Source organism: Pseudomonas sp. 86_A (assembly GCF_017491705.1).
GTDB classification, from domain to species: Bacteria; Pseudomonadota; Gammaproteobacteria; order Pseudomonadales; family Pseudomonadaceae; genus Aquipseudomonas; species Aquipseudomonas koreensis.
The window spans coordinates 122,916-180,586 of the sequence record NZ_JAFGYS010000014.1; the positions used below are offsets into that span (position 1 = coordinate 122,916).

At 62.0% G+C, this 57,671-nt stretch carries 47 protein-coding genes (2 of these 47 cut by a window edge); 30 read left to right on the forward strand and 17 right to left on the reverse strand.

Going from position 1 to position 57,671, the window contains the following annotated elements; all coding sequences use genetic code 11:
• Positions 1–813: the 5' portion of a sodium/proline symporter PutP gene (putP, locus tag J5M57_RS21555; protein WP_064585641.1), read on the reverse strand. It extends 672 nt beyond the left edge of the window; only the first 813 of its 1,485 coding nucleotides appear in the window; the start codon lies at positions 811–813; the stop codon falls past the left edge of the window.
• Positions 814–1,269: 456 nt separating this feature from the next.
• Here putP and putA point away from each other — a divergent pair, with 456 nt between their 5' ends.
• Positions 1,270–5,223 (forward strand): trifunctional transcriptional regulator/proline dehydrogenase/L-glutamate gamma-semialdehyde dehydrogenase, encoded by a 3,954-nt coding sequence (putA, locus tag J5M57_RS21560; protein WP_207849154.1) that lies wholly within the window; start codon positions 1,270–1,272, stop codon positions 5,221–5,223.
• Between the two features lie 300 nt (positions 5,224–5,523).
• Complete coding sequence (locus tag J5M57_RS21565) at positions 5,524–7,326, forward strand: acyl-CoA dehydrogenase (RefSeq protein WP_207849155.1); 1,803 nt, start codon at positions 5,524–5,526, stop codon at positions 7,324–7,326.
• A 119-nt stretch (positions 7,327–7,445) separates the two neighbouring features.
• Here the strand turns inward: J5M57_RS21565 and J5M57_RS21570 are convergent, their stop codons facing one another.
• The 3 genes from J5M57_RS21570 to J5M57_RS21580 form a co-directional block, all read right to left on the reverse strand.
• The gene (locus J5M57_RS21570) at positions 7,446–9,383 is read right to left on the reverse strand and encodes a methyl-accepting chemotaxis protein (RefSeq protein ID WP_207849156.1); all 1,938 of its coding nucleotides are present in this window, start codon (positions 9,381–9,383) and stop codon (positions 7,446–7,448) included.
• Between the two features lie 99 nt (positions 9,384–9,482).
• On the reverse strand, positions 9,483–9,785 hold the full coding sequence (locus tag J5M57_RS21575; protein ID WP_003220971.1) for a cell division protein ZapA: 303 nt from the start codon (positions 9,783–9,785) through the stop codon (positions 9,483–9,485).
• Positions 9,782–10,012 (reverse strand): hypothetical protein, encoded by a 231-nt coding sequence (locus tag J5M57_RS21580; RefSeq protein ID WP_003220969.1) that lies wholly within the window; start codon positions 10,010–10,012, stop codon positions 9,782–9,784. Before J5M57_RS21580 ends, J5M57_RS21575 begins: the two co-directional genes overlap by 4 nt.
• 278 nt (positions 10,013–10,290) lie before the next feature.
• On the opposite strand from J5M57_RS21580, the gene J5M57_RS21585 reads away from it, so the two are divergent.
• The 4 genes from J5M57_RS21585 (at position 10,291) to selO (ending at position 18,862) form a co-directional block, all read left to right on the forward strand.
• Positions 10,291–11,916: a methyl-accepting chemotaxis protein gene (locus J5M57_RS21585; protein ID WP_064585637.1), complete on the forward strand. Its 1,626-nt coding sequence runs from the start codon at positions 10,291–10,293 to the stop codon at positions 11,914–11,916.
• A 303-nt stretch (positions 11,917–12,219) separates the two neighbouring features.
• Positions 12,220–13,962 (forward strand): potassium/proton antiporter, encoded by a 1,743-nt coding sequence (locus tag J5M57_RS21590; protein ID WP_064585636.1) that lies wholly within the window; start codon positions 12,220–12,222, stop codon positions 13,960–13,962.
• A 34-nt stretch (positions 13,963–13,996) separates the two neighbouring features.
• Positions 13,997–17,350, forward strand: coding sequence for a mechanosensitive channel MscK (gene mscK / locus J5M57_RS21595; protein WP_207849157.1), 3,354 nt, complete (start codon positions 13,997–13,999; stop codon positions 17,348–17,350).
• Positions 17,351–17,398: 48 nt separating this feature from the next.
• Positions 17,399–18,862 carry a protein adenylyltransferase SelO gene (selO, locus tag J5M57_RS21600; protein ID WP_207849158.1) on the forward strand — a complete coding sequence of 488 codons (1,464 nt, stop codon included), beginning with the start codon at positions 17,399–17,401 and terminating at the stop codon, positions 18,860–18,862.
• A gap of 6 nt (positions 18,863–18,868) precedes the next feature.
• Here the strand turns inward: selO and J5M57_RS21605 are convergent, their stop codons facing one another.
• Together J5M57_RS21605 and J5M57_RS21610 are read right to left on the reverse strand one after the other, a co-directional pair.
• Positions 18,869–19,270 carry a transcriptional regulator gene (locus tag J5M57_RS21605; protein WP_207849159.1) on the reverse strand — a complete coding sequence of 134 codons (402 nt, stop codon included), beginning with the start codon at positions 19,268–19,270 and terminating at the stop codon, positions 18,869–18,871.
• Complete coding sequence (locus J5M57_RS21610; RefSeq protein ID WP_207849160.1) at positions 19,263–19,562, reverse strand: type II toxin-antitoxin system HigB family toxin; 300 nt, start codon at positions 19,560–19,562, stop codon at positions 19,263–19,265. The genes J5M57_RS21605 and J5M57_RS21610 overlap by 8 nt, the downstream gene beginning before the upstream one ends.
• A gap of 192 nt (positions 19,563–19,754) precedes the next feature.
• Between J5M57_RS21610 and trxC the strand changes: the two genes are divergently transcribed.
• Entirely contained in the window at positions 19,755–20,189 is a 435-nt protein-coding gene (trxC, locus tag J5M57_RS21615) for a thioredoxin TrxC (RefSeq protein WP_207849161.1), read from the forward strand.
• A 130-nt stretch (positions 20,190–20,319) separates the two neighbouring features.
• Here the strand turns inward: trxC and J5M57_RS21620 are convergent, their stop codons facing one another.
• A complete protein-coding gene (locus J5M57_RS21620) occupies positions 20,320–21,090 on the reverse strand; it encodes a ParA family protein (RefSeq protein WP_207849162.1) in 771 nt (256 codons plus the stop codon).
• Positions 21,091–21,466: 376 nt separating this feature from the next.
• Here J5M57_RS21620 and J5M57_RS21625 point away from each other — a divergent pair, with 376 nt between their 5' ends.
• From J5M57_RS21625 to J5M57_RS21730, 22 genes are all read left to right on the forward strand, one after another.
• Positions 21,467–22,192, forward strand: coding sequence for a beta-ketoacyl synthase chain length factor (locus J5M57_RS21625; RefSeq protein ID WP_207849163.1), 726 nt, complete (start codon positions 21,467–21,469; stop codon positions 22,190–22,192).
• Entirely contained in the window at positions 22,168–22,977 is an 810-nt protein-coding gene (locus J5M57_RS21630) for a lysophospholipid acyltransferase family protein (RefSeq protein ID WP_169842577.1), read from the forward strand. The genes J5M57_RS21625 and J5M57_RS21630 overlap by 25 nt, the downstream gene beginning before the upstream one ends.
• Positions 22,958–23,218, forward strand: coding sequence for a phosphopantetheine-binding protein (locus tag J5M57_RS21635; protein ID WP_064585627.1), 261 nt, complete (start codon positions 22,958–22,960; stop codon positions 23,216–23,218). The genes J5M57_RS21630 and J5M57_RS21635 overlap by 20 nt, the downstream gene beginning before the upstream one ends.
• A 9-nt stretch (positions 23,219–23,227) precedes the next feature.
• Positions 23,228–23,482, forward strand: coding sequence for an acyl carrier protein (locus J5M57_RS21640; protein ID WP_064585626.1), 255 nt, complete (start codon positions 23,228–23,230; stop codon positions 23,480–23,482).
• A complete protein-coding gene (locus J5M57_RS21645) occupies positions 23,479–24,024 on the forward strand; it encodes a hypothetical protein (protein ID WP_083367227.1) in 546 nt (181 codons plus the stop codon). Before J5M57_RS21640 ends, J5M57_RS21645 begins: the two co-directional genes overlap by 4 nt.
• Complete coding sequence (locus J5M57_RS21650) at positions 24,021–25,700, forward strand: acyl-CoA synthetase family protein (protein ID WP_207849164.1); 1,680 nt, start codon at positions 24,021–24,023, stop codon at positions 25,698–25,700. Before J5M57_RS21645 ends, J5M57_RS21650 begins: the two co-directional genes overlap by 4 nt.
• Positions 25,701–25,840: 140 nt before the next feature.
• Positions 25,841–26,575 (forward strand): glycosyltransferase family 2 protein, encoded by a 735-nt coding sequence (locus J5M57_RS21655; protein ID WP_207849165.1) that lies wholly within the window; start codon positions 25,841–25,843, stop codon positions 26,573–26,575.
• Complete coding sequence (locus tag J5M57_RS21660; RefSeq protein ID WP_064585622.1) at positions 26,572–27,519, forward strand: glycosyl transferase; 948 nt, start codon at positions 26,572–26,574, stop codon at positions 27,517–27,519. Before J5M57_RS21655 ends, J5M57_RS21660 begins: the two co-directional genes overlap by 4 nt.
• Positions 27,500–29,044, forward strand: a complete 1,545-nt coding sequence (locus J5M57_RS21665; RefSeq protein WP_207849166.1) for an aromatic amino acid ammonia-lyase — start codon at positions 27,500–27,502, stop codon at positions 29,042–29,044. The genes J5M57_RS21660 and J5M57_RS21665 overlap by 20 nt, the downstream gene beginning before the upstream one ends.
• Positions 29,037–29,462 (forward strand): acyl-CoA thioesterase, encoded by a 426-nt coding sequence (locus tag J5M57_RS21670; protein WP_064585620.1) that lies wholly within the window; start codon positions 29,037–29,039, stop codon positions 29,460–29,462. The genes J5M57_RS21665 and J5M57_RS21670 overlap by 8 nt, the downstream gene beginning before the upstream one ends.
• Positions 29,459–30,061: an outer membrane lipoprotein carrier protein LolA gene (locus tag J5M57_RS21675; protein WP_207849167.1), complete on the forward strand. Its 603-nt coding sequence runs from the start codon at positions 29,459–29,461 to the stop codon at positions 30,059–30,061. Before J5M57_RS21670 ends, J5M57_RS21675 begins: the two co-directional genes overlap by 4 nt.
• Positions 30,045–32,384 (forward strand): MMPL family transporter, encoded by a 2,340-nt coding sequence (locus tag J5M57_RS21680; RefSeq protein WP_207849168.1) that lies wholly within the window; start codon positions 30,045–30,047, stop codon positions 32,382–32,384. The genes J5M57_RS21675 and J5M57_RS21680 overlap by 17 nt, the downstream gene beginning before the upstream one ends.
• Positions 32,381–33,544, forward strand: coding sequence for a sodium:proton antiporter (locus tag J5M57_RS21685; RefSeq protein ID WP_207849169.1), 1,164 nt, complete (start codon positions 32,381–32,383; stop codon positions 33,542–33,544). The genes J5M57_RS21680 and J5M57_RS21685 overlap by 4 nt, the downstream gene beginning before the upstream one ends.
• Positions 33,531–34,778: an NAD(P)/FAD-dependent oxidoreductase gene (locus J5M57_RS21690; protein WP_207849170.1), complete on the forward strand. Its 1,248-nt coding sequence runs from the start codon at positions 33,531–33,533 to the stop codon at positions 34,776–34,778. Before J5M57_RS21685 ends, J5M57_RS21690 begins: the two co-directional genes overlap by 14 nt.
• On the forward strand, positions 34,775–35,512 hold the full coding sequence (locus J5M57_RS21695) for a class I SAM-dependent methyltransferase (protein WP_207849171.1): 738 nt from the start codon (positions 34,775–34,777) through the stop codon (positions 35,510–35,512). The genes J5M57_RS21690 and J5M57_RS21695 overlap by 4 nt, the downstream gene beginning before the upstream one ends.
• The gene (locus tag J5M57_RS21700) at positions 35,500–36,090 is read left to right on the forward strand and encodes a hypothetical protein (protein WP_207849172.1); all 591 of its coding nucleotides are present in this window, start codon (positions 35,500–35,502) and stop codon (positions 36,088–36,090) included. The genes J5M57_RS21695 and J5M57_RS21700 overlap by 13 nt, the downstream gene beginning before the upstream one ends.
• Positions 36,087–37,283, forward strand: a complete 1,197-nt coding sequence (locus J5M57_RS21705; protein WP_207849173.1) for a beta-ketoacyl-[acyl-carrier-protein] synthase family protein — start codon at positions 36,087–36,089, stop codon at positions 37,281–37,283. Before J5M57_RS21700 ends, J5M57_RS21705 begins: the two co-directional genes overlap by 4 nt.
• Positions 37,280–37,744, forward strand: a complete 465-nt coding sequence (locus J5M57_RS21710; protein WP_064585612.1) for a hotdog family protein — start codon at positions 37,280–37,282, stop codon at positions 37,742–37,744. Before J5M57_RS21705 ends, J5M57_RS21710 begins: the two co-directional genes overlap by 4 nt.
• Entirely contained in the window at positions 37,737–38,465 is a 729-nt protein-coding gene (gene fabG, locus J5M57_RS21715; RefSeq protein WP_064585611.1) for a 3-oxoacyl-ACP reductase FabG, read from the forward strand. Before J5M57_RS21710 ends, fabG begins: the two co-directional genes overlap by 8 nt.
• Positions 38,465–39,691 carry a beta-ketoacyl-ACP synthase gene (locus tag J5M57_RS21720; RefSeq protein WP_207849174.1) on the forward strand — a complete coding sequence of 409 codons (1,227 nt, stop codon included), beginning with the start codon at positions 38,465–38,467 and terminating at the stop codon, positions 39,689–39,691. Before fabG ends, J5M57_RS21720 begins: the two co-directional genes overlap by 1 nt.
• A gap of 25 nt (positions 39,692–39,716) precedes the next feature.
• Positions 39,717–40,520, forward strand: a complete 804-nt coding sequence (locus tag J5M57_RS21725) for a hypothetical protein (RefSeq protein WP_064585609.1) — start codon at positions 39,717–39,719, stop codon at positions 40,518–40,520.
• 178 nt (positions 40,521–40,698) lie between these two features.
• Positions 40,699–41,136, forward strand: a complete 438-nt coding sequence (locus J5M57_RS21730) for an excinuclease (protein WP_169842593.1) — start codon at positions 40,699–40,701, stop codon at positions 41,134–41,136.
• 104 nt (positions 41,137–41,240) lie between these two features.
• Here J5M57_RS21730 and J5M57_RS21735 read toward each other — a convergent pair whose 3' ends face one another.
• A complete protein-coding gene (locus J5M57_RS21735; protein ID WP_064585607.1) occupies positions 41,241–42,143 on the reverse strand; it encodes a LysR family transcriptional regulator in 903 nt (300 codons plus the stop codon).
• Between the two features lie 118 nt (positions 42,144–42,261).
• Here J5M57_RS21735 and J5M57_RS21740 point away from each other — a divergent pair, with 118 nt between their 5' ends.
• Positions 42,262–43,536, forward strand: coding sequence for an MFS transporter (locus J5M57_RS21740; RefSeq protein ID WP_207849175.1), 1,275 nt, complete (start codon positions 42,262–42,264; stop codon positions 43,534–43,536).
• Between the two features lie 133 nt (positions 43,537–43,669).
• Here the strand turns inward: J5M57_RS21740 and hemE are convergent, their stop codons facing one another.
• The 9 genes from hemE to pilO form a co-directional block, all read right to left on the reverse strand.
• Positions 43,670–44,737: a uroporphyrinogen decarboxylase gene (hemE, locus tag J5M57_RS21745; protein WP_083367241.1), complete on the reverse strand. Its 1,068-nt coding sequence runs from the start codon at positions 44,735–44,737 to the stop codon at positions 43,670–43,672.
• 240 nt (positions 44,738–44,977) lie between these two features.
• On the reverse strand, positions 44,978–46,396 hold the full coding sequence (locus J5M57_RS21750) for an FAD-dependent oxidoreductase (protein WP_007909438.1): 1,419 nt from the start codon (positions 46,394–46,396) through the stop codon (positions 44,978–44,980).
• Positions 46,397–46,429: 33 nt separating this feature from the next.
• Positions 46,430–50,875: a glutamate synthase large subunit gene (gene gltB, locus J5M57_RS21755; RefSeq protein WP_207849176.1), complete on the reverse strand. Its 4,446-nt coding sequence runs from the start codon at positions 50,873–50,875 to the stop codon at positions 46,430–46,432.
• 350 nt (positions 50,876–51,225) lie between these two features.
• Complete coding sequence (locus J5M57_RS21760; RefSeq protein ID WP_207849177.1) at positions 51,226–52,815, reverse strand: AAA family ATPase; 1,590 nt, start codon at positions 52,813–52,815, stop codon at positions 51,226–51,228.
• Between the two features lie 10 nt (positions 52,816–52,825).
• Positions 52,826–53,926, reverse strand: a complete 1,101-nt coding sequence (gene aroB / locus J5M57_RS21765; protein ID WP_207849178.1) for a 3-dehydroquinate synthase — start codon at positions 53,924–53,926, stop codon at positions 52,826–52,828.
• Between the two features lie 151 nt (positions 53,927–54,077).
• The gene (gene aroK, locus J5M57_RS21770) at positions 54,078–54,596 is read right to left on the reverse strand and encodes a shikimate kinase AroK (protein ID WP_027611316.1); all 519 of its coding nucleotides are present in this window, start codon (positions 54,594–54,596) and stop codon (positions 54,078–54,080) included.
• Positions 54,597–54,600: 4 nt separating this feature from the next.
• Positions 54,601–56,676 (reverse strand): type IV pilus secretin PilQ, encoded by a 2,076-nt coding sequence (pilQ, locus tag J5M57_RS21775; protein ID WP_083367245.1) that lies wholly within the window; start codon positions 56,674–56,676, stop codon positions 54,601–54,603.
• Positions 56,677–56,689: 13 nt separating this feature from the next.
• On the reverse strand, positions 56,690–57,217 hold the full coding sequence (locus J5M57_RS21780) for a pilus assembly protein PilP (protein WP_169842599.1): 528 nt from the start codon (positions 57,215–57,217) through the stop codon (positions 56,690–56,692).
• A protein-coding gene (gene pilO / locus J5M57_RS21785; protein WP_169842600.1) for a type 4a pilus biogenesis protein PilO crosses the window boundary here: on the reverse strand, positions 57,214–57,671 show its 3' portion. 166 nt of this gene lie beyond the right edge of the window; only the last 458 of its 624 coding nucleotides appear in the window; the start codon falls outside the window, past its right edge; the stop codon is at positions 57,214–57,216. Before pilO ends, J5M57_RS21780 begins: the two co-directional genes overlap by 4 nt.

The following is a 57,671-nucleotide window of genomic DNA, read 5'->3' on the forward strand; positions in this document are numbered from 1 at the left end:
ACGGGCCTTGGCAATCGACTTCACCGAGTCAGCGGCCATGAAGCGCGCCAGGATGTGCGGTTGCCCGAAGTAGCCCAGACCCCAGCCCATCAGCGAGATGATGCCGATGAAGGTGGTGCCTTTGAGCATGTCGAAGTTGCTTGGATCCTGCGCTTCGATGGCGAGGAACGTGGTGTCGACGCCGCCGGTGGCCAGCAGGACGATGATCGGCGTGAGGATCAGCGCGAAAATCATCAGGGTGGCTTGTACGGTGTCGGTCCAGCTCACCGCGAGGAAACCGCCGACGAAGGTGTAGGCAATCGTCGCCGCAGCACCGGCCCACAGTGCCGTCTCGTAGGACATGCCGAAGGTGCTTTCAAACAGACGGGCGCCGGCCACGATGCCGGAAGCGCAGTAGATGGTGAAGAACACCAGAATCACAACCGCCGAGATGATGCGCAGCAGGCCGCTCTGGTCTTCAAAACGGCTGGAGAAGTAGTCCGGCAGAGTCAGCGCATCGCCGTTGTGCTCGGTCTGCACACGCAGACGGCCGGCGACGAACAGCCAGTTCAGGTAGGCACCGACGATCAGGCCGATGGCGATCCAGCTTTCAGAAAGACCGGACATGTAGATGGCGCCCGGCAGGCCCATCAACAACCAGCCGCTCATGTCGGAAGCACCGGCGGACAGAGCCGTGACGACGCTGCCGAGGCTGCGGCCGCCAAGAATATAGTCAGAAAGGTTGTTGGTGGAGCGATAGGCCATGAAGCCGATCAGCACCATTGCTGCGATGTAGATCACGAACGTGATCAGTGTTGGATTGCTTACGCTCATTAGTTACGCCCTGGCTTTGTTTTTATGTAGCAGCGGTGATGGATCGCGCACAAACGACGACGTTTGGCAGACGATTCCGGATCCCGCGCATTTAGGACTGATGTTTCCCCAGGAAAGCCACCAGCCGATGCACCGGGTATTCCCGGTTGCACCTTGGGCGCGAATGCTATGCAACAAAGTAAAAAAGGTGCAACCAGTTTCTGGAGATTAAGTTGCACCTAGTCGGATATACCGATAAATACGCCGTTTTTGCTCCCTTTTAGCGCAGTCACTTCGCTCCGCTAGAAGCAAAAGCACCAAGCAGGAGCTGCACTTCAGTACCCGAAAATAATTCCTGACGAAGCGTTTATTTTTCCGACAAAAAAAGGGTTGCACCCGGTTGCACCTCTTTCAGCGCAAGGCTAATCTTGCCGCCAGCTGATGCCACGCAACTGTGGCAACCATGAGGATAAAAATATGGCTACCACCACCCTTGGGGTCAAACTCGATGACCCGACCCGCGAGCGCCTGAAGGCTGCCGCGACCTCGATTGATCGCACACCGCACTGGCTGATCAAGCAGGCAATTTTCAATTACCTGGAAAAACTCGAGGGTGGTGCAACCCTGACCGAGCTGAACGGTTTGACCGCCAAGGACAGCGACGACGCCGGCGAAGTCCACACCGATCACGCTCACCAGTGCTTCCTAGAATTCGCTGAAAGCATCCTGCCGCAATCGGTACTGCGCGCCTCGATCACCGCTGCTTACCGTCGCCCAGAGCCGGAAGTGGTGCCAATGCTGATCGAGCAGGCGCGTCTGCCGGCACCGATGGCCGAAGCCACCAACAAACTTGCCGCCTCCATCGCGGAAAAACTGCGTAACCAGAAAAGTGCCGGCGGTCGTGCAGGCATTGTTCAGGGCCTGTTGCAGGAATTTTCCCTGTCGTCCCAGGAAGGCGTAGCGCTGATGTGCCTGGCCGAAGCGCTGCTGCGGATCCCGGACAAAGGCACTCGCGACGCACTGATCCGCGACAAGATCAGCACAGGTAACTGGCATCCGCACCTGGGCAACAGCCCTTCGCTGTTCGTCAACGCCGCCACGTGGGGCCTGCTGCTGACCGGCAAACTGGTGTCGACTCATAACGAAGCCGGCCTGACCTCGTCGCTGAGCCGTATCATCGGCAAGAGCGGCGAGCCGATGATCCGCAAGGGCGTCGACATGGCCATGCGCCTGATGGGCGAGCAGTTCGTTACCGGCGAAACCATCGCCGAAGCACTGGCCAACGCGAGCAAGTTCGAAGCCAAGGGCTTCCGTTATTCCTACGACATGCTCGGTGAAGCAGCCCTGACCGAGCACGACGCGCAGAAGTACCTGGCGTCGTACGAACAAGCCATCCACTCGATCGGCAAAGCCTCCCACGGTCGTGGGATTTATGAAGGCCCGGGCATTTCCATCAAGCTCTCGGCCCTGCACCCGCGCTACAGCCGTGCGCAGTACGAGCGGGTGATGGATGAGCTGTACCCGCGCCTGCTGTCGCTGACCCTGCTGGCCAAGCAATACGACATCGGCCTGAACATCGACGCCGAAGAAGCCGACCGCCTCGAACTGTCGCTGGATCTGCTCGAGCGCCTGTGCTTCGAACCGCAACTGACCGGCTGGAACGGCATCGGCTTCGTGATTCAGGCGTATCAGAAGCGTTGCCCGTACGTGATCGACTACGTGATCGACCTGGCTCGCCGCAGCCGTCATCGCCTGATGATCCGTCTGGTGAAAGGCGCGTACTGGGACAGCGAGATCAAGCGCGCCCAGGTCGAAGGCCTGGAAGGCTATCCGGTCTACACCCGCAAGGTGTACACCGACGTTTCCTACATAGCCTGCGCCCGCAAACTGCTGTCGGTGCCGGAAGTCATCTACCCGCAGTTCGCCACGCACAACGCCCACACCCTGTCGGCCATTTACCACATTGCCGGTCAGAACTATTACCCGGGCCAGTACGAATTCCAGTGCCTGCACGGCATGGGCGAACCGCTTTACGAGCAGGTTGTAGGCAAAGTTTCCGAAGGCAAGCTGAACCGTCCGTGCCGCGTGTACGCACCGGTCGGCACCCACGAAACCCTGCTGGCGTACCTCGTGCGTCGTCTGCTGGAAAACGGTGCCAACACCTCGTTCGTCAACCGCATCGCCGACCAGTCGATTTCGATTCAGGAGCTGGTGGCCGATCCGGTGGCGCAGATCGAGCAGATGGCGACCGTGGAAGGTGGTTTCGGCCTGCCGCACCCACGCATCCCGCTGCCGCGTGACCTGTACGGCGCCGAGCGTGCCAACTCTGCCGGCATCGACATGGCCAACGAACATCGTCTGGCCTCGCTGTCCTGCGCGCTGCTTGCCTCCGCACACAACAACTGGAAAGCCGCGCCGATGCTCGGTTGCGCTTCCAGCAACGAAGCCCCGGCACCGGTGCTGAACCCGGCGGATCACCGCGATGTGGTCGGTCACGTACAGGAAGCCACCGTCGAAGACGTCGACAACGCGATCCAGTGCGCGCTGAATGCTGCGCCAATCTGGCAGGCCACCCCGCCGGCCGAGCGCGCGGCGATTCTGGAACGTGCCGCTGACTTGATGGAAGGCGAGATCCAGCCGCTGATGGGCCTGCTGGCCCGTGAAGCCGGTAAGACCTTCGCCAACGCCATCGCCGAAGTCCGCGAAGCGGTCGACTTCCTGCGTTATTACGCAGTGCAGGCACGCAACGATTTCAGCAACGACGCCCACCGCCCACTGGGCCCAGTGGTGTGCATCAGCCCGTGGAACTTCCCGCTGGCAATCTTCAGCGGCCAAGTCGCTGCGGCACTGGCTGCCGGTAACCCGGTACTGGCCAAACCGGCTGAGCAAACGCCGCTGGTTGCTGCGCAAGCCGTGCGCTTGCTGCTGGAAGCCGGGATTCCCGAAGGCGTGCTGCAACTGCTGCCGGGTCGCGGTGAAACCGTCGGTGCCGGCCTGGTCGGTGACGAGCGCGTCAAAGGCGTGATGTTCACCGGTTCCACCGAAGTTGCGCGTCTGCTGCAACGCAATATCGCAGGTCGCCTCGACAGCCAGGGCCGTCCGATTCCACTGATCGCCGAAACCGGTGGCCAGAACGCGATGATCGTCGACTCCTCGGCACTGACCGAACAAGTCGTGATCGACGTAGTGTCCTCGGCCTTCGACAGCGCCGGCCAGCGTTGCTCGGCACTGCGTGTGTTGTGCCTGCAGGAAGATTCCGCAGACCGTGTCATCGAAATGCTCAAAGGCGCCATGGCGGAAAGCCGTCTCGGCAACCCTGAGCGTCTGTCCGTGGACATTGGCCCGGTGATCGACGCCGAAGCCAAGGCTGGCATCGACAAGCACATTCAGGGCATGCGCGATAAAGGTCGCAACGTGTACCAGGTGGCGATTGCCGACACTGAAGAAGTCAAACGCGGCACTTTCGTCATGCCGACCCTGATCGAGCTGGAAAGCTTCGACGAATTGCAACGCGAGATCTTCGGCCCGGTGCTGCACGTGGTTCGCTACAAGCGTAAAGAGATCGACCAGTTGATCGGCCAGATCAATGCGTCCGGTTATGGCCTGACCCTGGGCGTGCACACCCGTATCGACGAGACCATCGCCAAGGTGATCGACAACGTCAACGCCGGTAACGTCTACGTCAACCGCAACATCGTCGGTGCCGTGGTCGGCGTGCAGCCGTTTGGTGGCGAAGGCCTGTCGGGCACTGGCCCGAAAGCCGGTGGTCCGCTGTACCTGTACCGTTTGTTGTCGACGCGTCCTACCGATGCGATCGAACAGTCCTTCGCTCGCGGTGACACTGTCGTTGCCCCGGACGTGCGTCTGCGTGATGCCATGAGCAAACCGCTGAACGCCTTCAAAGCGTGGGCCGAGAGCAACAAATACGCCGACCTGAGCGCCCTGTGCGTGCAGTACGCCGCCCAGTCGCAAAGCGGTATCACCCGTGTGCTGGCCGGCCCGACCGGCGAGAAGAACAGCTACGCCATCCTGCCGCGCGAGCACGTGCTCTGCCTGGCGGACGTTGAAGGCGATCTGCTGACCCAACTGGCGGCGGTCTTGGCTGTCGGCGGTTCGGCGGTATGGCCGGAGTCCGACATCAGCAAGGCATTGTTCGCACGCTTGCCGAAGGACGTTCAGGCGCGGATCAAGCTGGTTTCTGACTGGACCAAGGACGACGTGGTCTTCGACGCTGTCCTGCATCACGGTCATTCCGACCAGTTGCGTGGCGTTTGCCAGCAGATTGCCAAGCGTGCCGGGGCGATTGTTGGTGTTCAGGGCTTGTCCCAGGGTGAGACCAACATTGCGCTGGAGCGTCTGGTGATCGAGCGAGCGTTGAGTGTTAACACCGCTGCGGCGGGGGGGAATGCGAGCTTGATGACCATCGGTTAGTAACGAAAACCGGGCACCTGCATAGGTGCCCGGCATGGCAACAATCCCTGTGGGAGCTGGCTTGCCAGCGATAGCGATGTGTCAGTCACCATCAATGTTGACTGACCCACCGCTTTCGCGAGCAGGCTCGCTCCTACAAAAGATCAAAAGATCGCAGCCTTCGGCAGCTCCTACATAGACCGTGTAGGAGCTGCCGAAGGCTGCGATCTTTTACTTCTGTATCACGCCCATCAATCATCGTATTCAGCCTCTATCAGCAGGACTAGACTCGGCCCAACCCCAAATTTCAGGTAGGCCGCCATGTCCGAGACGCTGCTCAGTTCCCGCAATCTGGCTTTCGAGCTGTACGAAGTCCTCGATGCCGAGGGCCTGACCCGGCGCGAGCGGTTTGCCGAGCACAACCGCGAGACCTTCGACGCGGCCATTGGCACTGCGCGCAACATCGCCGAAAAATACTTCGCGCCGCACAATCGCAAGGGCGACGAGAACGAGCCGCGCTACGAGAACGGCCAGGCGATGCTGATTCCCGAGGTGAAACCGGCGGTGGATGCCTTCCTTGAGGCCGGTTTCCTCAACGCTGCGAGAAGTTTCGAGGCCGGCGGCATGCAACTGCCGACGCTGCTGTCGCAAGCCTGTTTTGCGCACTTTCAATCGGCGAACGCGGCAACCACTTCGTACCCGTTCCTGACCATGGGCGCGGCCAACCTGATCGAAAGCTTCGGCACCGACGAGCAGAAACAGCGCTTCCTGCAACCGATGATCGACGGGCGTTTCTTCGGCACCATGGCCCTCACCGAGCCACACGCCGGTTCCTCATTGTCGGATATTCGTACCCGCGCCGAGCCGGCGTCTGACGGCACCTATCGCCTCAAGGGCAACAAGATCTTCATTTCCGGCGGCGATCACCCGCTGTCGGAAAACATCGTGCACATGGTCCTGGCCAAGCTGCCGGATGCGCCGCCGGGGGTCAAAGGCATTTCGCTGTTCATCGTGCCGAAGTTTCTGGTCAACGATGACGGCACGCTGGGCCCGCGCAACGACGTGCTGCTGGCGGGTCTGTTTCACAAGATGGGCTGGCGCGGCACCACGTCAACCGCGCTGAACTTCGGCGATAACGGCGAGTGTGTCGGCTATCTGGTAGGCAAGCCGCATCATGGCTTGAGCTACATGTTCCAGATGATGAACGAGGCGCGAATCGGCGTCGGCATGGGCGCGGTGATGCTCGGTTACGCGGGCTACCTGTACTCACTGGAATACGCCCGCGAACGCCCGCAGGGGCGAGTGCCGGACAGCAAGGACCCGACCACCGCACCGGTGGCGATCATTCAGCACGCCGACGTCAGACGCATGCTGCTGACGCAAAAGTCCTACGTCGAAGGGGCCTTTGACCTCGGCCTGTACGCGGCGCGGCTGTTCGATGACACCACCACGCTGGAAAGCGAAGCCGAGCGCAAACAGGCGCATGAGTTGCTGGACTTGCTGACGCCGATCGTCAAATCCTGGCCGTCGGAGTTCTGCCTGAAGGCCAACGAACTGGCGATCCAGATCCTCGGCGGCCACGGTTACACCCGTGAATACCCGGTGGAGCAGTATTACCGCGACAACCGCCTGAACCCGATCCATGAAGGCACCCACGGTATTCAGTCGCTGGACTTGCTCGGTCGCAAACTGGCGCAGAACGGCGGCGCCGGGCTCAAGCAACTGGTTCGCCTGATTGCCGACACCGCCGAACGCGCTACCGCGTACGAATCGTTAACCGCACTGCGTGAGCCGCTGGAAAAACTGGTCGCGCGCCTGCAAACAGTGACCATCGGTTTGTTGACCGATCTGGCGCAGGGCAAGGTCAACAGCAGCCTGGCGAATTCGGCGCTGTACCTGAAGGTATTCGGGCACACGGTGATTGGCTGGCGCTGGCTGGAACAGGCGATCCGCGCCGAGGAAGGGTTGGCCAAGGGCAATGCGGCGGATGCCGACTTTTATAAGGGCAAGCTGCAGGCCGCGCGGTATTTCCTGACGTGGGAAGTGCCGGGTTGCCAGCATGAGCTGACGTTGCTGGAGGCGCGGGATGAGACGTGTCTGGCGATGCAGGATGCGTGGTTTTGATCCGGATTATGTGTCGCAGCTGAAATCCAATCGCGAGCAGGCTCACTCCTACAGTGGGAATGTGTTTCCTTGTAGGAGTGAGCCTGCTCGCGATGGCGCCAGTTCAGGCAATACATCTCTCAACTCAACTTGAACCCACCCATCTGCCGCGCCAGATCATCCGCCAGCTTCTGCAACATCTGACAATCCTCGCGACACGCCCGAACCTCCCCTGCCGTGGCCCGCGCCAGATCGGAAATCCCCTGCACATTGCGGTTGATCTCTTCCGTCACCGCCGATTGCTCTTCGGTCGCCGTCGCCACCTGGTGGTTCATGTCGCTGATGCGCTCGACCTGCCCGGTAATCGCGGTCAACGACGCCCCGGTGCGCTGGCTCGATTCAACGCCAGTGCCGGTCGCCGCTTGCCCGGTGCGCATCGACGACACCGCATTCTCGGCGCCCTGCTTGAGGCTGCCGATCATCTGTTGAATCTCGTCAGTGGAGGCCTGAGTCCTGCGTGCCAGGGTGCGCACTTCGTCCGCCACCACGGCAAACCCGCGGCCCATGTCGCCGGCACGCGCCGCTTCGATGGCGGCGTTGAGCGCCAGCAGGTTGGTCTGCTCGGACACCCCGCGAATCACCGCCAGCACCGAATCGATCGACGCCACCTGATGCGCCAGCTCACCCACCGCCCCCGCCGCGACACCAATCTCATCGGACATGCTTTCTATATGGCGGATCGAGCCACCGACCACTTCCCGCGCCTGCAGCGCTTCATCCCGTGCAGTTTGCGAGGCCAGCGCGGCATTGCCGGCGTTCTGGGCGATTTCCTGCACGGTCAGGCCCATTTCGTGAACGGCGGTCGCGACCATGTCGGTCATTTCCTGCTGGCGTCCGGAGCGCTCGGCGGTGTTTTCCACCACCCTGGCCACTTGGCCGACGGCGGTGCGCAGACGCTCGCTGGTGGTCAGCACTTCGCCGATCATTCCACGCTGGCTGTCGAGGAACCGGTTGAAGCCCCGGGCCAGATCACCCAGCTCATCGGCGCGACTGGAATCTAACCGATGGGTCAAATCTCCACCGCCGCTACCGATTGCTACCAGCGCGGCTGTTACCTGACGAATCGGTCGCACCAGCCCCTGGGCCAGCCATACCACCAGCGCCAGGCACACCAATGCCACCGCCAGGCCGATGCCGCCACTCATCCACATCGCTTTGCGAGCTTCGGCATAGATCTGCGATTGCGGCACTTCGGCCACCAGCGTCCAGCCCAGGTCACGCAGCGGCAGGCTGAAGGCGAGGAAGTCTTCGCCGTCCCGCTGAAAAGAGCTGTTGGTGGCGACTTTTTGACCCATGACCGCTTGCGCCGCCGAAGAGCCGATCTGCTCGCTCAAGGTGCGCTTGCCGCTGAACTGCGCCTCCGGATGGACCTGAATCAAACCGTCGGAACGCACGAGATAGACCTTGCCGCGCTCGCCAAAGCTGAAGTCGTGAATCAGCTCCGACAGCTCTTTCATGCTCAGCCCAAGCCCGGCAACCCCCACCACTTTGCCGGCCTGTTCGACCTTCAAGTCGATGAACAGCGCCAATTCTCCGGTGGCCCCGTCATTGTCGATATTCAGGGTGCGGGGCTGATGGCTGTCGAGGAAGGAATAGAACCAGGCATCGGCCGGTTTCGCGCGGCTAAGGGTGCGATCCAGACCTTTTTCGGTGATGTAGTGATTGGATTCGGTGCCGATGATCAGCGCGGTGAAAGCTTTGTGTTCGGCGCGGATGCCTTCCAGATACTGCGCGAAGGCTGCTGTTTTGCTGCTGTCTTCACCCGAGGCCAGCCAGTCGCGGACCATGCTGTTGCTGGCGATGTCTTTGGCGGCGGTCAGCGGCTGGACGAGGATGCGTTCGATGTCATTGCGCGTCGCTTCGATGCTCGACGGCAGCGCTTGTTCGACCAGATAGCTCTGGGCAAGGCGGTTGACCACCAGGGTATAAATGCCAACCACGATCAGGATGCTGACCAGCAGGGCGGTGCCCATGCTGAGAATCAGCTGCCATTGAATACTGCGACGCCAGAACTGCATGGAGCACCCCCAAAGAATAAGTGGCCGAAACAATGCAACAGCCGTGCCGATTGTATACAACCCAATCAACAATCTATTCTTTGGTTGTGCGCAACTCCATCAGCCCTGATTGATGGTCTTGGCGATGGTTTCGACCGTGGCGCTGACTTGCTCTTGGTAACGGTCGAGTTCTTCCTGGTGCTGTTTCTTCATTTCGATCTGCTGCGAGCACAGATTCATGGCGGCCAACACCAGCAAGCGGTCACCGATCAGTGTCGGGTATTTGCGTTTGGTGTCGGCCAGTGCGGCCTTGAGCATCAGTGCGGCGTCCAGCAGGGTCTGTTCTTCCCCGGCCGGTGCCTTGATCGAATAGTCCTCCCCGAGAATGGAGATGACTTTTACCCCTGCGGTGCCGTGGTTCATGCGCTGACAGGACCTGCGTTGACGCGATCAACCAGGGCCTGGATGCGCGCTGCGGTGGCGCCGTGCTTCTCTTCCTGTTCCATCAGGCTCAGTTGCAGGCTTTCGTTCTCATCCTTGGCCTGGGCCAGTTCCGTGGACAGGGTCTGGTTGGTTTGCGTAAGGGTCTGGTTCTGTTGCACCAGGTCGCTGACGAGCTGTTCCAATTGGCTGAGGGATGCTTCCAACATTTTGATCTTCCAGGCGTTTTTCAAAGGGCGCGTACGATAAAGAAAAGTCACTGCGGATGCCAGGGTTAAACCGGCGCAAGGCCTTGATTTTCCTGGTGGCCGACCGTTCTCGCGAGTTTAAAAGACTGTGATCTGCCGATCTGGTTCCTGCACTTCGTCGCCCAAGCCCTTGTGCGACAAATACGCACACCGCCTCAAGACTTTAGTCGTATGACCGATAAGTCATCCATACAGCAGTCTCAGCCCGCATGGATGCGGCCCTTCCTCGGTATGCACCCATGTCCCTTCGCAATATGAATATCGCCCCCCGGGCGTTCACCGGCTTCGCCCTGATCGGCGGTCTGATGCTGATTCTCGGCGTGTTCGCCTTGAACCAGATGAGCAAAATCCGTGCAGCGGGCGAAGACATCGCCACTGCCAGTGTCCCGTCGATCAAGGCCGTCGATGAATTCACTCAACTGACGCTGCGCCTGCGGGTGCTTTCGTATCGGTTGCTGATCAACCGCGAACCGGACGTGCAGCAAAAAACCATGGAGCTGTTCGAGCTGCGCAACCGGCAAATCGCCGACGCCCAACGCGCCTACGAACCTTTGATCGATGGCCCGCAAGAGCGCGCGGCCTACGATCAGTACGTGCAGCTCTTGGCTCAGTACCGCCAACTCGAAGACCGGATGAAAACCCTGTCGCGCAACAATCAGATCGATGAACTGCGGCAGATGCTCAACTCGGACTTGCTGAGTAACTCGGAGGCGGTGAACACAGCCCTGGCGCGACTGCTGGAGATCAATACCCAGCAAATTGCCGAGACTAATCAGGGTGCAGCCAATCAGTACTCGATGTCGTTCAATCTGGTCGTGACGCTGTTGCTGATCGCCACCGGCCTGACCTTGCTGTTCGCCTGGCTGCTGACCATCAGCATCACCAAGCCGATTTCCAAAGCACTGGACGCCGCGGAAACCATTGCCGAAGGCAACCTGACCCAGCCGATCCACGTGGATGGCACCGACGAAGCCGGGCGTCTGCTGGCCGCCATGGCCAAGATGCAATCGAAATTGCGCGACACCTTGCAGCGCATCTCCGGTTCGGCCACACAACTGGCTTCCGCTGCGGAAGAGCTGAACAGTGTCACCGACGAAAGCGCCCGTGGCCTGACCCAGCAGAACAACGAAATCGAACAGGCCGCCACCGCGGTCAACGAGATGACCAGCGCCGTGGAAGAAGTCGCGCGCAATGCGGTGAGCACTTCGGAAGCCTCGAAGAACGCCACCACCTCGGCGGGCGACGGCCGTGACCTGGTGCAGGAAACCGTCAGCGCCATCGAACGCATGAGCGCCGATGTGCAGAGCACTGCGAACTTGATCGGTGATCTGGCGAATGAATCCCGCGACATCGGCAAGGTGCTGGACGTGATTCGTGGCCTGGCCGATCAGACCAACCTGCTGGCCCTCAACGCCGCGATCGAAGCGGCCCGTGCCGGTGAAGCCGGGCGCGGGTTTGCCGTGGTGGCTGACGAGGTCCGCGCACTGGCCCATCGCACCCAGCAGTCGACCAGCGAGATCGAGCGCATGATCGGCAGCATCCAGAGCGGTACCGAACACGCCGTGGATTCGATGCGCAACAGCACCGAACGCGCCGAGTCGACGCTGAACATCGCCCGTGGTGCCGGAATGTCGCTGGACACTATCAACACCGCCATCGTCGAGATCAACGAGCGCAACCTGGTGATCGCCAGCGCGGCTGAAGAGCAGGCGCAAGTGGCCCGCGAAGTGGATCGCAACCTGGTGAACATCCGCGACCTGTCGGTGCAGTCGGCCACTGGCGCGAATCAGACCAGTGCAGCCAGCAACGAGCTGTCGCGCCTGGCGCTGGATCTGAACAACATGGTTGGGCGGTTCAGCCTGTAACGACATTTCACTTGAAGTAAATGAACGCTCTGTGGCGAGGGAGCTTGCTCCCGCTCCGCGGCGCAGCCGTCGCAATCGAGCCACTGCGTCTGCTCTGAAAAAACCGTAGCGTCTGATTTTTGAGGGCGCTGCGCACCCCGGCGGGAGCAAGCTCCCTCGCCACAGTCATCACATGCCGCACCGCCTGTGTGAGCACGCTGCAAAAACCTTTTTGACAGCATCACATTTCAACAGGTTAGAATCGCTGGCACGCAGACTGCATGGTCAGTTTGTGCCCGTCTTTACGCTTCTGGAGTACTGCCTTTGAATGCGACGACCATCAACAGCCTGTTCTTGATCGGCGCGTTGCTGGTAGGTGCGAGCATTCTTGTCAGCTCACTTTCTTCCCGTCTCGGCATCCCCATTCTGGTGATCATTCTCGCGGTCGGCATGACCGCCGGGGTCGATGGCGGCGGGATCATTTTCGATAACTACCCGACGGCCTATCTGGTCGGCAACCTGGCCCTGGCGGTGATCCTGCTCGACGGTGGCTTGCGCACGCGGGTCTCGAGTTTCCGTGTGGCCTTGTGGCCGGCGCTGTCGCTGGCGACCGTCGGGGTGTTAATCACCACCGGGCTGACCGGCATGGCGGCGGCGTGGCTGTTCGACCTGAACCTGATCCAGGGCTTGTTGATCGGCGCCATCGTCGGCTCCACCGACGCCGCTGCGGTGTTCTCGCTGCTCGGCGGCAAAGGCCTCAACGAACGGGTAACCGCCAGCCTGGAAATCGAATCCGGCAGCAACGACCCGATGGCGGTGTTCCTCACCGTAACCCTGATCGACATGCTCGCCAGCGGCCAGACCGGTCTGCACTGGAGCCTGCTCGGGCACCTGGTGCGCGAGTTCGGCATCGGTGGCGTGATCGGTCTGGGCGGCGGCTGGCTGATGCTGCAACTGGTCAACCGGATCAACCTCGCCACCGGCCTGTACCCGATTCTGGTGATCGCCGGCGGCCTGGTGGTGTTCGCCCTGACCAACGCCCTGCACGGCAGCGGTTTCCTCGCGGTGTACCTGTGCGGCCTGGTGATCGGCAACCGCCCGGTGCGCAGCCGTCACGGCATTCTGCACATGCTCGATGGCATGGCGTGGCTGGCGCAGATCGGCATGTTCCTCGTGCTGGGCCTGCTGGTCACCCCGCATGACCTGCTGCCGATCGCCCTGCCCGCCCTCGGTCTGGCGCTGTGGATGATCCTGTTCGCCCGGCCGCTGTCGGTGCTGGTCGGTCTGCTGCCGTTCAAGGCGTTTCACGGCCGCGAGAAAGCGTTTATTTCCTGGGTCGGTCTGCGCGGCGCGGTACCGATCATTCTGGCGGTGTTCCCGTTGATGGCCGGGCTGCCGAATGCACAGCTGTACTTCAACCTCGCGTTCTTCATCGTGCTGGTGTCGCTGCTGGTCCAGGGCACAAGCCTGCCGTGGGTCGCCAAACTGCTGAAGGTGACGGTACCGCCGGAGCCGGCGCCGATCTCCCGCTCCGCGCTGGAAGTGCACATCACCAGCGAGTGGGAACTGTTCGTTTACAAGCTCGGCGCCGAGAAATGGTGCATCGGGTCACCCCTGCGTGAGCTGAAAATGCCTGAAGGCACGCGCATCGCCGCGCTGTTTCGTGGTCAGCAACTGCTCCATCCGTCGGGTAGTACGGTGCTGGAAGTCGATGATTTGCTGTGTGTTATCGGCCATGAACACAACTTGCCAGCCCTCGGCAAACTGTTCAGTCAGGCGCCGCAACGCGGTCTGGATCTGCGCTTCTTCGGCGACTTCGTGCTCGAAGGAGACGCCCAGCTTAAAGCGGTTGCAGCCCTTTACGGGTTGCCGGCCGAAGGTATCGATCCGGACATGACCCTGGGCGCGTTCATTGCCCACAAGGTCGGTGGTGCACCGATCGTCGGCGACCAGGTGGAGTGGAACAACACCCACTGGACAGTCGCGGTCATGGACGGGAACAAGATCGGCAAAGTGGGCGTCAGATTCCCCGAAGGAAGTCGCCCGGGTCCCGGTCTCTTCCTCTAAACTGCGTCCACTATCACTTGCTTGACCGGTCTCTATGCCTACCCTGCGCTCTTTCTTTTTCGCGGCCCTGCTGGGCCTGAGTCTTTCCGTCGGCCCGCTGTATGCCGCCGAACCACCGTCCAGCGAAGCCGTGCAGGCCAGCCTGGACAAACTGGCCGACAGCAAACTGCCGGATGCCGATAAAAAGGCCCTGCAAACAGTCCTGCAGACCACGCTCACTCAGCTCAACAACCGGCGTGATTACGATCAGAAACTGATCGACCTCAAGCAGCAACTGGCGAGCGCGCCCCGGCAGACCATCGAGAACACCCGCGAACTCACGCGCCTCAAGGCCACGGCGATAGTGCCGGTGGCGCAGCGCTTCCCCAGAGAGTCGATTCAGCAACTAGAGCAGATCCTCACCGATCGCTCGACCCAGCAAAGCGACCTGCAAAAAGCCCTGGCCGACGCCAACAGCCTGATCATCACTGCCCAGACCCGCCCCGAGCGCGCGCAGGCGGAGATTTCCAGCAGCCAGACGCGCATCCAGCAGATCAACAACATCCTCAAGTCCGGCAAGGACGCGGGCAAGACCGTGAGCGCCGAGCAGCGTGATCAGTTGAACGCCGAGCTCGCCGCGCTGAACGCGCTGATCCCGCTGCGCCGTCAGGAACTGGCCGGCAACAGCCAGTTGCAGGATCTGGGCAACAGTCAGCATGACCTGCTCTCGGAGAAATCCGACCGCCTTGACCGCGAAATCCAGGAACTGCAGACCCTGATCAACCAGAAGCGTCTGGCGCAGTCTCAGGAAACCGTCACCCAACAGTCGATCGAGGCGCAAAAGGCCGGCGGCAGCAGCCTGCTCGCCACTGAAAGCGCGGCAAACCTCAAGCTCTCCGATTACTTGCTCAAAAGCACCGACCGCCTCAACGAGGTCACCCAACAGAACCTGCAGACCAAACAGCAACTCGACACTCTGACCCAGAGCGACTCGGCCCTCGACGAGCAGATCAACGTGCTCAAGGGCAGCCTGCTGCTGTCGAAGATCCTCTATAAGCAGAAGCAGGCACTGCCACGGCTCAAGGTCGACCGCGATCTGGCGGACCAGATCGCCGACATTCGCCTGTATCAGTTTGAAGTCAGCCAGCAGCGTGAATTGCTGAGCAACCCGGCGACCTACGTCGACAACCTGCTGTCGACTCAGCCACCGGAACAAGTCACCCCGCAACTGCGCAAGAGCCTGATGGAACTGGCCAACACCCGCGCCGACCTGCTGGAGCGTCTGAACCGCGAACTGAGCGCGGTGCTCAACGAATCGATCACCCTGCAACTCAACCAGAAACAACTGCTGAGCACCGCGCAAAGCCTGCGCGCGACCCTCGATGAGCAGATGTTCTGGATTCCGAGTAACAAGCCGCTGGATATGGAATGGATGCGCAGCGTGCCGGAGCGCCTGAAGCGGCAGATCGATACGCTGCCGTGGGCCTCCAGCCTGAGCGAACTGACCGATGGTCTGATCCAGCGTCCGTTGCTGTTCCTGCCGTTGGCGCTGTTGATCGGTGCCCTGCTGTGGCGACGCAAGAATCTGTACACGCGGCTCAACAAGGTTCATCAGGACATCGGCCACTTCAAGCGCGACAGCCAGTGGCACACGCCACAGGCGATTCTGATCAACATTCTGCTGGCGATGCCGGTGGCGCTCGGCCTGGGCCTGTGCGGCCTGGCCTTGCAGATCGACGCCCGAGGCCAGAACGCCAACATGGGCGCAGCGCTTTTGCAAATGGGTCAGGCATGGCTGGTGTTCTACACCGCCTACCGGATTCTGGCGCCGGGTGGTGTGGCTGAGTTGCACTTCCGCTGGGAAAAACCACAGGTCGAATTCCTTCAAGGCTGGGTGCGGCGCCTGGGTCTGGTGGTCTTGGCGCTGGTGGCGGTGGTTGCCGTTGCCGAACTGCAGCCGGCAGCATTGGCCGACGACGTGCTCGGCATGCCAGTGGTATTGATTTGCTACGCCTTGATGGCATGGTTGCTCAGTCGTTTGCTGATCAGCAGCCCGGCCCACGAAAACGCCTCGCTGTTCCGTAAAGCGGTCGGCGTGATGTTCACCCTGCTACCGATCGCCTTGTTCGTCGCGGTGTGCTTCGGCTACTACTACACCGCGCTGAAACTCAGCGACCGCTTGATCAACACCCTCTACCTGCTGATGTTCTGGCTGGTGATCGAAGCCACCTTCGTTCGTGGTCTGGCGGTTGCTGCACGCCGCCTGGCTTACCAGCGCGCCCTGGCCAAACGCCAGGCTGCCAAAGAGGCCGGCGACGGCGAAGCAGTGATCGAAGAGCCGACCCTGGACATCGAAAAGGTCAATGAACAGTCTCTGCGCCTGATCCGCCTGGCACTGCTCGGCGGTTTCATTGCCGCGCTGTACTGGGTCTGGGCCGACCTGATCTCGGTGTTCTCGTACCTGGACAACATCACCCTCTACGAATACACCAGCGGCACCGGCGCCAATATGAGCATGGTGCCGATCAGCATCGGCGACATGCTCGGCGCGCTGATCATCATCGGCATCACCTTCGCCCTGGCGCGCAACCTGCCGGGTCTGCTGGAAGTGTTCGTGCTGTCGAAACTCAACCTGGCGCAGGGCAGCGCTTATGCGACCACGACGCTGCTGTCCTACGTGATCGCCGGCGTCGGCTTCGTCTCCACCCTGTCGACCCTTGGCGTGAGCTGGGACAAGCTGCAGTGGCTGGTAGCGGCGCTGTCGGTGGGTCTCGGTTTCGGGATGCAGGAGATTTTTGCGAACTTCATCTCCGGCATCATGATCCTGTTCGAACGCCCGGTACGGATCGGCGACACCATCACCATCGGCAACCTGTCGGGCACCGTGAGCAAGATCCGCATCCGCGCCACGACCATCACCGACTTCGACCGCAAGGACATCATTGTCCCGAACAAGACGTTCATCACCGGGCAACTGATCAACTGGTCGCTGACCGACACCATCACCCGGGTCACGCTGAAACTTGGTGTCGATTACGGCTCCGACCTGGATCTGGTCAGGGAGCTTCTGCTCAAGGCCGCCCGGGAAAACCCGCGTGTTCTGAAAGAACCCGAGCCGCACGTGTACTTCCTCAACTTCGGCGAAAGCACCCTCGATCACGAATTGCGCATGCACGTGCGTGACCTCGGTGACCGCAACCCGGTGATCGACGAAGTGAACCGCTTCATCAACCGCGAGTTCAAGAAGCAGCACATCAACATCTCGTTCCGGCAGATGGAGGTGTACCTGAAGAACCTCCACGGTCAGGAATACAAGTTGGTGCCCATCGAAGACGAGAACAAAACCATCGTCCCGATCGGCGCGGAGCAAAAGCCGCTGCAAGAGCCGCCGCCAGCCAAACTCGACTAACCGGCCTATTCCCAGCAGAATGCTCGGACATTCTGCTGGAGCCGGCCCTTGAAAGCCCTCGACGAACTGACCTTCGACAATCGCTTCGCCCGCCTGGGCGATGCGTTCTCCGCCCACGTGCTGCCCGAGCCGATCGACAATCCGCGTCTGGTCGTCGCCAGCCAGGCGGCCCTGGCCTTGCTCGATCTCGACCCGACGACGGCTGACACCCAAGAATTTGCGGAACTGTTCGGCGGCCACAAGCTGTGGGCGGATGCCGAGCCGCGAGCGATGGTCTATTCCGGGCACCAGTTCGGCGGCTACACGCCACAACTGGGCGATGGACGCGGGCTGTTGCTGGGCGAGGTCTATAACCAGGCCGGCGAACACTGGGACCTGCACCTAAAGGGCGCCGGGCAGACACCGTTTTCACGCATGGGCGATGGCCGTGCGGTGCTGCGTTCGTCGATCCGTGAATTCCTCGCGTCCGAAGCCTTGTACGCGCTGAACATTCCGTCTTCGCGGGCAGCCTGCGTGATCGGCTCCGACACCCCGGTGTGGCGCGAAAAGCAGGAACGCGCGGCGATGGTTCTGCGCCTGGCGCCGAGTCATGTCCGTTTCGGCCACTTCGAATACTTCTACTACACCAAGCGTCCCGAGCAGCAGAAGCAACTCGGCGAGCACGTACTGGCGATGCACTTTCCCGAGTGTCTGGAGCAGCCGGAACCGTATCTGGCGATGTTCCGCGAGATCGTCGAGCGCAATGCCGAACTGATCGCCAAGTGGCAGGCCTATGGCTTCTGCCACGGCGTGATGAACACCGACAACATGTCGATCCTCGGCATCACCTTCGACTTCGGCCCGTTCGCCTTCCTCGACGATTTCGATGCCAACTTCATCTGCAACCACTCCGATGATCAGGGCCGCTACTCGTTCAGCAACCAGGTGCCGATCGGCCAGTGGAACCTCAGTGCCCTGGCCCAGGCCCTGACGCCGTTCATCAGCGTCGAGGCCCTGCGCGAAACCCTCGGCCTGTACCTGCCACTGTTCCAGGCGCATTACCTCGACCTGATGCGCCGCCGCCTCGGCTTCACCACCGCCGAGGATGACGACCAGAAACTGCTCGAAGACCTGCTGCAATTGATGCAGAACAGCGGGGTCGACTACACCTTGTTCTTCCGCCGCCTCGGCGAAGAGTCAGCAGAACAGGCGGTCGCCCGATTGCGCGATGACTTCGTCGACATCAAGGGCTTCGACGCCTGGGCCGAGCGTTACGTGGCGCGCGTTGCCCGCGATGGCGACAGCGATCAGCAGCAACGCCGGGCGCGGATGCACGCGGTCAATCCGCTGTACATCTTGCGCAACTACTTGGCGCAGAAGGCTATCGATGCCGCCGAGCAAGGCGACTACTCAGAAGTGCGCCGGCTGCACGCGGTGCTGAGCACGCCGTTCGACGAACAGCCGGGGATGGAAGGTTATGCCGAGCGGCCGCCGGAGTGGGGCAAGCATCTGGAGATCAGTTGTTCGTCTTGAGGCGCACTAGATGAATACGTCTACAGGCACCTTAAAGTAGTCGGCCAACCAGCGAACTTGCCGCAGGTTCAACTTGCGCTTGCCGTTGAGAATTTCCGAAACAACGGATTGAGTACCCACACCCGGCAGGTCGCTCTGAGTCAGTCCATGTTCGCGCATCAGGTAGCCGAGGACCTCTTCGCCGCTCGCTTCAGCCATCGGATGGTGTGTGCGATCCCACTCCGCAATCCAGTCACTGATGATGTCCACCAGACTCGCAAGTGGATGGGACTCATCATCACCGGTTATCTCAAGGATCTCTTCGACTGCCTGAACCAAGGCATCGTAATCCTTTTCATTTTTCGGTTTGCGAAGCAACGGAGAGACAAACTCCCAGTGCTCGGCAACCGTCTTGATCAAACTACTCATACCTTCCCTCCTTCCATTTGCCCCGAGCGTATTCGCGGTGGTCGAGCACATGCTTGATGTAGAGCCTTTGTGATCGATAACTGACAAAGGCGATCAACCTCAGTTTGTTGCCACCAATGTCGAAAACGTGGAGATCACCCACCTTGTCAGTCGCAGGAAATAACGACTTCATTGCCGCGAAGTCCTTTGGATAACTCCTGCTTGCCAGACGAAACCACTGCGCTAGCGCGCTTGCTGCCTGTGGCCACCGCTCCTTGGCCTCTCGAATGGGTTTTTCACTGAACACATGCATGCAACATCCTTATCGCATTTTGCTATGGAAAGTTAATCACAGATCAAAATTATCGCAAGTTGCGATAAAGGCAGACAGACCAACGGGCTCGCCTGGTACGTCTCAGCCTAGGTCTCAAGTCGAAAACACGTCATTGAAAATATGAGCAAACGTCTCCAACTAGGGTTTATCGCCCTTCACTGGACCTCGCTCATGACCCACCCACTGCTGATCCCCTGCCCCGTCTGCAACGGCCTCAACCGCATCCCCGCCGAACGCCTGGGCGATCAACCGAAGTGCGGGCGTTGCAAATCCGAGGTGCTGTCGAGCAAACCGTTCGAACTCAAGCAAGGCGATTACGCCAGCCAGATCAAAGGTGATCTGCCGTTATTGGTGGATGTTTGGGCGGACTGGTGCGGGCCGTGCAAGTCGTTTGCGCCGGTGTTCGAGCAGGCGGCCGCGCAGTTGGCGGGCAAGTGCCGCTTGGCCAAGCTCGACAGCGAGGCCAATCAACAGTTGTCGGCGCAGTTGGGGATTCGTTCGATTCCGAGTCTGATTCTGTTCAAGAACGGCCGGGAAGTGGCGCGTCAGAGCGGTGCGTTTCCGTTGCCGCAGTTGATGGCGTGGCTGCGTAGCCAAGGCATCTGATACCACACAGAACCCAATGTGGGAGTGAGCCTGCTCGCGATGGCGTCCGGTCAATCAACTCATATGTTGGCTGACAGGACGCCATCGCGAGCAGGCTCACTCCTACAGGGGATCTGCGTCGCTCAGCAGATCAGTGGTCTTCGAGCAGGTTGTGCAGCTCGACGAACTGCTGCGTCAGCTTGTGCCGTGGGTCGAGGTGGATCAGCGGCGTGCTGGCCTGGTGCGACTCACGCATGCGTACTGAACTGCTCAAGTACACCGGCAGCACCGGCAAGCCTTCAGCGATCAACTCATCAAGCATCTGCTGCGGCAGGCTGGCCCGGGCCTGGAACTGGTTGACCACAATGCCTTCGACTTCCAGGCCTTCGTTGTGGTCCTCCTTCAACTCTTCGATTTCCGCCAGCAGCCCGTAGAGTGCCTGCCGCGAGAAGCTGTCGCAATCGAAGGGAATCAGCACACGATCGGCGGCAATCAATGCCGAAACCGCATAAAAATTCAGCGCCGGCGGCGTGTCGAGGTAGATCCGGTCGTAATCTTCCGACAACTCGTCCAGCAACTTACGCAGCTTGTTGATCTTGTGCTTGGCCTCGAGCTTGGGCTGCAGATCAGCCAGCTCAGCGGTCGCGGTGATGATGTGCAGGTTGTCGAACGGGGTTTCATAGATATCGGCCTGATTTTTCTTCGAGAACGGCCCTGAAGACAGGGTTTGCTTGAAGAAATCGGCAATGCCCATCGGTATCTCATTCCCGGTGAGCCCCGTCAGATACTGAGTGGAATTGGCCTGGGCATCGAGGTCCACCAACAGCGTGCGATAGCCCTCGCTGGCACTGACCGCTGCCAGATTGCAGGCAATGCTGGATTTGCCCACGCCACCTTTCTGATTGAACACCACGCGCCGCATGACAAAACCTCCGTGTATCAAAGAATGACCGAGTGTAGATGCGCGCGGGTTGGCTTCGCCACCTCCACGGATGCGGACTACAGAGTCAGGTGCAAATATCCCCAGGGCAACAGAGCAAAAACTGCCATTGATCGCCGAGATGCCCGACAGACAAACCTCCGCCAGAGTGGATAATGGCCAGTTGACAGCTTTTCCACGAACCAATCAGTACATTTAGCTGCGCAAAATGTAACCAGCATTTGCTACACACTCGTCGCACCGGGATAATGCGCGCCACCCGAACGTCAGGCGCCACGCCGCGTCCGGGAACGTCAGCACAGCCCAGCTGCGGCTTTGGCGACTCAACGCGTCAATACAAGCCCGCAGGGGCGGGATAATGTCCGTGATCAACTTCAACATCGCCCAATGGCGCGCGTGGGCCCCGGGGCTCGACAGCGTGGACGCCTGGCAGGCCTGGAGCCGACAACCGGTCGTGCTCCAGAGCAGCGATGCCGCGCCCGATGTGTCGTTCCTGCCGGCCATGCAACGCCGACGTCTCAGTCGCCTAGCGCGGATGGCGTTCAGTGTCGGCTGGCCGCTGGCCGACGGACGGGAAAACCTGCCGTTGGTGTTTGTTTCGCGGCACGGCGAAACCCCGCGTACCTTTGAAATCCTCAGTGACCTGGCCAAGGACGAGCCGTTGTCGCCGACGCAGTTCAGCCTGTCGGTGCACAACGCAATCATCGGCCTGTGGTCGATCATGCGTGGCGAAACCAGCGAAATGACCGCCCTCGCGGCAGCCGGCGACGGCCTCGAACACGGCATGCTCGAAGCCGCGGCCCTGCTCGACGAAGGCGCTTCGGCCGTGCTGCTGATCATCACCGAAGAACAGCCGCCCCAGGCGTACTCGCAGTGGATCGATGACGTGCCCTTCCCCTATGCCGTCGGCCTGTTGCTCACCCCGGGTACCGACTGGCGGCTGACCCTGAACAGCGGCCCGGAAGCAGTGTCCAAAGCGCACTGGCCACACGCACTGAATCTGTTGCGAACCCTGCTCGGTCAGCAATCCTCTTGCCAACATGCCTGGAAAAATCGTGTATGGACCTGGCAACGCAACCCGTGACCGAGAAAAACCGCGACGCCTACTACTGGCGTCTGCTGGCCACTGCCGCCAGTTTTGCTCTGTTCGGGCTGGGCGGGCTGTGCCTGCGCGTACTGGTGTTTCCACTGCTCGGCTGCCTGCCCGGGGATGCGCTGAAACATCGGCAGCGCGCGCGGCAGACTGTCAGCCGGCTGTTCTGGTTTTTTGTGCGGTTCATGGCCCGTACCGGCGTGCTGACCTACGACATTCAAGGGGCTGAACGCCTTGGCCGCCCGGGGCAGATGATCATCGCCAATCACCCGTCGCTGATCGACGTGGTGTTCCTGATCGGCCTGGTGCGCCAGGCCAATTGCGTGGTGAAGAAAAGCCTGTGGGAAAACCCCTTCACCCGTGGCCCGCTGCGCAGCACCGAATACATCAGCAATGACGGCAGCATGGACATGCTCGACGCCGCCGCCGAATCGTTGCAAAACGGCCAGACCCTGATCATTTTCCCCGAGGGCACCCGTACCCAGCCGGGGCAGGCACCGGCCTTTCATCGGGGGGCCGCGGCGATTGCCCTGCGCGGTGCGAAAATCCTTACCCCGGTGGTCATCAAGGTCAATCCGACCACCCTGACCAAAGCCGAACCCTGGTATCGGATCCCCCGCCGCCGCGTGCACTTCAGTTTTCGTGTCGGGGCCGATATAGATCCACAGACTTTCGCCACGCAAGGCCCCGCCCCGCAGGCCTCGCGCAAGCTCAACGATTATTTGCACACCTACTTCATCAAGGAGCTCGCCGAAGATGAGCGATCTGCACCGTGACATTAAAGAGCTGATCATCGATGCCCTCGGCCTCGAAGACATCAGCCCCGACGATATCGGCGACGACATGACCCTGTTCGGCGAAGGCCTGGGCCTGGATTCCGTCGACGCGCTGGAACTGGGTCTGGCGATCCAGAAAAAGTACGGCATCAAGATCGACGCCGACGCCAAAGACACCCGCAACCACTTCACCAACGTGGCGAGCCTTGCGGCGTTCGTCACGGCAAAACAGGCAGCTTGAGACCGGACCATGCAAACTCGTGACGACATTTTCAACACCCTGCGCGATGCCTTGGTCGAGCTGTTCGAACTGGATCCGGCGCGCATCAGCCTGGCATCCAACCTGTATCAGGATCTGGAAATCGACAGCATCGACGCGGTCGACCTGATCGATCACATCAAACGTCAGACCGGCAAGAAAATCGCCGCCGAAGAATTCAAGTCGGTGCGTACCGTCGGTGACGTGGTCGAGGCGGTCTACCGTCTGGTTCAACCGGCCGCATGAGCCGACTGATCGGCCTCGGCCTGCTGCTGGCGGGCCTGCTGTACCCCTTTGCGGTGTATTTCGGCATGGAGCACTTCGCCCCGTGGCAGTTCGGGCTGCTGCTGGGCAGCCTGTGGCTGGCGCGGGCGCTGACCGGCGAGCGCAAGCCCGGCAGTCTGTGGATGGCCTGCGTGGCGATCGTGTTCTGCCTGTTGCTGGCGCTGTTCGACAGCCCGCTGTTGCTGCGCTGGTACCCGGTGCTGATCAGCGGCTTCATGCTGATGCTGTTCAGCCTGAGCCTGAAATGGGGACCGCCGATGGTCGAGCGCCTGGCGCGGATCCGCGAGCCGCAACTGCCGCCCGAGGCGATCCGCTACACCCGCCAGGTCACCGTGGCCTGGAGCGTGTTTTTCTTCTGCAACGGTTTGTGCGCCGCCCTCCTGACCCTGTGGGCGCCGCTGAATTGGTGGATGTTGTACACCGGCCTGATCTCTTACGGATTGATCGGCCTGATGTTTGCCATTGAATGGCTGATACGACAACGGGTAAGAGGCCGTAAATGAACTGGATAAAACTTGAGCACCTGTTGCTCAAGGCCCTGCCGGGGCGAGTGATCACCGACGCCCCGGCCCTCGACCACGCGCAACTGCGCGAACAGGCGCTGAGGATTGCCGCCGGCCTGCACGCACGCGGCGTGCAGCATATGGCGGTGCATCTGGAAGACGCCGCCGACCTCGCCATCGCCCTGCTCGGTGCCTGGCGCGCCGGTGTCAGTGTGCTGCTGCCTTCCGACCTGCAAGCGCAGACCCGCCAGCGCTGGTCGAGTGAAGTCGATCTGTGGCTGACCGATCACGACGATGATGCTCACTTGAACGACCTGCTGCAGCCGGCCCTGCCCGGCGCTGAACTGGATCTCGATCAGTGTCGCTTGAGCCTGTGCACCTCCGGCTCCAGCGGTGAGCCCAAGCGCATCGACAAGAGCCTGCGCCAGTTGGCCAACGAGGTCGAGGCACTGGAACAACTGTGGGGCGCGGATCTGGGTCAAGCCTGCATCATCGGCAGTGTCGCTACTCAACACATCTACGGTTTGCTGTTCCGCGTGCTGTGGCCGCTGTGCGCCGGGCGCGGGTTTGTGCGCAAACAACTGGCGTTCCCGGAAGACCTGCAACGCGCCAGCCGCGAACACCCGGCGTTTGCCTGGGTCGCCAGCCCGGCGCTGCTCAAGCGCATGGGCGACAACCTCGACTGGCCGGCGCTGAGCGCCGTGCGCCGGGTGTTTTCCTCCGGCGGCGCATTGCCGGCAGATGCCGCGCACAGCCTGCAGCAACGTCTGCAACAGTGGCCGACGGAAATCCTCGGCAGCTCGGAAACCGGCGGCATCGCCTGGCGTCAGGGCGCCAGCCTGTGGCAGCCCTTCGCCGGGGTCGAACTGAGCCAGGACGCCGATGGCGCCCTGCTCATCGCTTCACCGTACCTGCCGGTCGGGCATGTCGAACACACCGCCGATGCCGCAAGCATCGCTGCCGACGGTCGCTTCGAACTGTTGGGACGGCTGGACCGCATCGTCAAACTCGAAGAAAAACGCATTTCCCTACCGATGCTGGAGCAAGCGCTGGTCGCCCATGATTGGGTCGCCGAAGCGCGCCTCGGTGTGGTGCAGGAAAATCGTGCCGTCCTCGGCGCCTTGCTGGTGCTCAGTGAAGAAGGCCTGTTTGCCTTGCGCGAACATGGCCGCCGCAGCCTGACCGAAGCCCTGCGCAAACACTTGAGCGAGCATTGCGAAGCCCTGGCCTTGCCCCGGCGCTGGCGTCTGGTGCGGCAACTGCCGCTGAACAGCCAGGGCAAGTTGCCACAAGCCGACATCGAAGCGCTGCTGCTGGCGCCACGGCCGAAAGTCCCGGAAGTGCTGGAACAGGTCGAAACCGCTGGCGAGTGGAGCCTGCAACTGGCGGTGCCGGCGGACCTGGCCTACTTCAGCGGGCACTTCCCCAAGGCCCCGGTGCTGCCTGGTGTGGTGCAAGTGGAATGGGCGCTGCAACTTGGTCAGCAACTGCTGGACCTGCCCGGTAAATTTGCCGGCATGGAAGTGCTGAAGTTCCAGCAACTGGTGCGCCCCGGCGATGAAATCCAGCTGCACCTGCGCTTCGATCGCGAGCGCGGCAAGCTGTATTTCGCCTACCGCAATGACACGGCCACCTGCTCCAGCGGCCGGATTCTTTTAGGGGCTGAGAATGCATAACCGGTGGCGAGGGAGCTTGCTCCCGCTGGGTTGCGCAGCAGCCCCAAACGTTTCTGGCGGCCCATCGAAGGCGAGCGCTGCGCACTCGAGCGGGAGCAAGCTCCCTCGCCACAAAGGTTGTGTGATCCAGGGGGAAAATCATGCATAACCCTTGCGCCGTGATCCCGGTCTACAACCATGAAACCGCGATTACCACCGTGGTCGATGCCCTGCTCGCCCAAGACCTGCCGTGCATTCTGGTGGACGACGCCAGCGCGCCATCCTGCGCGAAGGTTCTGGATGCGCTGGCCGAGCGCGACCACGTGTATCTGGTGCGCCTGACCCTCAATCAGGGCAAGGGCGGTGCGGTGATGACCGGCCTGCGCGAAGCGGCACGCCTGGGGTTCAGCCATGCCTTGCAGGTCGATGCCGACGGCCAGCATGACCTGCACGACGTCGCCCGCTTCGTCGAGGAATCCCGCGCCCATCCGGATGCGATGATCTGCGGTTATCCGCGGTTCGACGAAAGCGTACCCAAGGGACGTTTGTATGCGCGTTATCTGACCCATGTGATGGTCTGGATCAACACGCTGTCGCTGCAGATCCGCGATTCGATGTGCGGCTTTCGCGTGTATCCGCTGACCCCGGTACTGGCGGTGATCGACTCGGCACGGGTCGGCAAGCGCATGGATTTCGACTCGGACATTCTGGTGCGCCTGTCATGGCGCAATCAGCCGATGCGCTGGCTGCAAACCAGCGTGCATTACCCGCTGGACGGCGTCTCGCACTTTCGCCTGTTCCACGACAACGCACTGATCTCCAGCATGCACACCCGGTTGTTCTTCGGCATGTTGCTGCGCCTGCCGCTGATCCTCTGGCGCCGGTGGCGGACATGAGCGTCGAGAGCGACCAGAAGCACTGGGCCGACCGCGAGGAGCGCGGCAGTTTCCTGCTGATGAAATTCACGGCGTTGGCGGCCAAAATCCTTGGCCGGCGCCTGCTCAGTCCGCTGCTGTACGGCATCGTCCTGTACTTTTTCCTGTTCGGCCGCACCGCGCGCCACAGCACCTGGCAATACCAGCAGCGGCTGGCTGACTGGAGCAACCGCGCCGAATTGCGCCCGAGTGGCTGGCGCGTGTTCCGCCAGTTCATGGCGTTCGCCGATTCGCTGCTCGACAAGCTTGATGTGTGGAACGGCAAGATCCGCATCGAGCAGATCGAAATCATCGACCCGGCACTGCTGCGCAATCAGTTGCGCGGCAGTCGCGGGCAACTGTTGGTCGGCGCGCACCTGGGCAACCTCGAAGTCTGCCGGGCACTGGCCGAGATCGGCGAAAAGGTCACCATGAACGTGCTGGTGCACACCAAACACGCCGAGCAGTTCAACCGCTTGCTGGGCGAGGCCGGGGCGACCAATCTGCGCCTGATTCAGGTCAGCGAACTGGACCCGGTGATCATGCTGCAGCTGCACGAACGCCTGGAGCGCGGCGAATGGCTGGCGATTGCCGGCGACCGCGTGCCACTGCATGGCGGGCGCAGCGTCACCGTCGACTTTCTCGGCCACCCGGCAGCGTTTCCGCAAGGCCCGTGGCTGCTGGCCGGTTTGCTCAAATGCCCGGTCAATCTGCTGATGTGCCTGAAACAACCGGACGGCCACTATCGCCTGACCCTCGAACCGTTCGCCGACGCCGTGACGTGGACACGCCGCGAGCGCGAGCAGGTCATTCATCAGTGGGCCACCCGTTATGCGCAGCGCCTGAGTCACTATTGCCTCGAAGCCCCGCACCAATGGTTCAACTTTTACCCTTTCTGGAAGACCGATGACGACGCCAACCCATGAGCCGGTAACCTTCGGCGAACGCCCTTTGCGCATCGAAGACGTGCTGGCCCTGGCCAACCGTCAGGCGCCCGTGCAGTTGCAGAGCGACGCCGATTACCGTGAGCGCATCGCCAAAGGCGCGCGGTTTCTCGACTCGCTGCTGGACAAGGAAGGCGTGATCTATGGCGTGACCACCGGGTATGGCGACTCCTGCGTGGTCGCGGTGCCGCTGCATCACGTCGAGGCGCTGCCGCGTCATCTGTACACCTTTCACGGTTGCGGACTGGGCAAACTGCTCGACGCCCAGGCCACTCGCGCCGTGCTGGCCGCACGGTTGCAGTCGCTGTGCCACGGGGTGTCCGGGGTGCGCATTGAACTGCTGGAGCGCCTGCAGGCGTTTCTCGAACACGACATCCTGCCGCTGATTCCCGAAGAAGGCTCGGTGGGCGCCAGTGGCGATCTGACGCCGCTGTCTTACGTCGCCGCAACCCTGTCCGGCGAACGTGAAGTGATGTTCCGTGGCGAACGCCGGCCCGCAGCCGACGTGCATCGCGAACTCGGCTGGACGCCGCTGGTGTTGCGCCCGAAAGAAGCGCTGGCCTTGATGAACGGCACCGCGGTGATGACCGGTCTGGCCTGCCTCGCCTACGCCCGCGCCGACTACCTGCTGCAACTGGCCACCCGCATCACCGCGCTCAACGTGGTCGCGCTGCAAGGCAATCCGGAACACTTCGACGAACGCCTGTTCGCCGCCAAACCACACCCGGGGCAGATGCAGGTCGCCGCGTGGCTGCGCAAGGATCTGGCGATCAACGCCCCGACCGCGCCGCTGCATCGCCTGCAGGACCGCTATTCGCTGCGTTGCGCCCCGCATGTGCTCGGCGTGCTGGCCGACAGCCTGAACTGGCTGCGTTCATTCATTGAAACCGAACTCAACAGCGCCAACGACAACCCGATCATCGACGCCGAAGCCGAACGCGTGCTGCATGGCGGGCACTTCTACGGCGGGCACATCGCGTTCGCCATGGACAGCCTGAAAAACCTCGTGGCCAACGTCGCTGACCTGCTCGACCGGCAGCTCGCGCTGCTGGTCGACGAGCGCTACAACCACGGTTTGCCGAGCAACCTGTCCGGCGCCCCGGCGGATCGCGCCATGATCAACCACGGTTTCAAGGCTGTGCAGATCGGCACCAGCGCCTGGACCGCCGAAGCCCTGAAAAACACCATGCCGGCCAGCGTGTTCTCGCGCTCCACCGAGTGCCACAACCAGGACAAGGTGAGCATGGGCACCATCGCCGCCCGCGATGCGATCCGCGTGCTCGAGCTGACCGAACAGGTCGCCGCCGCCACCCTGCTCGCTGCCAACCAAGGCGTGTGGCTGCGCGCGCGTGATCAGGATGCACGGCCGCTGCCGCCAGTCCTGGCCGCCATGCACGAAGAACTGGGCAAAGACTTCCCGCCGGTCATCGAAGACCGCGCACTGGAAGGCGAACTGCGCCTGTGCCTGCAACGCATCGCCGAACAACACTGGAGGCTGCATGCGTAGCGCTGGAGTCCTGCACGCCGACACGGAAATCCTCGTGCCGTTCTTCGACGTCGACACCATGCATGTGGTCTGGCACGGGCATTACGTCAAATACCTGGAAGTCGCGCGTTGTGCGCTGCTCGACCAGATCGGCCACAACTACACGCAGATGGCCGAGTCCGGCTACGCGTGGCCGATCATCGACCTGCAACTGCGTTACGTGCGTGGCGCGGTGTTCGGCCAGCGCCTGAACGTGCGCGCCAGCCTGGTGGAGTGGGAGAACCGGTTGAAGATCAATTACCTGATCACCGACCTGCAGAGCGGTGAACGCCTGACCCGCGCCAGCTCGGTGCAGGTGGCGGTCGAGATCAGCAGCCGCGAGATGCAACTGGCCTCCCCTAAAGTGTTCACCGATGCGGTGCAAAGGATCCTGCGATGAACCTGTTCTGCAAATGCCTTGGCGCGCTGGCGCTGCTCGCGGTATCAAGCCTGGCCAACGCCTTCGACCTGCAACAGCTCAGCGCACAACTGGCGAAACCAGAGGTGATCCACGGCCAGTTCATCCAGGAAAAACACCTGCGCGCCCTGCCGCAGCCGCTGATCAGCAAAGGCAGCTTCGTGCTGGCGAAAAACCACGGCCTGCTCTGGCTGCTCAAGACCCCGTTGCAACAGGATTACCGCATCACCGCCAACGGCATCGCGCGACGCGAGGGCAATGGCTGGCAGCTGCTGCCGAACAAGAGCGCCGGGGCCAAGCAGAACCGCTTGTTCCTCGCCGTGCTGCAAGGCGACAGCAGCGGCCTGCAACGGGATTTCGAACTGGCTCTGAGCGGCGACGCGCAGCAATGGAAACTCACCCTGACGCCGCGCTCGCTGCTGCTCAAGCAAGTGTTCAACCGGATCAACATCGACGGCGGTGAGCTGGTGCAGACCATCGAACTGCTGGAAACCCAGGGCGACAGCACCATGCTGCGCATGCAGGACAGCACCGCAGGCCAGCCGTTGAGCGACATGGAGCAACATGACTTTGCCGAGTGAACGCAGGCTGCCGTGGCTGTTCCTGATCCTGCTGCTGGCAGTCATCGCGCTGGCCGGGTGGCAATGGCGCGACGGCGCGCCGCTGTCGGCCAACCTCATGGAACTGGTGCCCGGCACCACCCCTGACGCCCTCGAACTGCGCGCCGAACAGCGCATGCAGGAACCGCTCAACCGGGAAATGCTGGTGCTGGTCGGCCATGCCGATCGCCAGCACGCGGTCGCCATGGCCCAGACCCTGGGCGAGCAATGGCAAGCCAGCGGCCTGTTCGAGAAAGTCCAGTGGAACCTGCAAGCGGATCTGCCGGCCCTGCGCACGCAGCTGCTGCAAGGGCGGCTGGCGATGCTTTCGGCCGATGACCGGCAACTGCTGACCGAGCACCCCGACGCGTTCATTCAGCAACGGGTGCAGGCGCTGTTCGACCCGTTCACCGGCTTCAGTCTGGTACCCAGCCAGGACGACTGGCTGGGCCTCACCGGACGTATCCAGAACAGCCAGCCGAAGCACGGCGCGGTGCAACTGGACATCGGCAGCGGCGCCCTGGTCGCCGATGCCGACGGCAAGAGTTGGGTGCTGCTTCGTGCGCGCACCACCGGCAATGCCTTCGACATGAACCTGCCGCTGAAAGTCGCGGACCTGCTCCAGCACAGTCGCGAGCAAGCGGCGAAAGCCGACGTGCAACTGTTGGCCGCCAGCGGCCTGCTCTACGCCGCCAACGGTCAGCAGCAAGCGACCCGCGAGATGACTTGGGTCGGCGGCGGCGCAACGGTCGGCATTCTGCTGTTGCTGCTGTTGGCGTTTCGCCGCTGGCGGGTGTTGCTGGCGTTTGTGCCCGTGCTGGTGGGCATGCTGTTTGGCGCGGTGGCCTGCGTGGCGCTGTTCGGCCACATGCATGTGATGACCCTGGTGCTCGGCTCCAGCCTGATCGGGGTGGCGGTGGATTACCCGCTGCACTATCTGTCGAAGAGCTGGAGCCTCAAGCCGTGGCGCAGCTGGCCGGCATTGCGCCTGACGCTCTCCGGGCTGACCTTGAGCCTGATCACCAGCGCCATCGGTTATCTGGCCCTGGCCTGGACGCCCTTCCCGGCGCTGACACAAATCGCGGTGTTCTCTGCCGCCGGATTGCTCGGTGCCTACCTGTCGGCGGTGTGCCTGCTGCCGGCCCTGCTGCAAAACGTTGAGCTGCGCCCGGCGCAATGGCCGCTGCGCCTGGCCGAACGCCTGGTGCAACTGCGCGAAAGACTGCTCGAACATGTGCGCACCCCGGTGCTGCTGGCGCTGGTGATCGCCTTCTGCGCCGGCGGTCTGGTGCAGTTGCAAAGCAAGAACGACATCCGCCAGTGGGTCGGTGCGCCACAACGGCTGACCGATGAAGCGCAGACCATCGCGCGCATCACCGGCTATCAGCCGACCAGCCAGTTCTTCCTCGTGCGCGCCGCCAATCAGCAGGAGCTGCTGGAGCGACAGGCCGCGTTGAGCGAACGCCTGCAGCAACTGGTCAACCTCGACAAGCTGCAAGGCTATCTGGCCCTCGACCAACTGCTCAGCCCACCGAGCCAGCAACAGCAGGTGCGCGCGGCACTGAGCAAACTGCCACAGTTCTGGCAGCCGTTGCTCGACCTCGGCGTGCCACTCGCGGCGCTGCAAAGCGAACTGCAACAGTTGCAGAGCCTGCCCGCCGAGGACATCGACGCCGCGCTGGCGGGGCCTTTGGGCGAGCCGTACCGCACGCTGTGGCTCGGCCCGACCGATGACGGCGTGGCAGCGATGACCAGCCTGCAAGGCCTGAACAATCCATCACTGCTGCGGGTGCAGGCACTGGACTTGCCGGGCGTGACGCTGGTTGATCGTCTCGGCGAGTTGAACAACGTGTTCGCGGCCACTCAGATCAGCGCCGCCGAATTGAAACTCGCCTCCTGCGTGCTGATCGTGCTGGTACTGATCGTGCCGTTCGGCTTCGGCGGCGCATTGCGCATCGTCGCCCTGCCGTTGCTGGCGGCGCTGTGCAGCCTCGCCAGCCTCGGTTGGCTCGGTCAACCGCTGACCCTGTTCAGCCTGTTCGGCCTGCTGCTGGTGACGGCGATCAGCGTCGATTACGCGATTCTCATGCGGGAGCAGGTCGGCGGTGCGGCGGTCAGTCTGCTCGGCACCTTGCTGGCGGCGCTGACGACCTGGCTGTCGTTCGGTTTGCTGGCGGTGTCGAGCACGCCGGCGGTGAGCAACTTCGGCCTGGCGGTGAGCCTCGGGCTGGCCTTCAGTTTCATTCTGGCGCCGTGGGCCGGACGTCACGCCCACAGCGCCAGCGTCGCGGAGCCGGCAGCATGATGGTCATCGGTTTCTGGCTGATGGCACTGGCGTTGTTCGCCGTGGCGACCCGTGTCGGCCGGCATTTCGGCCTGATCCCGATCGTCAGCCATTTGCTGCTGGCCAGCTTCGGTTTGCCGCTGCTGATGTATGTCTGGATCGAACCGGGCTGGCAACTCAGCGGTGCCGAACTGATCGCGCCGGGGTGGCTGAAAGACCTCTACAGCCTGAGTTTCGCGCTGCTGCTCGGGCACATCCTCAGCGATGTGATCGACCTGCGCCTGGACCGCCAGAGCGTGAAAATCGCCGTGCCGAGTTTTGCCGTACCGTTCGCCTGCGGTCTGGCGGCCGCCGCCTGGCTGTTGCCGGCGCAACCATGGCTGAACTCGCTGGCGATCGGGCTGGTGTTCGCGATCACCGCGATCCCGGTGCTGTACCTGTATCTGCGCCACATCGATTACCCGCCCGCCGCCACCCGGCGTCTGGTGCAGACCGCAATCCTCATCGACCTGACCTGCTGGACGCTGTTCGGTCTCGCTCAGGGCAGTCTGCACCTGAGCAGTCTGTTGCTGCCGCTCGGCCTGGCCTGCGTGCCGGTGCTGCTGCATCTGTTGCGCGTGCGTCGACCGCTGACCTACAGCCTCGGTTTCTTTGCGCTGCTGGTGCTGGCCGAGCACTACAAACTCAACGCGCTGATTGTCGGCATCGGTTATCTGCTGTGCATGGCCGCGTTGAAAATACCGCTGGTTTTGCCGTTGCCGGCGCGCTGGATGAGCCGCTTGCAGACGTGGATTGCGATCCCGCTGATCCTCACCTTCGGCATCGTGCAGATCGACGTGCACAGCGCCCTCGCCAGCCTCGGTGCGCTGCAATGGGCGGCGCTGCTGCTGTTGCCGATTGCCAGTAAACTGCTCGGCAACTGGCTCGGCCTGGGCTGGGCCGGCGCGTCGTTCGAAGGCGCCAGCCGCTGGCGCGAAAGCGTGCTGCTGAACATCCGTGGCCTGAGCGAAATCGTCTTTCTCAATTTGTTGTTGCAACAACAGCTCATCAGCCCGGCGCTGTACTTCGCGTTGATGCTGATGGGCCTGATCGCGACGCTGTTGCCAGCCCTGATCGGCCTGCATCGCGCGCCCCTGAAACACACCGCCACCGCGCCCGGGAGTTCACGTGCCAACCGTTGAAATGCAACGTCGTCAGGTAGTGATCATTGGTGCCGGCCCGTCCGGCGCCATCGCCGCCGCACTGCTCAAGCGCAAGGGCCACGATGTGCTGGTGATCGAGCGCCAGCACTTCCCACGCTTTTCCATCGGCGAGAGCCTGCTGTGTCATTGCCTGGATTTCGTCGAAGAAGCCGGCATGCTCGACGCCGTCAACGCCGCCGGGTTCCAGCGCAAGACCGGTGCCGCGTTCGCCTGGGGCGAGCGCTACAGCGCCTTCGATTTCGGCGACACCTTCACCGGCGGCAAGCCGACCACGTTCCAGGTGCAGCGTGCCGATTTCGACAAGCTGCTGGCCGATCAGGCTGAATTGCAGGGTGCCGAAATCCGCTACGGCGATGCCATCGTCAGGGTCGATTTCGACCGGGCCAAACCGCAGCTCGACGTGCGGCGCGAAGACGGCAGCGAGTACCGCGTCGAAGCGGATTTCGTGCTCGACGCCAGCGGTTACGGTCGCGTGCTGTCGCGCCTGCTCGATCTCGAAGCGCCGTCGAATTTCCCGGTGCGCCAGGCCGTGTTCACCCACGTCGAAGATCACATCGACAACCCGGCCTTCGACCGCGAGAAGATCCTCGTCACCACCCATCCCGAGCACCGCGACATCTGGTTCTGGACGATCCCGTTCAGCAACGGTCGCTGCTCGGTGGGTGTGGTCGCCGCCGCCGAGCACTTCAGCGGTCGCGATGCCGATCTGGACGCTTGCCTGCGCGGCTTCATCGCCGAAACCCCAAGCCTCGCCGGCGTGCTGCACAACGCGGTGTGGGACACTCCGGCGCGGACCCTCGGTGGTTACGCGGCCAATGTGAAAACCCTGCACGGCCCGGGCTTCGCCCTGCTCGGCAACGCAGCGGAATTTCTCGACCCGGTGTTCTCTTCCGGCGTGACCATTGCCATGCGTTCGGCGAGCATGGCCGCCGCCGTCCTGCACCGGCAGTTACAGGGCGAAACGGTCGACTGGCAGCACGAATTCGCCGAACCGCTCAAGCGCGGGGTCGATACCTTCCGCTGCTACGTCGAGGGCTGGTACGCCGGCACCTTCCAGGACGTGATTTTTTATCAAGACAGCCAGGCGGACATCCGCCGGATGATCTGCTCGATCCTCGCCGGTTACGCCTGGGATGAACGCAACCCGTTCGTCAGCGAAGCGCGCCGCCGGTTGAAGATGATTTCCGAACTCTGCGCAAAGGACGCCCCATGAATTACTTGAGCGACAGCTACGTCGAGGAAACCCGCTTCGGCTTCTGGTTCCTGCGCAGCCACACCTGGCAGCACCATGTGTTGCGCGTGGCGATCAACGACCTGCGCGGGCTGTTCAGCGAGTCGCTGCCGGCCAATCCGGTGCTACTGGATGCCGGTTGTGGGCAAGGCAAGTCATTCCGCCATTTGCGTCAGACCTTCTCCCCCCTGCGCCTGATTGGCGTCGACGCCGATCCGCACAGCCTTGCATTGAGCGGCGAAGAAGCGGCGCGCCAGGGTTTCGACGTCGAGTTGATCGGCAGCGACTGCGCAACACTCAATGTGGCGGATGCCAGTGTCGACCTGCTGTTCTGCCACCAGACCTTCCATCACCTGGTCGAACAGGAAAAGGCCCTCGCCGAGTTCTACCGCGTGCTCAAGCCGGGCGGTTATCTGCTGTTCGCCGAGTCCACCGAGGCTTACATTGATACCTGGGTGATCCGCTGGCTGTTCCGCCATCCAATGCATGTGCAAAAGAGCGCGGCGCAGTATCTGCAGATGATTCGCGAGCAGGGTTTCGAGTTTGGTGAGCGCAATGTCTCGTACCCGTATTTATGGTGGAGCCGCTCGAAGGATTTCGGCTTGCTGGAACGGTTCGGGTTGCACAAGCCGAAGCCGTTTGGCGAGCGCGAGGAAACGTTGGTGAACGTTGTTGCCCGCAAGCCGCTTGAAGGTGTTCTCCGATGCGACACATAACCTGTAGGAGTGAGCCTGCTCGCGATAGCGGTAGGTCAGCCAACCTGTTTTTCAAATGTGCGGCCGTCATCGCGAGCAGGCTCACTCCTACAAGGTTTGCGGTGTGGCCGATGTTTGTGATGTTTGCCCTGCTGAGCGGTTGCGCCAGCCAGGCCCCGCTGCCTGCGAGCAACCCGACGCTGCCGCTGCCGCTGCAACTGCACATCGAACGCCAACAAGCCGATCAACGTCAGGACTGGCTATTGGTGATCCAGCGCGAAGGCCCCGGCATTCGCTGGTCGATGATGGACCCGCTGGGCATTCCCCAGGCGCGTCAGCAACTGATCGACGGGCACTGGCAGGCCGACGGTCTGCTGCCGCCCAACCCGGAAGCCCGGGAGCTGTTTGCCGCGCTGCTGTTCGCCCTGACTCCGTCCAGCGAGCTGCTGCGCAATTATCCCGCCGCGCAGCAGCAGGCCGGGCAACGCTCGCTGCCGCCGCGCTGGGCGATCCGTTACACGCAACCGTTGAGCTTCGAATTGAACCTGCCCCAAGGCCCGCACTATCGGGTTTCTCCCCTCGGTGAACCGACGCCATGACTGCCTACCTCAATGCCCTCGGCGTGATCTGCGCCCTGGGCCGCGACAAGCATCAAGTCGCGCAGAACCTGTTTGCCGGTGACTGCTCGGGCATGCGCCGCGAGTCCGGCTGGGTGGCCGGGCGCGAGTTGCCGGTGGCGGCGGTGCACGGTGAGTTGGTGGCGATTCCGGCCGAACTGGCAGACCAGAGCAGCCGCAACAATCAACTGCTGCTGGAAGCCGCGCTGCAGATTCGCGCTGACATCGACCGGGCCATCCAGACCTATGGTCGCGAGCGCATCGGCGTGGTGCTCGGCACCAGCACCTCGGGCATCGACGAGGCCAGCCGCGGTCTGGCGCACTATCTTCGCGAGCATCAGTTCCCAACCGAGTATGACTATCGGCAACAGGAACTCGGCGCCCCGGCGAACTTTCTTGCCGACTGGCTGCAGCTCAGCGGCCCGGCCTACGTGATTTCCACGGCCTGCACTTCCAGCGCGCGGGCGTTGATGAGCGCACAGCGTCTGCTCGACCTGGGCCTGTGCGACGCGGTGCTGTGCGGCGGGGTCGACAGCCTGTGCAAGCTGACACTCAACGGTTTCAGCGCGCTGGAGGCGGTGTCCGACGAGCGCTGCAATCCGTTCTCGGCCAACCGCAACGGCATCAACATCGGCGAAGCGGCGGTGCTGTTCCTGATGAGCAAGCAGCGCACCGACGGCCCGGCCATTGCCCTGCTCGGCGCCGGTGCCAGCTCCGATGCGCACCACATTTCTGCCCCTGAGCCGAGCGGTCGCGGTGCCCTGCAAGCGATGCAGAAAGCCTTGAACCGCGCCCAGCTGCAAGCTGCGCAAATCCATTACCTGAACCTGCACGGCACCGCGACTCAGCACAACGACGCGATGGAGAGCCTGGCGGTGGCCACGCTGTTCCCGCACGGCGTGGCCTGCTCGTCGACCAAACCGATGACCGGCCACACCCTCGGCGCGGCTGGTGCGCTGGAGGCGGCGTTCTGCTGGCTGAGCCTGAGCGCCGACAATCCGCAACAGGCCTTGCCACCGCACGTCTGGGACGCCCAGGCCGATCCCGATCTGCCGGCCCTGAACTGGGTGACCGCGAACGAGCGCCTGTCGTCCATTGCACCCCGCTACCTGATGAGCAATTCGTTTGCCTTCGGGGGCAACAACGTCAGCCTGATTATCGGAGACGCCCCATGATTGACTGGCCGCTCGCCGAACTGCTGCCCCACGCTGGCGACATGATTCTGATCGAGCAGATTCTCAGCTTCGACGAAGAGCAGATTCACACCCGCCTCACGGTCAAGCCCGGCGGACTGTTCAGCCTGCCCGACGGCAGCCTGCCGGCGTGGGTCGGCGTTGAGTTGATGGCGCAAAGCGTCGCCGCGTTCGCCGGTTGCCACGCGCGGCAGAAGGGCAACCCGGTGGCGCTGGGTTTCCTGCTCGGCACGCGTAAATTCGAATGCAATGTCGAGGCCTTCCCGGCCGGCAGCGAACTGACCATTCACGGCATCCGCTCGCTGGAAGACGACAACGGGATGGGCGTGTTCGAGTGCCACATCCATGGCCCCGGCATCGAGGCCAGCGCGCGCTTGAATGTGTTCCGCCCGCCCCAGCCATCCCAATATCTTGAACAACACAGGGAGTCGAACGATGACTGAATCCGTACTGGTCACCGGCTCCAGCCGTGGCATCGGCCGCGCCATTGCCTTGCGTCTGGCGCAGGCCGGGCACGATATCGTCCTGCATTGCCGCAGCGGCGTTGCCGAAGCCCAAGCGGTGCAGGCCGAGATCGAAGCGCTGGGCCGCAACGCGCGCATCCTGCAATTCGACGTCGCCGACCGCGAGACCTGCAAAACCATCCTCGAAGCCGACGTCGAAACCCACGGCGCCTATTACGGCGTGGTGCTCAACGCCGGCCTGACCCGCGACGGCGCCTTTCCGGCGCTGAGCGATGACGATTGGGACGTGGTGCTGCGCACCAATCTCGACGGTTTCTACAACGTTCTGCACCCGGTGATGATGCCGATGATCCGCCGCCGCGCCGCCGGTCGGATCGTCTGCATCACCTCGGTGTCGGGTTTGATCGGCAACCGTGGCCAGGTCAACTACAGCGCCTCCAAGGCCGGTGTGATCGGTGCTGCGAAAGCGTTGGCGATCGAGTTGGGCAAGCGCAAAATCACGGTTAACTGCGTCGCGCCGGGCCTGATCGACACGGCCATGCTGGATGAAAACGTGCCGGTGGAAGAACTGATGAAAATGATACCCGCACAACGCATGGGCACCCCGGAAGAGGTCGCTGGTGCAGTGAATTTCCTGATGTCGGCGGAAGCCTCGTACATCACCCGCCAGGTCCTGGCGGTCAACGGAGGCTTGTGCTGATGAAGCGCGTCGTCGTCACCGGCATGGCCGGCATCACTTCGCTTGGCAGCGACTGGGACACCATCGCCGGCAACTTCGCGGCCAACCGCAGCGGCATCCGCCGGATGGACGAGTGGGACCGCTTTAGCGAACTCAATACGCGTCTGGCCGGGCCGATCGATGATTTTGCCGTGCCGCCCCACTGGACGCGCAAGCAACTGCGCAGCATGGGCCGGGTGTCACGGCTGGCGGTGGGCGCGGCAGAACAGGCACTGGCCGATGCCGGCCTGCTCGGCGACGACACGATCAAGGACGGGCGCATGGGCGTGGCCTGCGGCTCGTCCACCGGCAGCACCGACGAGATCAAGGCGTTCGGCAACATGCTGCTCAACTCGGTGGCCGAAGGCCTCAACGCCAACTCCTACGTGCGGATGATGCCGCACACCACCGCGGCCAACATCAGCATCTTCTTCGGCCTCACCGGGCGCCTGATCCCGACGTCCAGCGCTTGCACCAGCGGCAGCCAGGGCATCGGCTATGCCTATGAAGCGATCAAGTTCGGCCGTCTGCCGCTGATGCTCGCCGGCGGCGCCGAAGAACTGTGCCCGACCGAAGCCATGGTCTTCGACGCGCTCTACGCCACCAGCCTGAAAAACGACGCGCCGCAGACCAGCCCACGCCCGTACGACAAGGGGCGCGACGGCCTGGTGATCGGCGAAGGCGGCGGCATGCTAGTGCTTGAAGAGCTGGAACACGCCCTCGCTCGCGGTGCACACATCCACGCCGAGATCGTCGGTTTCGGCAGCAACGCCGACGGCCAGCACACCACCCGTCCCGAGCAGATCACCATGCGCCGCGCCATGGAGCTGGCGCTGGAAGACGCCGGCCTGACGCCCGATGCCATCGGTTATGTAAATGGACACGGCACGGCTACAGAACAGGGCGACATTGCCGAAACACTGGCAACCAGCAGTCTGTTCGGCGAACACATGCCGATCAGTTCGCAGAAGAGTTTCCTCGGCCACACGCTCGGGGCCTGCGGGGCGCTGGAGTCATGGTTCAGCATCGAGATGATGAATCGCGACCTGTATGTGCACACGCTCAACCTCGACGAGGTCGACCCGCACTGCGGCAAGCTCGATTACCTGCGCGGCGAATTCCGTCCGATGCACCACGAGTACGTGATGAACAACAATTTCGCCTTTGGTGGCGTCAACACCTCGTTGATTTTCCGCCGCTGGCACTGACCGCAACACGTTTGGAGTGAAAGGAATGACTCAGTTTCACCGCATCGCCGCCCTGCTGGCCCTGGCCTTTGTGCTCGGCGGTTGCACCAGCAAACCGGTATACAACGCCAAGGAACAGTTCTCGCCCAACTTAGGCTTCACCCAGCAACAGATGAGCCGCGCCATCGTTACCGCGCTCAACGACCGCCAGTGGGTCGTGCAATCGGTACGCCCGGGCATGATCAAGGCCGCGATCACCGTACGCGGTCGCCACCACGCCGAAGTCGACATCCCGTTCAGCCCGACCTCGTTCGAAATCGACTATCGCAGCAGCTATGGCCTCGATGCCAAGGACGGCAAGATCCACGGCAACTACAACCGTTGGGTCAACCGCCTGCGCGACAACGTACTCAAAGAGCTGTCGATCAACCCGGACATCGAGTTCGTCAACGACCTGGGCATCGTCAAGCAAGGCGCCGACGAACCGACCTACCTGAGCTTTCGCGAAGGCGTCAAACGCGCCACCGACGCCGGCCTGCTGGACGGCAGCGTGAAGTTCTACCTGGCCGGCGAAACCCTGCCCAAGCAAGTGCGCAAACTCGACACCGTGAGCAGCAGCCGCAAGACCAACGGCTCGAACAAATCCGACGAAGACGCCTGCTTCTGGGCCCTGCAATCGGCCCTCGCGACCCTGCAGAACGCCGCGAAAAAAGCCGACGCCAACGCCGTGATCAACATCGCCAGCGTCGACCAGCGCGACCTGTACAAAGACACCGAGAAATTCCAGTGCCGCGCGGGGATGCTGGTTTCCAGCGTGGCGTTGCGTGGTGACCTCGCGCATGTGGATTGATTGAATAAAGTCTTGTGGTGAGGGGCTTTATCCCCTCACCACAAAGGGCGCCATTTGGCGCCCTCTTCATTTTCAGCATCTACACTCGTTCTGGCAGGTTGCTGCGTCATGCCTGCCGGAACGGCGAGCCCCATCGATCGAACACTCGCTGCTCTCTTTCACAGTCAAGGAGATGACCATGCAAGTGAAAGCCCTGATCGCCGCCACGCTCCTCGGGCTACTGCCCAGCGCCAGCCATGCCACCAATCTGATGTACATGCCCTTCGAGACGGTTTTGTCGGACGCGATCCGTGCCGGACGGCTGGATGGCAGTGTGAAGTTTTATCTGGCCGGGAACGGGCCTCAGGGCACTCAACGATTGTTGCGCCGGGATGTGGTCAGTGATTTGCGCACCAACGGCTTCAACAAGAGCGATCACGATTCCTGCGAGTGGGTGTTGCAGTCGAACCTGATCAAGTTGCAGGCCGATGCCAAGCGGGTGGGGGCGAATGCGGTGGTCAATATCGTCAGTTATTACGACCGGCATGTGCGCAAGGATTTGAATACTTACGAGTGTCGGGCGGGGATATTTGTCACGCGGGTGGCGTTGAAGGGGGATTTGGTGCGGTTGCCCTGAGGGCCGTGGTGATTGAGCTGACGTCTTCGCGAGCAGGCTCGCTCCCACCTTGGAATGCATTCCCCTGTGGGAACGAGCCTGCTCGCGATTTGATTGCGCAGCAATCAAGCTTTTGAAGGTTCGACCTTGCGCGTAAGCAATTCGACAAACGCCTTGGCCATCGGCGATTTCTGATCCTTGCGCTGCACCAGCCACACCGCCGACACCGCTTCCGGATCGAGCAACGGTCGATAGACCACGCCATCAATGCGCATCCGCTGGTAGGACGCCGGCAATACCGAAACCCCCAGCCCCGCCGCCACCAGTCCGATGATGGTCATGGCCTCCCCGGCTTCCTGAGCAAAGTGCGGGCTGAACCCGGCATCACGGGCCAGACTGAGCAATTGCGCGTACAGGCCGCTGCCGTAGCTGCGCGGAAAGAACACGAACGGCTCCAGCGCCAGCGCCGAGAGGAACAGACCTTCCTCGCTGCCCTGCGCCAACGGATGTTTGGAGCCGAGCACCGCCACCAGCGGTTCACGCATCAGCTCCACCACACTCAACGAATCCGGCAGGCCCAGCGGGCGCATGATCCCGACCTCGATCGACTCATCCACCAGCCCCTCGGCGACTTGCGTGCTGCTCATCTCCCGCAGATTCAAGTGCACCGCCGGGAAACGCTGGCGAAAGGAAAAAATCGCCTGGGGAATGGTCGAGTTGAACGGCGCCGACGAAGTGAAGCCGATCTTCAATTCGCCCAGCTCACCGAGTTGCGCCCGCCGGGCGACATCCGCCGCTTTGTCGACCTGCGCCAGCACCAGCCGCGCCTCTTGCAGAAACAATCGGCCGGCCTCACTCAGCTCGACCCGACGATTGGTCCGTTCGAACAACCGCGCGCCGACCTCTTGCTCCAGCGCCTGAATCTGCTGACTGAGCGGTGGCTGAGAGATGCCCAGCACCTGTGCGGCGCGGCCGAAATGCAGTTCTTCGGCAACGGCGATGAAGTAGCGCAAGTGACGCAATTCCATGGACGCTCCATTAGGTCGTTAAAGCTATCAAACAGGTCGAACAATATATTGGATAGAAACATTAGCCAGCTATATGATTTTTTCATTGCCTGCCCGGCCGTGCCCTCCGAGGTCTGAAGTGAAAACAGCTGTCGCCCCCCTGGCCCATGAAGTCCCGCCTGCCGCCGCGGACGACGTCGTCGCCGAGTTGCAAGAGATCTACATCGAAAAAGGCACGCCGATGTTCATGCGCACGGTGCTCGCGCTGTTCAGCGGCGGGTTTGCGACGTTTGCCCTGCTGTATTGCGTGCAGCCGATGATGCCGCTGCTGTCCCACGAATATTCGATCAACGCGGCGCAGAGCAGCCTGATTCTGTCGGTGGCGACCGGCATGCTGGCGTTCGGTCTGTTGATCACCGGGCCGATTTCCGACCGCATCGGGCGCAAACCGGTGATGGTCACGGCGCTATTCGCCGCGGCGCTGTGCACCATCGCCAGTTCGATGATGCCGAGCTGGCACGGGGTGCTGATCATGCGCGCGCTGATCGGGCTGTCGCTGAGCGGCCTGGCGGCAGTGGCGATGACTTACCTCAGCGAAGAGATCCACCCGCAGCACATCGGTCTGGCAATGGGCCTGTACATCGGCGGCAACGCGATTGGCGGGATGAGCGGACGGTTGATCACCGGGGTGTTGATCGATTTCGTCAGCTGGCACACAGCGATGCTGGTGATCGGCGGTCTGGCGCTGATCGCGGCGGCGGTGTTCTGGAAGATCCTTCCCGAATCACGCAACTTCCGCTCACGCTCGCTGCACCCGCGCAGCCTGCTCGACGGCTTCACCATGCACTTTCGCGACGCCGGCCTGCCGTTGTTGTTTCTTGAGGCGTTCCTGCTGATGGGCGCGTTCGTGACCCTGTTCAACTACATCGGCTATCGCCTGCTGGCCGCGCCGTACAACCTTGATCAGGTGTTCGTCGGTCTGCTGTCGGTGGTGTACCTGTCGGGCATCTACAGTTCGGCGAAGATCGGTTCGCTGGCGGACAAGCTGGGGCGGCGCAAAGTGCTGTGGGCGACCATTGCGCTGATGTTTGCCGGCCTCGCGCTGACCATGTTGACGCCGCTGTGGCTGGTGATTGTCGGCATGCTGATCTTCACCTTCGGTTTCTTCGGCGCGCACTCGGTGGCGAGCAGTTGGATCGGGCGGCGGGCGACCAAGGCCAAGGGACAGGCGTCGTCGTTGTACCTATTCAGCTATTACGCCGGGTCGAGCATTGCCGGGACGGCGGGCGGGGTGTTCTGGCATCTGGGCGGCTGGAACGGGATTGGTTTGTTTATCGGCGCGTTGTTGCTGGTGGCGCTGTTGGTGGCGTTGAAACTGGCGAAGTTGCCGCCACTTGGCGGTGTGAAAGCTTAAAAGCAAAAGATCGCAGCCTTCGGCAGCTCCTACAGGGAAACGCGAATCCCAATGTAGGAGCTGCCGCAGGCTGCGATCTTTTGATCTTAATAAAACGCCCGGCATAAGCCGGGCGTTTTTTATTGTGTGGCGATCACTCGTGATACTGCGCCGACAACTCATGCACCGCGCGCAAGAAGGCGCCGGCATGCTCCGGATCGACCTCAGGGGTAATGCCGTGACCGAGGTTGAACACGTGGCCGCTGCCCTTGCCGTAGCTGGCCAGAATGCGTCCGACTTCGGTGCGGATCGCTTCGGGTTTGGCGTAGAGCACGGTCGGGTCCATGTTGCCTTGCAGCGCGACCTTGTCGCCAACGCGGGCGCGGGCGTTGCCGATGTCGCAGGTCCAGTCCAGGCCCAGCGCGTCGGCGCCGGCTTCGGCGATGCTTTCCAGCCACAGGCCGCCGTTCTTGGTGAACAGAATCACCGGCACCTTGCGCCCGTCGTGCTCGCGGATCAGGCCGCTGACGATTTTCTTCATGTAGGCCAGGGAGAATTCCTGATACGCCGCCGCCGACAGGTTGCCGCCCCAGGTATCGAAGATCTGCACCGCTTGCGCGCCGGCCATGATCTGGCCGTTGAGGTACGAAGTCACCGACTGCGCCAGCTTGTCCAGCAGCAGGTGCATGGCTTGCGGGTTGTCGTAGAGCATCGCCTTGGTCTTGCGGAAGTCTTTCGACGAGCCGCCTTCGACCATGTAGGTCGCCAGGGTCCACGGGCTGCCGGAGAAACCGATCAGCGGCACACGACCGTTCAATTCGCGACGGATGGTGCTGACCGCGTCCATCACGTAGCCAAGGTCTTTGTGCGGATCAGGGATCGGCAACGCCTCGATGTCCGCCAGGGTGCTGACGACTTTCTTGAAGCGCGGACCTTCACCGGTCTCGAAGTACAGGCCCTGGCCCATGGCATCGGGGATGGTGAGGATGTCGGAAAACAGGATCGCCGCGTCCAGTTGTGGGTAGCGGTCGAGCGGTTGCAACGTGACTTCGCAGGCGAACTCCGGATTCATGCACAGGCTCATGAAATCACCGGCGTGGGCACGGCTGGCGCGGTATTCCGGCAAGTAGCGGCCGGCCTGGCGCATCATCCACACGGGGGTGACGTCAACGGGTTGCTTGAGCAGGGCGCGGAGGAAACGGTCGTTCTTCAGGGCAGTCATGTCGGCATCCGGAAAAAAAGTGCGGGCATTTTCTCAGAGCGCGACGCAAAAGGCACGGATACAGGTCAGCCTTTTGTCTATCGGGTCAATTTATTGCGCTGGAATGCGGATTTTGCAGCACCCAAAAACAACTGTAGGAGTGAGCCTGCTCGCGATGGCGGTATGTCAGTCAATGCATCTGGTGACTGATCTACTGTCATCGCGAGCAGGCTCACTCCTACAAGGTATCGCGTTGTTTGTTTAGACGCCCAGGTAATCCAGAATCCCTTCAGCCGCATTGCGGCCTTCGAAGATCGCCGTCACCACCAGGTCGGAACCGCGCACCATGTCGCCACCGGCAAAGATTTTCGGGTTGCTGGTCTGGTGCTTGTACTGACCTTGCTCAGGCGCAACGACGCGGCCCTGGCTGTCGGTCTGGATCTCGAACTGTTCGAACCACGGTGCCGGGCTCGGACGGAAACCGAACGCGATGACCACGGCGTCGGCCGGGATGATCTCTTCGGAGCCCGGGATCGGCTCGGGGCTGCGGCGGCCACGGGCGTCCGGTTCGCCGAGACGGGTCTCGACCACCTTCACGCCTTCGACCTTGTCTTCACCGACGATAGCGATCGGCTGGCGGTTATAGAGGAATTTCACGCCTTCTTCCTTGGCGTTCTTCACCTCTTTGCGCGAGCCGGGCATGTTCGCTTCGTCACGACGATAAGCACAGGTCACCGACTTGGCGCCCTGGCGGATCGAGGTGCGGTTGCAGTCCATCGCCGTGTCGCCACCGCCAAGTACCACGACCTTCTTGCCTTTCATGTCGACGAAATCTTCCGGCGACTTTTCAAAGCCCAGGTTGCGGTTGACGTTGGCGATCAGGAAATCCAGCGCGTCATAAACGCCCGGCAGATCCTCACCGGCAAACCCGCCCTTCATGTAGGTGTAGGTGCCCATGCCCATGAACACGGCATCGTATTCGGCGAGCAGTTGCTCCATGGTCACGTCCTTGCCGACCTCGGTGTTGAGGCGGAATTCGATGCCCATGCCGGTGAAGACTTCGCGGCGATTGCTCAGCACGGTCTTCTCAAGCTTGAACTCGGGAATGCCGAACGTCAGCAGACCGCCGATTTCCGGGTTTTTGTCGAACACCACCGGGGTCACGCCGCCACGCACCAGTACGTCGGCACAACCGAGGCCCGCCGGGCCTGCACCGATGATCGCGACACGCTTGCCGGTCGGTTTGACCTTGGACATGTCCGGGCGCCAGCCCATGGCGAACGCGGTGTCGGTGATGTATTTCTCGACCGAACCGATGGTCACCGCGCCGAAGCCGTCGTTGAGGGTGCAGGCACCCTCGCACAGACGGTCCTGCGGGCACACCCGGCCGCAGACTTCCGGCAGGGTGTTGGTCTGGTGCGACAGTTCGGCGGCCTGGAGGATGTTGCCCTCGGCCACCAATTTGAGCCAGTTGGGAATGAAGTTGTGCACCGGGCACTTCCATTCGCAATACGGGTTGCCGCAACCCAGGCAGCGGTGGGCCTGATCGGCCGACTGCTGGGGTTTGAACGGTTCGTAGATTTCCACGAACTCTTTCTTGCGTTGACGCAACAGTTTCTTCTTCGGATCCTTGCGCCCGACATCGATGAACTGGAAGTCGTTATTCAGACGTTCAGCCATTGTTAAAACCTCATCAAACTCTTCAGGCGCATATCACTGCGGGTTGGCACGAGTGCTGGAAAGCAACGATTTCAGGTTGGCAGCCTTCGGCTTGACCAGCCAGAAACGGCGCAAGTAGTCATCGAGGTTCTCGGCGAGTTCACGACCCCACTCGCTGTCGGTTTCGGCGACGTACTCGTTCAGCACGTTTTGCAGGTGGCTGCGGTAGGCTTCCATCGCCTCGCCGCTGATCCGCTGGATTTCCACCAGTTCGTGGTTGACCCGGTCAACGAAGGTGTTGTCCTGGTCGAGCACATAGGCGAAACCACCGGTCATGCCAGAGCCGAAGTTGTAACCAGTCTTGCCCAATACGCAGACGAAACCACCGGTCATGTACTCGCAGCAGTGATCGCCAGTGCCTTCCACAACCGTGTGGGCACCGGAGTTACGCACGGCGAAACGCTCGCCTGCGGTGCCGGCGGCGAACAGCTTGCCGCCAGTAGCGCCGTACAGGCAGGTGTTGCCGATGATGGCGCTGTTCTGAGTCTGATAGACACTGCCCTTCGGCGGCACGATGACCAGCTTGCCGCCGGTCATGCCTTTGCCGACGTAGTCGTTGGCGTCGCCTTCCAGGTACATGTTCAGGCCGCCGGCGTTCCACACGCCGAAGCTCTGCCCGGCCGTGCCTTTGAAGCGGAAGGTGATCGGCGCTTTCGCCATGCCTTGGTTGCCATGTTTGCGTGCGATTTCGCCGGAGATCCGTGCGCCGATCGAACGGTCGCAGTTGCAGATGTCCAGATCGAACTCGGCGCCGCTCATGTCGTTGATTGCCGACGTCGCCATCTCGACCATTTTCTCGGCCAGCAGGCCTTGGTCGAACGGCGGGTTGCGCTCAACGCCGCAGAATTGCGGTTTGTCCGCCGGGATGTGATCGCTGCCCAGCAGCGGGGTCAGATCCAGGTGATGTTGCTTGGCGGTCTGGCCTTCGAGGATTTCCAGCAGATCGGTACGGCCGATCAACTCTTCGAGGGAGCGCACGCCGAGCTTCGCCAGCCACTCACGGGTTTCTTCGGCGACGTAGGTGAAGAAATTCACCACCATGTCGACGGTGCCGATGTAGTGATCCTTGCGCAGCTTCTCGTTCTGAGTCGCGACGCCGGTGGCGCAGTTGTTCAGGTGGCAGATGCGCAGGTATTTGCAGCCCAGGGCGATCATTGGCGCGGTACCGAAGCCGAAGCTTTCGGCGCCGAGGATCGCTGCCTTGATCACGTCGAGGCCGGTTTTCAGGCCACCGTCGGTCTGCACCCGGACTTTGCCGCGCAGGTCGTTGCCGCGCAGGGTCTGATGGGTTTCGGCAAGGCCGAGCTCCCACGGCGCACCCGCGTATTTGATCGAGGTCAGCGGCGAAGCACCGGTGCCACCGTCGTAACCAGAAATGGTGATCAAGTCCGCGTAGGCCTTGGCCACACCGGCAGCGATGGTGCCAACGCCGGCTTCAGCGACCAGTTTCACCGAAACCAGCGCCTTCGGGTTGACCTGTTTCAGGTCGAAGATCAGCTGCGACAAGTCTTCGATCGAATAGATGTCGTGGTGCGGCGGCGGCGAAATCAGGGTCACGCCCGGCACTGCGTAACGCAGCTTGGCGATCAGCCCGTTGACCTTGCCGCCCGGCAGTTGCCCGCCCTCGCCCGGCTTGGCGCCTTGGGCGACCTTGATCTGCAGCACTTCGGCGTTGACCAGGTATTCCGGGGTGACCCCGAAACGGCCCGTCGCGACCTGCTTGATTTTCGAGCTCTTGATCGTGCCGTAGCGCGCCGGATCTTCGCCGCCTTCGCCGGAGTTGGAACGCGCACCGAGGCGGTTCATGGCTTCGGCCAGGGCTTCGTGAGCTTCCGGCGACAGGGCGCCCAGCGAGATACCAGCGGAGTCGAAGCGCTTGAGCACCGATTCCAGCGGTTCGATTTCACTGATGTCCAGCGGCGTGTCGAGGGTCTTGACCTTGAACAGGTCGCGGATCATCGACACCGGACGGTTGTCCACCAGCGAGGTGTATTCCTTGAACTTGGCGTAGTCGCCCTGCTGCACGGCGGCTTGCAAAGTGTTGACCACGTCCGGGTTGTAGGCGTGATATTCGCCACCGTGGACGAACTTCAGCAGACCGCCCTGCTGGATCGGCTTGCGCGGACTCCAGGCTTCGACGGCCAGGGCTTTCTGCTCGGCTTCGATATCGACGAAACGCGCGCCCTTGATGCGGCTCGGTACGCCACGGAAGCTCAGATCACAGACTTCTTCGGACAGGCCGATGGCTTCGAACAACTGCGCACCACGGTACGAAGCGATGGTCGAGATGCCCATCTTCGACAGGATCTTCAGCAGGCCTTTGGTGATGCCTTTGCGGTAGTTCTTGAACACCTCGTAGAGGTCGCCCAGCACTTCACCGGTACGGATCAGGTCGCCCAGCACTTCGTAAGCCAGGAACGGATACACCGCCGAGGCGCCGAAACCGATCAGCACCGCGAAGTGATGCGGATCGCGTGCGGTCGCGGTTTCAACGAGGATGTTGGAGTCGCAACGCAGGCCTTTTTCGGTCAGGCGGTGGTGCACCGCACCGGTGGCGAGCGAAGCGTGGATCGGCAGCTTGCCCGGCGCGATATGACGGTCGCTCAGCACGATCTGGGTACGCCCGGCACGCACGGCTTCTTCTGCCTGATCGGCAACGTTGCGGATCGCCGCTTCAAGGCCGAGGCTTTCGTCGTAGTTGAGGTCGATGATCTGCCGCTCGAAACCCGGACGCTCGAGGTTCATCAGCGAGCGCCACTTGGCCGGCGAGATCACTGGCGAGCTGAGGATCACGCGCGAGGCGTGTTCCGGCGATTCCTGGAAGATGTTGCGCTCGGCACCGAGGCAGATTTCCAGCGACATCACGATCGCTTCACGCAGCGGGTCGATCGGCGGGTTGGTGACCTGCGCGAACTGCTGGCGGAAATAGTCGTACGGCGTGCGCACACGCTGCGACAGCACGGCCATCGGCGTGTCATCGCCCATCGAGCCGACGGCTTCGTAGCCTTGCTCGCCGAGCGGACGCAGCACCTGATCACGCTCTTCGAACGTGACCTGATACATCTTCATGTACTGCTTGAGCTGATCGACGTCGTAGAACGCCGAACCGTGGTCGTTGTCTTCCATGGTCGCCTGGATGCGCAGGGCATTCTTGCGCAGCCATTGCTTGTACGGATGACGGGACTTCAGACGGTTATCGATCGCGTCGGTGTCGAGGATCTGCCCGGTTTCGGTGTCCACGGCGAGGATCTGCCCCGGACCGACACGGCCCTTGGCGATCACGTCTTGCGGCTGGTAGTTCCAGACGCCGATTTCCGACGCAACGGTGATGAAACCGTTGGTGGTGGTGACCCAGCGCGCCGGACGCAGACCGTTACGGTCGAGCAGGCACACCGCGTAGCGACCGTCGGTCATGACCACGCCGGCCGGGCCGTCCCACGGCTCCATGTGCATCGAGTTGTACTCGTAGAACGCACGCAGATCCGGGTCCATGGTTTCGACGTTCTGCCACGCTGGCGGAATGATCATCCGCACGCCACGGAACAGGTCGATGCCACCGGTGACCATCAGTTCGAGCATGTTATCCATGCTCGAGGAGTCGGAACCGACACGGTTGACCAGCGGTCCGAGCTCTTCCAGATCCATCAGATCGTTGGTGAACTTGGTCCGACGGGCCTGGGCCCAGTTGCGGTTACCGGTAATGGTGTTGATCTCGCCGTTGTGGGCGAGGAAGCGGAATGGCTGAGCCAGCGGCCATTTCGGCAGGGTGTTGGTGGAGAAGCGCTGGTGGAACACGCAGATCGCGGTTTGCAGGCGCTGGTCACCGAGGTCCGGATAGAACGCGGCCAGGTCGGCCGGCATCATCAGGCCTTTATAGATGATGGTCTTGTGCGAAAAGCTGCAGATGTAGTGGTCAGTGTCGGCGGCGTTGGCCACCGACGAGCGACGACGGGCGCTGAACAGCTTGACCGCCATGTCCTGATCGCTCAGGCCTTCACCGCCGATGTACACCTGCTCGATCTGCGGCAGGCGCTCAAGGGCCAGGCGGCCGAGGACGCTGGTGTCGATCGGCACTTTGCGCCAGCCGATCAGTTGCAGGCCTTCGGCAAGGATCTCGCGGTTCATGTTCTCGCGAGCGGCTTCGGCCTTGGCCGGATCCTGATTGAAGAAGACCATGCCCACGGCATATTGCTTGGGCAGCTCGACGCTGAAGTTTTCCTGGGCAATCGCCCGCAGGAACGCGTCAGGCTTTTGAATCAGCAGACCGCAACCGTCACCGGTCTTGCCGTCGGCATTAATCCCACCGCGGTGGGTCATGCAGGTCAGGGCCTCGATGGCCGTTTGCAAAAGGGTATGACTGGGCTCGCCCTGCATATGGGCTATCAGGCCGAAACCGCAGTTATCCTTGAATTCATCTGGTTGGTACAGACCTGCTTTCATAGACACTTTCTCACCAGGCTGCCTCTTTACGAGGCAAATTTCTTTTCAATTCAACCACTTGCTGACCGCGCCGAACGTACGCCGGCTTTGCGGGGGCAAAAGGGTGGTCATTGTACACAGCGACACAGACGCTCACAAATTTGACGACGAAATGTCGCAAATCTATGTCGCATTTGTGAAAGGTTTAAAGCGATCTGCTGTGCTAGTCAAAACTTTTTTAATTCTGACTGCAACGACTCAAAGACTACTGTGACGCAGACACCACAAGGCACGCGGTCTGTAGAGACGGCGCGCACTCGTAGAAATTTTGAGGTGCTTGGAGAGGCGGCCTGGGTAAGGCCACCGAATCTTCAGCGAGTTGTTGCCAGTTCCTGTTGGACGCTGGCGACAGTGCGAGGCCAAGGTTTACCAGCCTGAACCTTCGCTGGCAAGGCCTTGATGGCAGAAACGGCTGCATCACGGCTGGCGAAGTTGCCATAGGTGATCACGTAGAGAGGCTTGCCGTTGAGGACTTTCTTGAAATAACGGTACTCGCCGCCCTGCTCCTTGACGAAGTTCTGCGCGGTCGCTTCGGAGCTGGTGCCGAGGATCTGCACCACATAGTTGCTGGTCGGCTGACCGGCGTACCAGCTGCCACCGGCTGCTTTGGCGACGGTAACCGGCTTTTCGGCCGGTTTGGCAGCCGCTACAGGTTTGGCCGGGGCTGGCGCCGGTTTGGCCACTGGCGCTGCCGGAGCAGGCTTGGCGGTGGCGACCTGAGTCGGCGCCGGAGTCGGTTTGGCGGCCGGTACCGGAACTGGCGTCGGCGCCGGGCCTGCCGGAACGCCTGCCGGCGGTGCAGAAGTGGTCACGGTCGGCGGTGTTGCGCTGGAGCCTTCGACAGGCACGCCGTCGTCGCCTTCAGTGATGCCGCCAGCGGCCTCAGCCAACGGGCCGCGCATGACCGGCTGCGAGTTGCCGACCAGCGGCAGCGGCATTGGCTGGGTATTGCCGGCGAATTCGACGTTCGGCGCGCCACCCTTGGCGCCCTGACCCAATGGCAGTTGTGCCTGTTCGTTGGCGGGAGCGCCGGTGGTTGGTGCCTTGTTGCGACCCGGCATCAGCCAGGCGGCGGCGACCGCGACCACAACGACGGCGGAAATCGCCAATACGTGTTTCTTCGGCATGTTGAACCCCATACTTGGACGCTTGACCGCTGAGCGGCTGGCAATCATGACTTCGATCAGTGCATCGCGAGCGACCTGGTTGATGTTGCCAGGCCAACCCTCGGAGCTTTCGTGAATCTCAGAGATCTGATCCGCGGTGAAAAGTTCGACACCCCGGCCCGCACCTTCGAGCCGTTGGTCGAGATATTCGCGGGTCTCTTCTTCGGTGTACGGCTGCAGTTCGATGACGTGGAAGCGCTCTTCCTCGAGGTGCAAGGCCTCCAGTTGCGCGATCAGCGACGACTCACCGAACAGGAACACGTGCGGGCGACCTTCCGGTGCACCGGCGCCCAGCGCCATCAGCGCTTCGAGGGCGGATTCGTCGAGCTGCTCGGCATCGTCCACCAACAGATAGACTTCCTGGCCGGTCAGGGCGAGTTGCACGACCTGCGCGAGGATCGCGCCGACCTCGGCCTGCGCCACGTCCAGCGCCTGGGCGACCTGACGCAACACGCCTGCGGCATCGCCGGCGCCTCGGGCCGAAACGACCACGCTCTGCACCGATTGCTTGTTGGTGCTGGCGACCAGCGCCTGGCGCAGCAAGGTCTTGCCGCTGCCTTGCGGGCCGGTCACTACGAGCAGCAACTGGCTGTAACGCGCCAGGTGGTGCAGTTGCCCCAGCACCGGCTTGCGCTGGGCCGGGAAAAATTTGAAGCCCGGCACCCGCGGCGCGAAAGGGTCGTGACTTAACTGGAAATGGCCGAGGAACGCCTCGTCGGCATGCAAACTAGTCATCGGAATCTTATTAACCTTTAAGCTGAGCCAGAGCGCGGTAATCCGCTCCCAGCGTGGCCTGTAGAACCTCTTTCGGATAATCGGCGGTCACCACCGCTTCGCCCATCCGGCGCAGCAGCACCAGGCGCAGACGACCGTCGATCACTTTTTTATCAATTGCCATATGTTCGAGAAAATCGAATTCGGTCATCTCTTCCGGCGGAATCACCGGCAGACCGGCACGCTGGAACAGACGAATGCCGCGATCACGTTCCTGCTCGCTGATCCAGCCCAGACGCGCGGACATCTCCAGCGCCATCACGGTGCCAGCGGCGACCGCCTCACCATGCAACCAGACACCATAGCCCATGTGGGTCTCGATGGCGTGGCCGAAGGTGTGGCCGAGGTTGAGCGTGGCGCGTACGCCGGTTTCCTTTTCATCGGCGCCGACCACGGCGGCCTTGGCTGCGCAGGAGCGCTCGATGGCGTAAGTCAGGGCTTTCTGGTCCAGCGCACGCAGGGCATCGACGTTGTCTTCGAGCCAGGTCAGGAACGGCTCATCGCAGATCAGACCGTACTTGATGACTTCCGCCAGACCGGCCGACAGCTCGCGCTGTGGCAGGGTTTTCAGGGACTCGGTATCGATCAGCACCGCGTTCGGCTGATAGAACGCGCCGACCATGTTCTTGCCCAGCGGATGATTGATGCCGGTCTTGCCGCCCACCGACGAATCGACCTGGGACAGCAGCGTGGTAGGAATCTGGATGAAGTCGACGCCGCGCTGGTAGCAGGCGGCAGCGAAACCGGCCATGTCACCGATGACCCCGCCGCCAAGGGCGATGATCGTGGTGCGGCGGTCGTGACGGGCGGTCAGCAGGCCGTCGAAGATCAGCTGCAGGGTTTCCCAGTTCTTGAAGGCTTCGCCGTCCGGCAGTACCACGGAAATCACCGAGAACTGCGCAAGGCTTTGGGTCAGACGTTCGAGATAGAGCGGCGCAACCGTCTCGTTGGAGATGATTGCCACTTGCCGCCCATGAATGTGCGGCGCCAGCAACTCAGGCTGATCCAACAAACCTTCGCCAATATGAATCGGGTAGCTGCGCTCGCCTAGATCGACCTTGAGTGTCTGCATGTGTCCCCACAGTGAAGATGGAAGCAGGCGTCCTGCCTTGAATAATTGGATGTCCGCGACCTTTAGCTGATGTGACGCCGCTCGCAAGCCATCCGCCACAACCTCGACGGCTGTGACAGGACGCCGAGGATAGCGCATTTCGCACGGCGCTTTAACGGGGTGGAAGCTGTGCCAGACGGTCGAGAATATCGAGCACCACCATGCGCGGCGGCCGTTCGTCGGTTTCCACCACCAGATCGGCGATCTCGCGATACAGCGGATCGCGGATCTCCAGCAAATCACGCAGGGTTTTCGCCGGATCGGCGGTGCGCAGCAACGGCCGGTTGCGATCGCGGGATGTGCGACCGACCTGCTGCTCAACGGAGGCGTGCAGATACACCACCCGTCCGCCGGCGTGCAGGGCCTTGCGGTTGGCGTCGCGCATCACCGCGCCGCCGCCGGTCGCCAACACCACGCCGTCGAACGCGCACAGCTCGGCAATCATCGCCTGCTCACGGTCGCGAAAGCCGGGCTCGCCTTCCTTGTCGAAGATCCACGGGATATTGGCGCCCGTGCGCAGTTCAATTTCCTTGTCGGAATCTTTGAACGGCAGGCGCAGCTCTTTGGCCAGCAACCGGCCGATGGTGCTTTTTCCAGCGCCCATCGGTCCTACAAGAATCAAATTTCGCACAGAATCAACGACTCACAGCAATCGCCTGGTTATTCATGATACGCGGAGTGAGAAATACCAGCAGCTCGGATTTTTTCTCCGAAACCACATCACGCCGGAAAAGGCGGCCAAGATACGGCACATCGCCAAGAAATGGCACCTTATCTACGACCTTGCTTTGAGTATTTGAGAAAACGCCCCCAATCACGATGGTCTCGCCGTCGTTCACCAGCACTTTGGCGTTGACCTCGTTCTTCTTGATCGGCGGTACATCCTGCACCTTGTTCAGGTAGTCCGGTTCGTCCTTGGTGACCTTGACCTCCATGATGATGCGGTTGTCGGGGGTGATCTGCGGCGTCACTTCCAGCGACAGCGAAGCCTCCTTGAAAGACACCGACGTCGCACCGCTGGAGCTGGCCTCCTGATACGGAATCTCGGTGCCCTTGAGGATCTTCGCGGTCTCCTTGTCGGAGGTGACCACTTTAGGCTGGGAGACGATTTCACCGTTGCCGGTTTTTTCCATCGCCGTCAGCTCAAGGTCGAGCAGCACATTGTCGGTAATGAAGGCGATACCGATCCCCGACGTGTTGCCGACCGTGCCCATGTCGACGAACGGCGAGTTGGTGCTGGTGCTGCCCGGCGTGCCGATGGTGGTCGAGGTGCCGTTACTGACCCCGGACGTGTTCCAGTTGCCCTTGTTCTGGATCGAACCGCCCCAGCGCACGCCCAGGCTCTTGTCGTAATCGACGTTGGCCTCGACGATCCGTGCCTCGATCATCACCTGGCGCACCGGAATATCCAGTTGCGCCACGATCCGCCGCAGTTCGTCGAGGCGGTCCTGGGTCTGGTAGGCAATGATGTTGTTGGTCCGCTCATCCACTGTGATCGAGCCGCGCTCGTCGATTTTCGCTTCGGCGCTGGTCACCGACTGGAACAGCTTGGCGATGTCCGCGGCCTTGGCGTAGTTCACCTGCAGCAATTCGCGGCGCAGCGGTGCCAGTTCAGCGATCTGCTTCTGCGACTCCAGTTCCTGCCGTTCGCGGGCGGCGATTTCGTCAGCCGGCGCCACGAGCAATACGTTGCCGATCTTGCGTTTATCCAGTCCCTTGGTTTTCAGCACCAGATCCAGCGCCTGATCCCACGGCACATTCTGCAGACGCAAGGTGATACCGCCCTGCACCGTGTCGCTGGCCACCAGATTCAGGTTGGTGAAGTCGGCGATCAGTTGCAGCACCGAACGCACATCGATGTCCTGGAAATTCAGCGAGAGCTTTTCGCCACTGTAGGCCTGGCGGTCGGCATTACGCTTTTGCAGGTCGTCGACCGTCATCGGGCGAATGCTGACGGTCAGCTTGTTGTCGGTCTGGTAGGTCGAATAGTCGAACGTGCCGCTGGGTTCGACAGTGATGACTGCGCGATCGCCAGTTGCGGCGCTGTTGACGTACTGCACCGGGGTGGCGAAATCCTTGACGTCGAGACGTACTCGCAGCCGGTCGGGCAACTGGGTGCGGGCAAAACTGAGGATGATTTTGCCGTCATGCTCCTGAATGTCCGGGGCGATGGTCGGGTCCGACAGGTCGATGACCACGTTGCCCTCTCCTGCCGTACCCCGCTGGAAGTCGACGCCGCGAATGGCCTTGACGGTGGGTGCGTAAGCCTTCGTCGGCGCCGCGGCCGGGCGTGGCGCAACCGCAGTGGCCGGCCGTGGTGCAGCCGGTTTGGCGCCCTGCCCGACCACCACGAACAGATGGTTGCCCTCGACCCGCGCGGTGTAGGGCGTCAGTTGCGTCAGGTTGATGATCAGGCGTGTCCGATCATTGGCCTCGACCACCGTGGCGCTGCGTGCGTTGCCGCTGCCCAGATCGCGGGTCTTGCTCGTCAGCTGGCTGGCGACACCCGGCAGATCCAGCGCGATTCGCGCCGGTGACTCAGTGGTGTAGCCCTTGGGCTGTGGGGGCGGGCCGTCGAACGACAGCTTCAACTCGACGCGATCGCCGGGTAACGCCGCCACATCCAGCGCCTTGAGGCTGGCCGCCTGAACCATCGGTGAAAGCAGCGCTATCCATAGCGAAAAACCGAGGGTGGAGAAAATCCTGTTCATTGTTCGACTTCCACTATGAGTGCTCTTTCAAAGGAATGGTGCGCGGACGCTCCAGCCAGGCGCCTTCGCCATCGGGCACGATTTCGACCACATCGACCTGCGAGGCGCTGATGGCGACGATGCGACCGTCGTTGCGTCCCAGGTAGTCGCCGACTTTCAACCGATGCACCCCGCCCGCCCCGCGCAACAGGGCAAAGGAGCCGGAGGCGTTGGAGATCGTGCCGACCATTTCAAACTGTTCGATGTTGAAACCTTCGAGGTATTGCTTGACCCGGTTCGGGTCGGGTTTGACGTTGCGCGCGCCGCGCTGCTGCCCGGCCAGATCGACCCGCACCTGGCGCGAGAACGGGCTGCGCAGGTTGGCCGCGCTGTAGGTGAACGTCGGATAGGAGCGGAATGTCGGCGTCGGCTCGATCTTGCCCGCCGGCCGCAGACGCACTTCGTTCATGTAGGCGTCGAGGTCGCTGAACTCATCACTGCTGCCGCAACCGCTCAGCCCCAGCAGCAGCATCGACAGGGCGAAATAACGCATCGGGGTCATTTTTCCAGCCCCTTGTCGTTATAGCGGTAAGTCTTGGCGAGGATGCTCATGCGCAGCTTGGTCCCGCCGTCCGGGTTGGCGGGCGCCAGGTCGAAATCGTGCAAGGTGACGATCCGTGGCAGCCCGGCGACGCCGCTGACGAAGGTGGCGAGGTCGTGATAAGCCCCGGTGACGGTGATCTGGATCGGCAATTCGATGTAGAACGGCTGGGTCACTTCCGGCAGCAGCTTGATCTCTTCGAATTCGAGGCCGCTGCCCAGTCCGGTACGGGTAATGTCTTCCAGCAACCCCGGGACTTCGGTGTCGCTGGGCAATTGCCGCAGGAGTACGCCGAAGGAGTTCTCCATTTCCTTCATCTGCTGGGTGTACAGCTCCAGGTTGGCGGCCATGTGCGCCTTGCTGGCGAATTGTTCCTTCAAGGTGTCTTCTTCCTGACGCTTGGCTTCAAGCTGGT

Coding starts and splice junctions, on each gene's coding strand:
- putA (WP_207849154.1), top strand. CDS start 1,270: ATGGCTACCACCACCCTTGGGGTCAAACTCGATGACCCGACCCGCGAG.
- J5M57_RS21565 (WP_207849155.1), top strand. CDS start 5,524: ATGTCCGAGACGCTGCTCAGTTCCCGCAATCTGGCTTTCGAGCTGTAC.
- J5M57_RS21570 (WP_207849156.1), bottom strand. CDS start 9,383: ATGCAGTTCTGGCGTCGCAGTATTCAATGGCAGCTGATTCTCAGCATG.
- J5M57_RS21575 (WP_003220971.1), bottom strand. CDS start 9,785: ATGAACCACGGCACCGCAGGGGTAAAAGTCATCTCCATTCTCGGGGAG.
- J5M57_RS21580 (WP_003220969.1), bottom strand. CDS start 10,012: ATGTTGGAAGCATCCCTCAGCCAATTGGAACAGCTCGTCAGCGACCTG.
- J5M57_RS21585 (WP_064585637.1), top strand. CDS start 10,291: ATGTCCCTTCGCAATATGAATATCGCCCCCCGGGCGTTCACCGGCTTC.
- mscK (WP_207849157.1), top strand. CDS start 13,997: ATGCCTACCCTGCGCTCTTTCTTTTTCGCGGCCCTGCTGGGCCTGAGT.
- J5M57_RS21605 (WP_207849159.1), bottom strand. CDS start 19,270: ATGAGTAGTTTGATCAAGACGGTTGCCGAGCACTGGGAGTTTGTCTCT.
- J5M57_RS21610 (WP_207849160.1), bottom strand. CDS start 19,562: ATGCATGTGTTCAGTGAAAAACCCATTCGAGAGGCCAAGGAGCGGTGG.
- trxC (WP_207849161.1), top strand. CDS start 19,755: ATGACCCACCCACTGCTGATCCCCTGCCCCGTCTGCAACGGCCTCAAC.
- J5M57_RS21620 (WP_207849162.1), bottom strand. CDS start 21,090: ATGCGGCGCGTGGTGTTCAATCAGAAAGGTGGCGTGGGCAAATCCAGC.
- J5M57_RS21625 (WP_207849163.1), top strand. CDS start 21,467: ATGTCCGTGATCAACTTCAACATCGCCCAATGGCGCGCGTGGGCCCCG.
- J5M57_RS21630 (WP_169842577.1), top strand. CDS start 22,168: ATGGACCTGGCAACGCAACCCGTGACCGAGAAAAACCGCGACGCCTAC.
- J5M57_RS21635 (WP_064585627.1), top strand. CDS start 22,958: ATGAGCGATCTGCACCGTGACATTAAAGAGCTGATCATCGATGCCCTC.
- J5M57_RS21640 (WP_064585626.1), top strand. CDS start 23,228: ATGCAAACTCGTGACGACATTTTCAACACCCTGCGCGATGCCTTGGTC.
- J5M57_RS21645 (WP_083367227.1), top strand. CDS start 23,479: ATGAGCCGACTGATCGGCCTCGGCCTGCTGCTGGCGGGCCTGCTGTAC.
- J5M57_RS21650 (WP_207849164.1), top strand. CDS start 24,021: ATGAACTGGATAAAACTTGAGCACCTGTTGCTCAAGGCCCTGCCGGGG.
- J5M57_RS21655 (WP_207849165.1), top strand. CDS start 25,841: ATGCATAACCCTTGCGCCGTGATCCCGGTCTACAACCATGAAACCGCG.
- J5M57_RS21660 (WP_064585622.1), top strand. CDS start 26,572: ATGAGCGTCGAGAGCGACCAGAAGCACTGGGCCGACCGCGAGGAGCGC.
- J5M57_RS21665 (WP_207849166.1), top strand. CDS start 27,500: ATGACGACGCCAACCCATGAGCCGGTAACCTTCGGCGAACGCCCTTTG.
- J5M57_RS21670 (WP_064585620.1), top strand. CDS start 29,037: ATGCGTAGCGCTGGAGTCCTGCACGCCGACACGGAAATCCTCGTGCCG.
- J5M57_RS21675 (WP_207849167.1), top strand. CDS start 29,459: ATGAACCTGTTCTGCAAATGCCTTGGCGCGCTGGCGCTGCTCGCGGTA.
- J5M57_RS21680 (WP_207849168.1), top strand. CDS start 30,045: ATGACTTTGCCGAGTGAACGCAGGCTGCCGTGGCTGTTCCTGATCCTG.
- J5M57_RS21685 (WP_207849169.1), top strand. CDS start 32,381: ATGATGGTCATCGGTTTCTGGCTGATGGCACTGGCGTTGTTCGCCGTG.
- J5M57_RS21695 (WP_207849171.1), top strand. CDS start 34,775: ATGAATTACTTGAGCGACAGCTACGTCGAGGAAACCCGCTTCGGCTTC.
- J5M57_RS21700 (WP_207849172.1), top strand. CDS start 35,500: ATGCGACACATAACCTGTAGGAGTGAGCCTGCTCGCGATAGCGGTAGG.
- J5M57_RS21705 (WP_207849173.1), top strand. CDS start 36,087: ATGACTGCCTACCTCAATGCCCTCGGCGTGATCTGCGCCCTGGGCCGC.
- J5M57_RS21710 (WP_064585612.1), top strand. CDS start 37,280: ATGATTGACTGGCCGCTCGCCGAACTGCTGCCCCACGCTGGCGACATG.
- fabG (WP_064585611.1), top strand. CDS start 37,737: ATGACTGAATCCGTACTGGTCACCGGCTCCAGCCGTGGCATCGGCCGC.
- J5M57_RS21720 (WP_207849174.1), top strand. CDS start 38,465: ATGAAGCGCGTCGTCGTCACCGGCATGGCCGGCATCACTTCGCTTGGC.
- J5M57_RS21725 (WP_064585609.1), top strand. CDS start 39,717: ATGACTCAGTTTCACCGCATCGCCGCCCTGCTGGCCCTGGCCTTTGTG.
- J5M57_RS21730 (WP_169842593.1), top strand. CDS start 40,699: ATGCAAGTGAAAGCCCTGATCGCCGCCACGCTCCTCGGGCTACTGCCC.
- J5M57_RS21735 (WP_064585607.1), bottom strand. CDS start 42,143: ATGGAATTGCGTCACTTGCGCTACTTCATCGCCGTTGCCGAAGAACTG.
- hemE (WP_083367241.1), bottom strand. CDS start 44,737: ATGACTGCCCTGAAGAACGACCGTTTCCTCCGCGCCCTGCTCAAGCAA.
- J5M57_RS21750 (WP_007909438.1), bottom strand. CDS start 46,396: ATGGCTGAACGTCTGAATAACGACTTCCAGTTCATCGATGTCGGGCGC.
- gltB (WP_207849176.1), bottom strand. CDS start 50,875: ATGAAAGCAGGTCTGTACCAACCAGATGAATTCAAGGATAACTGCGGT.
- J5M57_RS21760 (WP_207849177.1), bottom strand. CDS start 52,815: ATGACTAGTTTGCATGCCGACGAGGCGTTCCTCGGCCATTTCCAGTTA.
- aroB (WP_207849178.1), bottom strand. CDS start 53,926: ATGCAGACACTCAAGGTCGATCTAGGCGAGCGCAGCTACCCGATTCAT.
- pilQ (WP_083367245.1), bottom strand. CDS start 56,676: ATGAACAGGATTTTCTCCACCCTCGGTTTTTCGCTATGGATAGCGCTG.
- J5M57_RS21780 (WP_169842599.1), bottom strand. CDS start 57,217: ATGACCCCGATGCGTTATTTCGCCCTGTCGATGCTGCTGCTGGGGCTG.